The sequence below is a fragment of the Streptomyces sp. NPDC059582 genome (genome assembly GCF_042735715.1).
Lineage (GTDB): Bacteria > Actinomycetota > Actinomycetes > Streptomycetales > Streptomycetaceae > Streptomyces.
The window spans coordinates 1-57,671 of record NZ_JBHWCC010000039.1 but is presented as its reverse complement, the minus strand read 5'-3'; the positions used below and the strand labels follow the sequence as shown (position 1 = coordinate 57,671).

Sequence of the window (57,671 nt, the reverse complement as noted above, 5' to 3'; positions counted from 1 at the left end):
GAGATTCCGGTCACGGAGATGGTGGAGCAGCCCGCGAAGGTCATGCGCATCGGCAGCATGATCAAGCAGCTGCTCGAGGAGGTGCGTGCGGCTCCCCTGGACGAGGCGAGCCGGGTCCGGCTCAAGGAGATTCACGCGAGTTCGGTGAAGGAGCTGGAGGACGGTCTCGCTCCGGAGCTGGTGGAGGAGCTGGAGCGGCTCTCCCTGCCGTTCGCGGACGAGGCGACTCCGAGCGACTCGGAACTGCGTATCGCGCAGGCCCAGCTGGTCGGCTGGCTGGAGGGCCTCTTCCACGGCATCCAGACCACGCTGTTCGCCCAGCAGATGGCGGCACGCGCCCAGCTGGAGCAGATGCGCCGCGCCCTCCCGCCGGGCGTGGCCCACGAGGGCGGCATCGAGGACCCCCGCGCGGGCGGCCGCTCGGGCGGGCCGTACCTGTAGGACCCGGGCGGGCCGTACCCGCGCGGGCAGGACCCAGGCAGCGAACACCCAGACCAGAAGGGGCCCGGCGAACATCGCCGGGCCCCTTCCTCATGACGTGCGACCGGCTCAGGGGGACGCCGGGTTCCCCGAGGACACGTTGAGCTGGATCGTGACGTCCTTCGGATCGACGTCCGTGCCGGCCGCCGGGAACTGGTCGATGACCGCGCCCTCGCCGTAGGTGTTCTCGTCGACGGCCTTGGTGTCGATCTGCCAGCCCGCGGCCTGGGCGCAGGCCTTCACCGACCGGATGTACTTGAACCGGAAGTCCGGGAGCCGGATCTTGTCGGGGTCGTCGTACGACTCGCTCGGCTCCGTGCATTCGGTCGTCTCGACCGTCTTCGAGGTGTCCGGGCCGCGATAGCCCTCCGCCTTGCGGCCACTCGTGGCGGAGGACGTGGCGCTCGCGCCGCCGCCGCCCTGTCCGCCGGTGTCGTCGCCACCCCCACCGCCGCCGTTCAGCGAAAGGGCCAGGATCAGGCCGCCCACCGCGACGAGGGAGACGACGATCGAGCCGATGACCACCCGCCGGTTCCCCTTGCCGCCGCCCGGGGACGCAGGGGTTTTGGCCGTGGTCTGCGGAGTGAGGTGATACGGCGGCGGGGTCGACTGTCCGTGCTGCGGGGTGTACGCGGTCGGGCCCGGTGTCCCGTAGCCGCCCGGGTGCCCCTGGTGTGTCTGCTGCGGATAGCCGTAGGCGGGCGAGGGCGGCGTCGGATCGCCGTACGGGCCGCGAGGTGTCGGCTGGTACGGCGTCTGTACCGGGCCCGTCGGTGCCGGCGTCGACTGGTCGATCGGCGGGAAGACCGCGGAGCCGACGCCCGCGCCGCTCGACGTGCGGGCTCCGGGCACGATGCTCGGCGTGGCCGGCTGGAAGGAGGCCGCCACGCGCAGGCACTCGTCCCGCATGGCGACGGCGGTCGGGAAGCGCTCGTTCGGGTTCTTCTTCAGCGAGCGGGCGATCAGCGCGTCCACCGCGGGCGGCAGCGCGCGGTTGACCGACGACGCGGCCACCGGCTGCTCCTGCACATGCGCGTACGCGATCGCCAGCGGCGAGTCCGCCTCGAACGGCAGCCGCCCGGTGACCAGCTGGAACAGCATGATGCCGACCGAGTAGAGGTCGCTGCGCGCGTCCACGCCCCGGCCGAGGGCCTGCTCGGGGGAGAGGTACTGCGGGGTGCCGACGACCATGCCGGTCTGCGTCATGGAGGTGACGCCGGACTGCATGGCGCGGGCGATGCCGAAGTCCATCACCTTGACGACGCCACGCTTGGTCATCATCACGTTGCCCGGCTTGATGTCCCGGTGGACCAGCCCCATCTCGTGGCTGATCTCCAGCGCGGCGAGCACATCAGCGGTGATCTTCAGGGCCTTGTCGGCGGGCATCGCGCCGAGCGCCCGTACGTCGTCGTCGAGGACCGAGCCGAGCGGACGGCCTTCGACGTACTCCATGACGATGTACGGCATCGTCGAGCCGTCGACCTCGTCCTCGCCGGTGTCGAAGACGGAGACGATGTTGGTGTGGGTGAGCTTGGCCACGGCCTGGGCCTCGCGGCGGAAACGCTCGCGGAAGGCCTGTTCCCGGCCCAGCTCGGTGTGCAGGGTCTTGACCGCGACCTGACGGTCGAGCACGGCGTCGTAGGCCAGGTGCACCGAGGCCATACCGCCCTCGCCGAGCAAGTCGCGCAGCTGATAACGGCCGCCGGCGAGGGCCCGCCCCGCATACCGGCCGTACGCCCCGTCCTGACTCATGTCTGCGTGTCCCCCATAGCCTTCACGGCCGTCATGGCCGTCAGGCGCCGTGACCTTCGTTGATCGAATGTCTCACTCCCGGCCAAGTCTGCCCGAGGGCCCTGACACGTCAAGCTCGGTGCCCGATCCGTGACCGTACGCGAAAGAAGCGTCGCGCAAGCGTTACAGGTGCCGTACCGCCGGTACACAGAATTTGCACGACAGGCAGTGCTGCGGCTTCGACGACCGGTCCGCCCGGCACCGGTCGCGGGGGTCGCCCCGGATCGGAGGCTTGCGCGGAGGCTGTAGCGTGGCCGACGGAGACCGTGACAACACCGCGCGCACCGCGGGCAGAAACGACGGCGAGGACTGATGGCACAGCAGCGCGCTCAGGGCCCGTCCGACCCCGAGGCGACTGGCGGCGGAATGTCAGATGCGCCGGAAGCGTGGGGTAACGGCGGGCTAGTCGGAGACGGCCGGTACCGGCTGACCCACAGACTCGGCCGGGGCGGCATGGCCGAGGTGTTCGCAGCCGAGGACGTACGTCTCGGGCGCACCGTCGCGGTCAAGCTGCTGCGCGCCGACCTCGCCGAGGACCCTGTTTCCAAGGCCCGCTTCACGCGCGAGGCCCAGTCGGTGGCCGGCCTGAACCACCACGCGATCGTCGCCGTGTACGACTCAGGCGAGGACGTCGTCGGCGGCCAGTCGGTGCCGTACATCGTGATGGAGCTGGTCGAGGGCCGCACCATCCGCGACCTGCTGCTCAACGCCGAGGCCCCCGGGCCCGAGCAGGCCCTGATCATCGTCTCCGGTGTCCTGGAGGCGCTCGCCTACTCGCACCAGCACGGCATCGTGCACCGTGACATCAAGCCGGCGAACGTCATCATCACCCACAACGGCGCCGTGAAGGTGATGGACTTCGGCATCGCCCGCGCCCTGCACGGGGCGTCGACGACGATGACGCAGACCGGCATGGTCATGGGCACCCCGCAGTACCTCTCCCCCGAGCAGGCCCTCGGCAAGGCGGTGGACTACCGCTCCGACCTGTACGCGACGGGCTGTCTGCTGTACGAACTGCTCGCGCTGCGGCCCCCCTTCACCGGCGAGACCCCGCTGTCGGTGGTGTACCAGCACGTCCAGGACATCCCGACGCCGCCGTCCGAGGCCGCCGCGGTCTCGCCGCCGGAGCTCGACGGGCTCGTCATGCGGTCGCTGGCCAAGGACCCCGACGACCGGTTCCAGACGGCCGAGGAGATGCGCGGCCTGGTCCAGTACGGCCTTCAGATGCTGTACGACCAGGGCAGTCACACCGGCACCTGGAACACCGGCCCCGTGCAGACCCACGACAGTCGGCGCGCCGCGCCGGCCGGGTTCGCGAGCACGACCTCGCTGCCGCACTCCGGCCCCGGCACCACGCAGATCCCGCAGCCGATCCTGCCCACCGGGTACGGCGGCGGTGACGACGGCGGTTTCGAGGGTCACGGCAACCGGGGCAGCGGCCGCGGCAAGCTGTGGATCCTCGCCGTCCTCGCGGTGATCGCCATCGTGGCGGGTGTCGCCCTGGCGCTGAACAACGGCGGTGGCGGCGGTGGCGGCACCGGCACCACCGAGTCGCCGACCACCTCGACGACCGCCACGGACGACCAGCCCAGCGAGAGCCCGAGCGACGAGGCCACCGACGAGACGACGGACACCTCGACGGACGACCCCGGTCAGGGACCGGGGTCGGAGTACACGCCGTCGTCGACGCCGTCGTCCACGCCGTCCGAGACCCCCACCAAGCCGTCGTACGAGCCGAGCGACGAACCGACCAGTGGGGACCCGTCGGACGAGCCGTCGAACTCGGCGTCGGTGCCTACCACGTCGACGGACCCGACCGAGGGCGGGGACGACGGCGGCCTCACGGACGGAGTGGTGGGCGCTCCCTGACGGCCCTCGGCCGGCCCGACGTCACCAGCACGCGCGCGTGGACCCGTGGACCGGGCACCACGCGCGCGTGGCGTGCGGCCGCCCCGACACGGCAGCCGGGCCGCACCCCGGCACGCCGGGTCCCCCGCGCGCCATGAGGCTCCCCGTCACTATGCCTCCGCACTGCCCGATCCCCGCGCCCGCGAGGCCCCCACACCAGCGAGGTCCCCGCGCCCGCGAGGTCCCCACGCTGCGAGCCCCCGCGCCACGAGGTTCACCCCGCGAACGCCTCGCACACCGCGTCGTACTCCCGCGTCCACCACACCGCGAGCGCCGAGGCCGCGGGGAACTGGGGATCCGCGCGGGTGTCGCCGCGCTCGTAGTGCCAGCGCAGCATCCAGAAGTCGTTCAGACGCTCCCACCAGACGCGGTGCACCGCCGCCGCGAGCTCCGAGGGCGTCGCCCCGGCCGCGCGCCGGTACGCGCCCGCGTACGCCCGCACCTTCGGCAGGTCGAGGACGCCCACCGGGCGCACGAAGAAGATCGCGGCGGCGCGTACGGCCTCCTCGGCGCGGGGCTGCACGCCCAGGCGGTCCCAGTCGACGATCGCGGCCGGGGCGTCGCCCTTGTAGAGCAGGTTGAACGGGTGGAAGTCGCCGTGCACCCAGCCGACCGAGGCCCCTCGCGGGGGCCGCCGGTCCGCGTGCCGCTCCAGCAGGGCACGGCGTTCGAGCAGCCGGTGGCGGGCGAGTTCGTCGAAGGAGTCGGCGGGGCGGTGCCGGCGGACCCGGGCGAGCAGGTCGTCGATGAGGGCGAACGTGGAGTCCGGATCGGCGCTCTCCACGGGGTGGGGGCTCGTGGCGGGGCGGGTGCGCCCCTTCGGCGGCATCACGCGCTCCAGACAGGCGTGTACGGCGCCCAGGAGGGCCCCCAGGCGGGCGCACTGGCCGGTGGTGAGCTGGCCGCCGTGGCGGTGGCGACCGTCGATCCACGGGTGCAGGGCGTAGGCGTGGCCGCCGACGACGGCGACGGTTCGCCCGTCGCGGCCGGTCAGCGGCGGGGCCACGGGTACGCCGAGGGCGGCCAGCCGCTGGGTGGCCCGGTGCCGGCGTTCGATCGCGGCCGGGTCGGCGGTGTCGGGGTCGAAGTGGTGCTTGAGGAAGTAGCGGCCGCGTGTGGTGCACAGGCGGTAGCCGCGGTTCAGCAGCCCCTGGTCGACGGGCACGCAGGCGAGGGGGGATCCGGCGGCGTACTGGCGGAGCAGGGCGCTTAACGGGGGCGCGTAGGGCGCGGGGGGTGGTACGGAAGAGCGCGGCACGCGGCAGATGCTAGGGCACCAGGCGGGGCTGTGAGCTGGGCGTTGTCACAGTAAGTCATGGACAGTCGCTTGTGGTCACATAGTGTGCTCGAAGTGGCGCGGAGGGCCGTCGCCGGTGATGTGAACCGTCACCAGCTGAGGGATCACGCACAGGTAGACCGGCTCGTACGGTTCGCCGTCCACGAGGTCCGGCGGGGGGCCGAAGAGGTCTCGCTCGGCGGGGGTCGGCTCGATCGCCGCGCACACGCCGACGACCTGGACGGACCACTGCCCCGCCGCACCGGCCGCTCGCGCCCCGCCCGGGCCGTTCCGCCCCGCCGCGCCGCCCGGGCCGCCGCCCGGGCCGTCCACGCCGCCGCACCGACCGTCCGCTCCGTACGCGACGACCTGTCCGGCGCACGCCCGGTGGTAGCCGTGCCCGCCGTGCAGGCGCAGCAGCAGGCGCCCGTCGGTGACGACGTGCCGGGCGGTGGCCAGGAAGGGCAGCGCGCGCAGGCTCGCCGCCACCCGGCCGTAGGCGCAGCGGCCGAGCAGGGCGAGGGCGCGCTCTTCGTCGGTCGGCATGTCTCCATCGTCCGCCGACGGAAAGCGCGCTCATAGAGGCCGCGGCCCTGCCGAGGAGGGACGAAAGTCCTCAATTCGGGACGCCGAAGACAGGCGCCGTGCGGCTCGGTGTTTCTGGGGTTCCCAGGGTTTCTAGAGGTTTCCAGGGTTCCTAGGGTTTCTCGGCCTGCATACGCGCCACGTAAGCGGCCGCCTGGGAACGCCGCTGCATACCGAGTTTGGACAGCAGACCCGACACGTAATTCTTGATCGTCTTCTCGGCGAGGTGCAGCCGCTCACCGATCTGCCGGTTGGTGAGACCCTCGCCGATCAGGTCGAGGATCCGCCGCTCCTGCTCGGTGAGGTGGGCGAGCCGGTCGTCGGCCCTGGTGCGGCCGCCCTCGCGCAGTCGCTCCAGCACGCGCGCGGTGGCCACCGGGTCGAGCAGCGACTTTCCGGCGGCGACGTCCCGGACGGCGGTCAGCAGTTCGTTGCCCCGGATGGCCTTCAGGACATAGCCGGAGGCGCCCGCCATTATCGCGTCGAAGAGGGCCTCGTCGTCCGCGAACGAGGTCAGCATCAGGCACCTGACCGAGTCGTCCCGGGAGCGGACCTCCCGGCACACCTCCACGCCGCTGCCGTCCGGCAGGCGTACGTCGAGCACCGCCACGTCGGGCCGGGTGGCCGGAATTCGCGCCAGTGCCTCGGCCGCCGTACCGGCCTCGCCGACCACCTCGATGTCGTCCTCGACAGAGAGCATCTCGTGGACGCCCCGACGTACGATCTCATGGTCGTCGAGAAGGAAAACCCTGATTTTTCCCGTTTCGCGCACCGGATCAGTTTCCCACATCAGCTCTTCCCGTCACGTGGGTGACCGGGATAACGTGCCGTTGCTCCGGCCTCCTGCAAGGCTGTGACCAGCAACCTTCCTGTCCTTTCCGATTTACTTGGAAATCCAAGCAAAATCGCAGGTCAGGGGGGGTTTCACAGAAATGTGGAGCACTGGGTAACGTGACTGTTGCAGGGCGCTCGCCGGGGCACCTGTCACGCCTGTTCCCGGTCGAGTGGCACCCACCCCGTGCACGGGTACCGGAACAGGTGAGCCGCACTGGCCTACCGGCAACCCCGGGGGCCGGACCGACGGAGGAGCACACGTGACCGTGGAGAGCACTGCCGCGCGCAAACCGCGACGCAGCGCCGGTACCAAGCGCACCAGCGCCAGCAAGACGTCGGGCACCTCGGGTGCAGGGCCCGAACTCGTCCAGTTGCTGACGCCCGAGGGCAAGCGCGTCAAGAACGCCGAGTACGACAAGTACGTGGCCGACGTGACGCCCGACGAGCTTCGCGGTCTGTACCGCGACATGGTGCTCACCCGACGCTTCGACGCCGAGGCCACCGCCCTGCAACGCCAGGGCGAGCTGGGCCTGTGGGCCTCGCTGCTCGGCCAGGAGGCCGCCCAGATCGGCTCCGGCCGGGCCCTGCGCGACGACGACTACGTCTTCCCGACCTACCGCGAGCACGGCGTCGCCTGGTGCCGCGGGGTCGACCCGACCAACCTGCTCGGCATGTTCCGCGGTGTGAACAACGGCGGCTGGGACCCGAACAGCAACAACTTCCACCTCTACACGATCGTCATCGGCTCCCAGACGCTGCACGCCACGGGCTACGCGATGGGCGTGGCCATGGACGGCGCGGACAGCGCGGTGATCGCGTACTTCGGTGACGGCGCCTCCAGTCAGGGCGATGTCGCGGAGTCCTTCACCTTCTCCGCGGTCTACAACGCCCCGGTCGTGTTCTTCTGCCAGAACAACCAGTGGGCGATCTCCGAGCCGACCGAGAAGCAGACCCGGGTGCCGCTCTACCAGCGTGCCCAGGGCTACGGCTTCCCGGGCGTACGCGTGGACGGCAACGACGTCCTGGCCTGCCTCGCGGTCACCAAGTGGGCGCTGGAGCGGGCCCGCAGCGGCGACGGCCCGACGCTGGTCGAGGCGTACACGTACCGCATGGGCGCGCACACCACCTCCGACGACCCGACCAAGTACCGGGCCGACGAGGAGCGCGAGGCGTGGGAGGCGAAGGACCCGATCCTGCGGCTGCGCGCGCACCTCGAGTCCGCAAACCACGCGGACGAGGGATTCTTCGCGGAACTCGAAGCGGAGAGTGAAGCGTTGGGCAGGCGAGTGCGCGAAGCGGTCCGCGCCATGCCGGACCCGGACCACTTCGCCATCTTCGAGAACGTGTACGCGGACGGGCACGCGCTCGTCGACGAGGAGCGAGCCCAGTTCGCCGCCTACCAGGCGTCGTTCGCGGACGCAGAAGGGGGCAAGTGACATGGCGGAGACCGTGACGTCCACCAACATGGCGATCGCCAAGGCGATCAACGAGTCGCTGCGCCGCGCCCTGGAGTCCGACCCCAAGGTCCTCGTCATGGGCGAGGACGTCGGCAAGCTCGGCGGCGTCTTCCGGGTGACCGACGGCCTGCAGAAGGACTTCGGCGAGAGCCGCGTCATCGACACCCCGCTCGCGGAGTCCGGGATCGTCGGCACGGCCATCGGCCTCGCCCTGCGCGGCTACCGCCCGGTGGTGGAGATCCAGTTCGACGGCTTCGTCTTCCCGGCGTACGACCAGATCGTCACGCAGCTCGCGAAGATGCACGCCCGCTCGCTGGGCAAGGTCAAGCTCCCGGTCGTCGTGCGGATCCCGTACGGCGGCGGCATCGGCGCGGTCGAGCACCACTCCGAGTCCCCCGAGGCGCTGTTCGCGCACGTGTCGGGCCTGAAGATCGTCTCCCCGTCGAACCCGGCCGACGCCTACTGGATGATGCAGCAGGCCATCCAGAGCGACGACCCGGTGATCTTCTTCGAGCCCAAGCGGCGCTACTGGGACAAGGGCGAGGTGAACACCGAGGCGATCCCCGGCCCGCTGCACAAGGCACGCGTGGTCCGCGAGGGCACCGACCTCACCCTCGCCGCCTACGGCCCGATGGTGAAGCTCTGCCAGGAGGTCGCCGACGCGGCCGCCGAGGAGGGCAGGTCCCTGGAGATCCTGGACCTGCGCTCGGTCTCCCCGCTGGACTTCGACTCGATCCAGACGTCGGTGGAGAAGACCCGCCGGCTGGTCGTCGTCCACGAGGCGCCGGTGTTCTTCGGCTCGGGCGCGGAGATCGCCGCCCGCATCACGGAGCGCTGCTTCTACCACCTGGAGGCCCCGGTGCTCAGGGTCGGCGGCTACCACGCCCCGTATCCGCCGGCCCGCCTGGAGGAGGAGTACCTGCCGGGCCTGGACCGGGTACTCGACGCCGTCGACCGTGCCCTGGCGTACTGAGGAGAGGGTCGTGACGACGATGACCGAAGCGTCCGTGCGTGAGTTCAAGATGCCCGACGTGGGCGAGGGACTCACCGAGGCCGAGATCCTCAAGTGGTACGTCCAGCCCGGGGACACGGTGACCGACGGCCAGGTGGTGTGCGAGGTAGAGACCGCCAAGGCGGCCGTCGAACTCCCCATCCCCTACGACGGAGTGGTCCGCGAGCTCCGCTTCCCCGAGGGCACCACGGTGGACGTGGGAACCGCGATCATCACGGTGGACGTGGCGGGCGGCGCCGCGCCCGCAGACGAGCCGGCGCCCGCCGCGCCGCAGCAGGAGGAGCCGCGGGACGAGCCGAAGGCACCGGCCCGCCAGCCGGTCCTCGTCGGCTACGGCGTGGCCACGTCCTCCACCAAGCGCCGCCCCCGAAAGGGCCCGGAGATCCCGGCCCAGGAGGCGTCGGCGGCGATCCAGGGCGAGCTGAACGGCCACGGCGGTCCGGCCGCCACAGCCGCCGGCGTGGAACAGCGCCCGCTGGCGAAGCCTCCGGTGCGCAAGCTGGCGAAGGACCTGGGCGTGGACCTGACGCGGGTGGTTCCGTCCGGCCCGGACGGCATCATCACGCGTGAGGACGTGCACGCGGCGGCGGCTCCCGTACAGCCGGCGCCCCTGCCGGTGGCCACGCCGGCCCCGGTGCCGGCCCCGGCGCAGATCCCGGCGCCGGTCGCGGCTTACGACGGTGCGCGCGAGACCCGTATCCCGGTCAAGGGCGTCCGCAAGGCCACCGCCCAGGCCATGATCGGTTCGGCGTTCACCGCGCCGCACGTCACGGAGTTCGTGACGGTCGACGTGACGCGCACGATGAGGCTCGTCGAGGAGCTGAAGCAGGACAAGGACATGCAGGGTCTGCGGGTGAACCCGCTCCTGCTGATCGCCAAGGCCCTGCTGGTCGCCATCAAGCGCAACCCGGACGTCAACGCGTCCTGGGACGAGGCCAACCAGGAGATCGTCCAGAAGCACTACGTCAACCTGGGCATCGCGGCGGCGACCCCGCGCGGTCTGATCGTGCCGAACATCAAGGACGCGCACACCAGGACGCTGCCGCAGCTCGCCGAGGCGCTGGGTGAGCTGGTGTCGACGGCGCGCGAGGGCAGGACCTCGCCGGCGGCGATGCAGGGCGGAACGGTGACGATCACCAACGTCGGCGTCTTCGGCGTCGACACCGGCACGCCGATCCTCAACCCCGGCGAGTCGGCGATCCTCGCGATCGGCGCGATCAAGCTCCAGCCGTGGGTCCACAAGGGCAAGGTGAAGCCTCGCCAGGTCACCACGCTGGCGCTGAGCTTCGACCACCGTCTCGTCGACGGCGAGCTGGGCTCGAAGGTGCTGGCGGACGTGGCGGCGATCCTGGAGCAGCCCAAGAAGCTGATCACCTGGGCGTGACAGTCGCCTCGCCCGGATAGGCTCACGGCAGAGGGGCCGGCCGCAACCTTGTCTTGCGACCGGCCCCTTCTGTCTTTCCGCTCTCAGGGACGGTTGAGCACGTAGATCGGCACCCCGTCCTCGCTGCCGCCGCGGGAGTGGATGCAGGCGTGCTTGCGCAGCATGCGCAGGCAGTCGTTGACACGCTGCACCGAGAGTCCGGTACGGGCCGCGATGGCGTCGAGCGGCTGACGCAGCTCACCCGTCTCGACCAGCACCGGCACGATCGCCACCGCCACCGCCCACACGTCCGACGTCACGGACAGCCGCTGCCGCCAGTCGGCCAGCACGGACTCCGTGGTCGGGTCCGTGGGGAGGGCGGCGGCGGGTGCCGGACGGTCCAGGGCGAGGACGTCCAGCCGGTCGGCGATGCGTTCCATCGCCCGGACCATGGCCCGTTGCAGCTCGAGCGACTCGTGCTGGACGACGGCGAGTTGCTCGTCCGCCTGGAGATTGCGCTCCTCGAGCCGGACGATCGCGTCGGCGACCTGCTCCGGCATGGCGTACGCGATCGGAGCGCCCGGGGCGGCCGGCTGTACCTCGGCCTTCTCCAGGGCGTACGACCCCTCACGCTGGACGGTCTCGATCACTTCGGCGCACCACTGTTTGAAGGGCGCGCAGGCGGGCTTGGTGCAGCCGTTGACGAGCAGGATCAGGCCCTGGAGGTCGATCATCTGCAAGTCTCGACGCCACCCCCTGCCTGCGGGAACGCTGAGACCGTAACTTCCAGTTACTGTCTCGAGATTGTCTCGGTGCTCTTCGGGCACGTGGTCGGCGAGGGCCTTGCGCGAGTTGGTGTGCCCCAACTCCTTGCACACATCCACCGCCGGGAACCAGTGACCCCCGTAGACGGTCAGCCGGCGGACCCGGGCTCCCGTGGCCGCGTACACGAAGTCGCTGACGTCGATGGCCTCGTGGCGCTCGTCGGTGTCGGGCCGCTTGCTGGGTTCGGTCATGTGAACCACCTCCGCTGCGGAACGTAGGGCGGAGGAAATCGAATATGCCAGCCAGCGCAATGATGTTCACCATTGCGGGTGAAACGGGGCGGGACGCACGGAAGGGGACCCGCCGCTGGGAGCGGTGGGTCCCCTTCAGATGTGTCGGGTGGGTCAGGCCAGGCGTGCGAAGCCGTAGTTGAGGAGCTTCGTCGCGTCCGTGGCGCGCTGCGTCGCGTTCGTGTCGGCGAGCACCGTGCCGATGACGGTCTTGCTGCCCCGGGTCGCGGCGAAGACGAGGCAGTACTTCGCCTCGGCGCCGGAGCCGGTCTTGACGCCGATGGCGCCGCTGTAGCTGCTGAGCAGGGTGTTCGTGTTCGTCCACGCCGCCATGGTGCGGGTGCTGCCGGTCTTGGTGACCGTCTTCGCCGTGTACTTCTTGGTCTTGACGACCGAGCGGAACGTGGAGTTCTTCATCGCACTGCTGGCGAGCTTCGTCAGGTCCTTCGCCGTCGAGTAGTTGGCGCCGTTGCCGATGCCGTCGAACGAGTCGAAGTGGGTCCTCGTCATGCCGAGGCTCTTCGCGGTGCTGTTCATCTTGCCGAGGAACGACTTCACGCGCGCGGCCCGCGTCGAGCCGCTGCCGTACTTGTCGGCCAGCGCGTACGCGGCGTCACAGCCGGACGGCAGCATCAGCCCGTAGAGCAGCTGACGGACGGTGACCTTGTCGCCGACGATCAGGTGGGCGGACGAGGCGCCCTTCGAGACGATGTAGTCGCTGTACGCCTTCTGAATGGTGACCTTGGTGTCCAGGTTGAGGTTCGCCTGGGAGAGCACGACCTTGGCGGTCATGATCTTCGTGGTGGAGCCGGTGGACAGCTTGGTGTCCATGCCCTTGTTGTAGAGCTGCGCACCGTTCGCGTTGTTCATCACGTAGCCGGTCTTGGCCACGATCGAGGGCGTCGTGACCGCCTGCGCGGGTGCCGCGGTGAGGGCTCCGGTGGCCAGAACGGCGCCGGCGGTGACGGCGACGGCTGCGGCGCGACGGAGGCGAATGCCCTGAATGCCCTTTATCAACTGAGATACCCCGAATACGTTGAATGCCCCTGATAAGCGGCCGAGTTGGCGGGGAAAACGAGTGCGGCCGCAAGTGTGTGACACGTAAGTAGCACAGATGGTTGTGCGGTTGCTGGGAGAGATTTCCCGAACGGGTGAAACGGCGTGGGCGGCGGACCGTCGCCGTCCGCATACTGGAACGACCCCCTTATGCGTACGTGTTGTATCTATCATGTGGCCATGAGTCTGGCCGTGAAACAACCGCCCGCCGCCGACCGTGTCTACGCACACGTCAAACAGGGCGTACTGGACCGTCGTTACGAGGGCGGCATCCTGCTCACGGAGGGCGAGCTCGCCGAGGCCGTCGGAGTCTCGCGCACGCCGGTGCGTGAGGCGCTGCTGCGGTTGGAGGTCGAGGGGCTGATCAAGCTCTACCCGAAGAAGGGCGCGCTGGTCCTGCCCGTCTCCGCGCAGGAGATCGCCGATGTGGTGGAGACCCGCCTGCTGGTCGAGGAGCACGCGGCCCGCAAGGCGGTGCCCGCCCCGGCCGGACTCGTCGAACGGCTGGAGGAACTCCTCGCCCGGCAGAAGGACCAGGCCGCCGCCGGTGACCTGTCCGCCGCCGCCGTCACCGACCGCTGCTTCCACGCCGAGATCGTCCGCAGCGGCGGCAACGCGATCCTCTCCCGTCTTTACGACCAGCTCCGCGACCGCCAGTTGCGGATGGGGGTGGCGGTGATGCACTCCCATCCCGACCGGATCGCCAAGACCCTCGCCGAGCACGAGGAGATCCTCGGCGCGCTGCGCGCGGGGGACGCGGAGGCGGCCGTCGCCGTCGTCCACCGGCACGTCGGCTGGTTCTCCCACCTGGCCCGCGGTGAGGTCCGATGAGCGGCGGCTCCAGGACGACGACCGCGCTCCCCGGCGACCCGCCCGGTGGCCGCCGAGCCGTCGCCGTCTGGTCCATCGGCGTCTCGGTCTACTTCGTCGCCGTCATCTTCCGTACGTCCCTGGGCGTGGCCGGGCTCGACGCCGCCGACCGCTTCCATGTCGGCGCCTCGGCCCTGTCCACCTTCTCCATCCTCCAACTGCTGGTGTACGCGGGCATGCAGATACCCGTGGGACTCCTGGTGGACCGGCTCGGTACCAAGAAGGTGCTGACCATCGGAGTCGTCCTGTTCACGGCCGGGCAGCTGGGCTTCGCGTTCTCCCCGTCGTACGGCACGGCGCTCGCGTCGCGGGCGCTGCTCGGCTGCGGTGACGCGATGACGTTCATCAGCGTGCTGCGGCTCGGCACGCGCTGGTTCCCGGCACGGCGCGGCCCGCTGGTCGCGCAGCTCGCCGGTCTGGCCGGCATGGCGGGCAACCTGGTGTCGACGCTGGTGCTGGCCCGCCTGCTGCACGGCGTCGGATGGACGGCGGCGTTCGCGGGCAGCTCGTTCGCCGGTGTCGTGGTGCTCGTCCTGCTGCTGCTGTTCCTCAAGGACCACCCCGAGGGGCGCGAGCCGGAGCCCTTCCCGCACCAGGGCGCTGCCTACGTCCGCCGTCAGATCGCCGCGTCCTGGCGGGAGCCGGGGACCCGACTGGGGCTGTGGGTGCACTTCACCACCCAGTTCCCGGCGATGGTGTTCCTGCTGCTGTGGGGGATGCCGTTCCTGGTCGAGGCACAGGGTCTCGACCGGGCGACCGCCGGCGAACTGCTCACCCTGGTCGTGCTGTCCAACATGGTCATCGGCCTGGTCTACGGCCAGATCGTCGCCCGGCATCACGAGGCGCGGCTGCCGTTGGCGCTGGGGACGGTGGGGGCGACGGCCACCATCTGGGCGGTGACGCTCGCCTGGCCCGGAGCGCGGGCACCGATGTGGCTGCTGGTCGTGCTGTGCGCGGTGCTGGGGGCGTGCGGTCCGGCGTCGATGCTCGGCTTCGACTTCGCGCGGCCCGCGAACCCGCCGGAGCGGCAGGGGACCGCGTCCGGCATCACGAACATGGGGGGTTTCGTCGCCTCGATGACGACCCTGTTCGCGGTGGGCGTGCTGCTGGACGCCACCGGGGACGACTACACGGTCGCCTTCTCCGCCGTGTTCGTCCTTCAGGCCCTCGGGATCAGCCAGATCCTCCGGCTGCGCAAGCGGGCGGCCCGGCGGGAGAGCGAGCGGCTCGTGGCGTCCCGGGTGGAGACGGTGCACGTTCCGGCCTGAGCCGGTCGACGTCTCGACCCAGGCCACCCGACGACGGTCACGGCCACGCGACTGCGCGACCGCGCCGAAACGGCTACCGCGTCACCGTGAAGTTCCGCAGGATCGCGCCCGTGAGCTCGGGATCCCCCTCCGCCTTCACGCGGTCGCTCACCGCCTCCGGTGTCACCCGGCCGCAGGCCAGGCGGACGTACGTCTCCCAGTCGAGGGTGAGGGTGGCCGCGGGGCCGAGGGCGGGAGCCGTCTCCAAGGTGCCGCGGCCCTGGATGTCGACGCGGATCGTGCGCAGGAACTCGATCGGGCCGTGGACGTCGAAGACGACCGCCGAACTGCGGGGCGCCTGCGCCTTGTCGGCCACGACCTCGGGGAGTTCGCCGAGCAGGACGTCACGGGCGATGTGCGCGCCGGGGGAGTCGAGGTTGCCCGGACGGCCGAGGGCGGCGCGGAGGTCCTGCTCGTGCGCCCAGACGTTGAACGCGTGGGTCCGCATGGACTCTTCGAGGGTGATCTCGGTGCTGAGGTGGCCGCGTACCTTCGTGCCGGGGTCGCGCGACTCGTTGCGCAGCTGGCGGTTGCGGCGGATGACCGTGTACTCCAGCTCCGAGGTCATCTCCGGCGCCGTGTGGTGGCGGCGGACGTCGACCTGCATCTCCATGTAGCGCTGGTGCTCGTTGGTGACGTGGTACAGGTCGCGCGGGAGGGTGTGGATGGGGCGCGGGTCGCCCAGCATCTCGCTGTCGAGGCCGATGACGTGGGAGACGATGTCGCGGATCGACCAGCCGGGGCACGGGGTCCGCCGGTTCCACTCGCCCTCCACAAGCGGCTGTACCAGCTCGGATATCGCTTCGATGGAGTGGGTCCAGGCGTCGGCGTAGGGCTGGAGGGTGGGATGCAGACTCACGGAACGGGACCCCTCGGCGGTCGGTACTCGGGTGGATTGCGGCGGCTTTGCCAGCGGGAGGTGGCTGTCGGCGGGTGTCTTGGAACGCTAAGTTACGCTGCTGTGAGGCACCCCGGCAGTGCTTTCGTGTGACGATCGTAGGCCCGTGTGGACGACTCGAATGCCAGGACGGTGGTAGTGTGCGCGCCTCTTTGATCCAGATCACCGTGGACGAGGGCGAATCGGTCGCATCTCGCCGGGCTCGCGTGGCCGCTCTGGTACGGGATCAAGCCGGTGTCGCCGACCTCGTGATGCTGCCCGAGCTGTGGACCACGGGCGCTTTCGCCTACGAGCGGTTCGCCGACGAGGCGGAGCCGCTCGAAGGGCCGACGTACGAGGCGATGGCGAAGGCCGCGAGCGACGCGGGTGTATGGCTGCACGCGGGTTCGATTCCGGAGCGTGACCCTGAGGGGCCGCTGTACAACACCTCACTCCTCTTCTCCCCCTCCGGCGACCTGGCCGCCGCCTATCGCAAGATCCACCGCTTCGGCTTCGACCAGGGCGAGGCCGTGCTGATGGGCGCGGGCACGGAACTCGTCACGGCGCGGCTGTCCGGGACCACGGTCGGTCTGGCCACCTGCTACGACCTCCGTTTCCCCGAACTCTTCCGCGGGCTCGTCGACGCCGGCGCCGAGGTCCTCCTGCTCCCGGCCGGCTGGCCGGAGCGCCGGCGCGCGCACTGGACGCTGCTGGCCCGGGCGCGGGCGGTGGAGAACCAGGCGTTCGTCCTCGCGTGTGGAACGGCCGGGACGCATGCGGGAGTTCCGCAGGCGGGTCACTCGATCGTGGTCGATCCCTGGGGCGAGGTCCTCGCGGAGTCGGGCCCCGACGAGGAGATCCTCACCGTGGAGTTCGACCCCGCGGAGGTCGCCACGACCCGGGAGAAGTTCCCCGCGCTCAAGGACCGGGTACTGGGCCTGCCGACGCCCGGCCACTGAAGGGCCCGGGGCGCCCCGCCGTCGAAGGACCAGGGCCGCAGAAGGACCGGGCGCCCCGCCACCGAAGAGGCCCGGTACGTCTCACCGCTGAGAGCGCCCAGGACCGCCGAAGGCGCCCGGGGCGGGCGCCCCCGCCACCGAAAAGGGAGCCGAAGGGCAGGGCCTTCGCTCAGCTCAGCCCTCCTCCCGCTCCTTCTCCGCCAGGTGGATCACGCACACCCCCACCGCGATCAGCAGCGCCGGATCCGCGTCCTCCCGTACGACGTCGACGCCGTACGTCTCGCGCACGTGCAGCCACCGCCGGGAGACGACGGCCAGCAGCTCCCCGTCGTACTCGACGGCGAACTCGCGGTCCAGGATCTTGCCGCTGACGTCCAGCTCCGTGCCGTCCACGAGCGCCACCCGGTAGTGGTTGCGCAGCAGCGACAGCCGCTTGCGTCGGATCGTCGCGAGCGGCTCGCCGTCCCGTTCGATCACCATCGTGTCCCGCAGCGTGAACATCTTCTGGTGGATGTCGATCAGGACCCGGCCACGGGTGTCCTTCAGCTCGAAGGTGTCACGCACCCGCATCGCCTTGCCGTCGACGAGGTACACCTTGGTGCCCTGGTCGTCCTCGATCCAGTGGTCGTCACCGAGGCCGAGCAGCCGGTCGCGCACGAGGAATCTCATGCCGTACCGCTTCCCCGCGGGCCGTGCGGGAACGCCCTCCGCTGGGCCGACCGACTGAGCCGGACAGCGCACCGCGCCCGTGATGCATGCTTGATGCATGAACGACTCCGCACCCCGACGCGCCCGCGTCCGTGCCCCCGAGCTGACCGGCAAGGGCGGCTGGCTCAACACGGGCGACCACCAGTACACCCTCGCCGACCTGCGAGGCCGCATCGTCATCCTGGACTTCTGGACCTTTTGCTGCATCAACTGCCTCCACGTCCTCGACGAGCTGCGGGAGCTGGAGGAGAAGCACCGGGACACCGTGGTGATCATCGGCGTGCACTCGCCGAAGTTCGTGCACGAGGCCGAGCACCAGGCGGTGGTGGACGCGGTGGAGCGGTACGGCGTGGAGCACCCCGTGCTCGACGACCCGGAGCTCGCCACCTGGAAGCAGTACGCGGTGCGGGCGTGGCCGACGCTCGTGGTGATCGACCCCGAGGGGTACGTCGTCGCGCAGCACGCCGGTGAGGGGCACGCGCACGCCATCGAGCGGCTGGTCGAGGAGCTGGAGGCCGAGCACGAGGCGAAGGGCACCCTGCGGCGCGGCGACGGCCCGTACGTGGCGCCGGAGCCCGAGCCGACGGTGCTGCGCTTCCCCGGCAAGGCGCTGCTGCTGCCGTCCGGGACCTTCCTGGTCAGCGACACGACCCGGCACCAGCTGGTGGAGCTGGCCGAGGACGGCGAGACGGTCGTACGGCGGATCGGGTCGGGCGCGCGCGGGCTCGCGGACGGCACGGCGCGGACGGCGGCCTTCAACGAGCCGCAGGGTCTGGCGCTGCTGGACGGGGACGTGATCGTCGCCGACACCGTCAACCACGCCCTGCGGCGGCTGGATCTGTCCACCGGCGAGGTGACGACCCTGGCCGGGACCGGCCGCCAGTGGTGGCAGGGATCGCCCACCTCGGGACCGGCCCGCGAGGTCGACCTGTCGTCGCCGTGGGACGTGGCCGTGTTCGGCGGCAAGGTGTGGATCGCGATGGCGGGTGTGCACCAGCTGTGGGCCTACGACCCCGCCGCCGACGCCGTCTCCGTCACCGCCGGGACGACCAACGAGGGGCTTGTCGACGGGCCGGGGACCGAGGCCTGGTTCGCCCAGCCCTCCGGGCTCGCGGCCACCCCCGAGCGCCTCTGGCTCGCCGACGCCGAGACGTCCGCGCTGCGCTGGGTCGACCTCGACGGCGCCGTCCACACCGCCGTGGGCACCGGACTCTTCGATTTCGGGCACCGGGACGGAGCCGCTGAGCAGGCCCTGTTCCAGCACCCGCTGGGCGTGACCGCGCTGCCCGACGGATCGGTCGCGGTCGCCGACACCTACAACCACGCGCTGCGCCGCTACGACCCCGCGACCGGCGAGGTGACCACGCTGGCCACGGATCTGCGGGAGCCGAGCGACGCCGTGCTGGTCGGCGCGGACATCGTGGTCGTCGAGTCGGCCCGGCACCGGCTGACCCGGCTGCGGCTGCCGGAGGAGGCGGTACGGGTGGAGTCCGTCGCCCACCGCACCCAGCGCGCGGCGACCGAGGTGCGGCCCGGAAAACTGCGGCTCGACGTGATCTTCCAGGCGCCGGCGGGCCAGAAGCTGGACACCCGCTACGGCCCGTCCACCCGCCTGCTGGTCTCCTCCACCCCGCCCGGACTGCTGCTGGCGGGGGAGGGCGCGGACACGGACCTCTCCCGCACCCTGGAGCTCGACCCGGCGGTCGGGGAGGGCGTCCTGCACGTGTCCGCGATGGCCGCGTCCTGCGACGACGACCCGGCGAACGAGTATCCGGCCTGCCACGTCCACCAGCAGGACTGGGGCGTCCCGGTCCTGCTCACCGAGGGCGGGGCGGACCGGCTGCCGCTGGTTCTGGCAGGCATGGACGAAGAGGGGACGGCGGCACCGGACGCCTGACGGACGCGGCGGTCACGCGGTGGTGTGACGGTCGCGGCCGGGGTGCGGGCTCTGACGGAGCCACCCCGGCCGCGACCGTTCCCGCGCCGTGACCACCACGGCCGCTTCCTCCGCGACGCTCCGCCGTGGGACCGCTTCGTCGGGGGCAGGGCGCGTCGAACGGTCTGCGTCAGGCGGCCTGCGTCAGACCGCCCGCGTCATAGAGCCCGCGTCATACAGCCGGCTCCGCCTCACACGCCGTATCCGTCGGAGTAGCCGTCCCGGCGCGGGTGCCGCTCCTCCTCGACGACGGTCGTCGTCGTGGGCGGTACGACGACCCGCCTGCGCTTGGCGATACCGCTGAACGTCGCCACGCCGATCAGTCCGACGAGCATGAGGATGATCCCGACCAGGTCGAGGTTGACCCCCTCCATGTGCCAGTCGGTCGCGAACGTGAGAATGGCTCCCACGGCGATGAGGATGATGCATCCGCCGAGGCCCATGAGTGTCGCCTCCCTGTCCGGACCGGTCGATCCGGCCCGTGAGTGCGGGTACCCCGGCGGACAACACCCATGCCATGAGCGCCCGTTGCTACCCCGCCAGGAATGCCACCAGCGCGTTCGCCAGCAGGTGCGGGTCGTCCGCGCCGCACAGCTCCCGTGCGCTGTGCATCGACAGGATGGCCACCCCGATGTCGACGGTCCGGATGCCGTGGCGGGCCGCGGTGATCGGCCCGATGGTCGTGCCGCACGGCATGGAGTTGTTGGAGACGAAGGACTGGAAGGGCACGTCCGCCTTCTCGCAGGCGGCGGCGAACACCGCGCGGCCCGTGCCGTCCGTCGCGTAGCGGTTGTTGACGTTGACCTTGAGGATGGGGCCGCCGTTGACGCGCGGGTGGTGCGTCGGGTCGTGCCGCTCCGCGTAGTTGGGGTGGACCGCGTGCCCCGTGTCGGAGGACAGACAGACGGTGCCGGCGAAGGCGCGGGCCCGGTCCTCGTACGACCCTCCGCGCGCGAACACCGAACGCTCCAGCACGCTGCCCAGCAGCGGGCCGTCCGCGCCCGTGTCGGACTGCGAGCCGTTCTCCTCGTGGTCGAAGGCGGCGAGGACGGGGACGTACGGCAGGTCCTCCGTCGCCGCCGCGGCCGCCAGCGCCGCCGTACCGGCGTGCACCGACAGCAGGTTGTCCATCCGGGGGCCGGCCAGCAGCTCCTCGTTCCGGCCCAGGTAGGCGGGCGGCTCCACCGAGTGCACCATCAGGTCCCAGCCGGTCACCTCGCCCGCCGAGAGCCCCGACTCCTCCTCCAGGAAGGCGATCAGGTCGCCGTCGCGCACATCGTCGCCCAGGCCCCAGATGGGCTGGAGGTGGCGCTGCTTGTCGAGCTTGAGACCCTCGGAGTTGACCGCGCGGTCGAGGTGGATGGCGAGCTGCGGCACGCGCAGCAGCGGCCGGGCGATGTCGACCAGGCGCGTCGAGCCGTCCCGCAGCGTCAGCCGGCCCGCCAGGCCCAGGTCACGGTCGAGCCAGGAGTTCAGCAGCGGCCCGCCGTAGATCTCCACCGCCACCTGCCGCCAGCCGTGCGCGCCGGTGTCGGGCAGCGGCTTGACCCGCAGGTTGGGCGAGTCGGTGTGGGCGCCGACGATACGGAAGGGGGTGTGCGGTGCGGCGCCCTCGGGGACGAACCAGGCCACGATCGCACCGCCGCGCAGCACGTACTTGCCGCCGCTCGTCCCGTCCCAGGCGTCCGTCTCCGAGACCTGGCGGAAACCGGCCTTCTCCAGCCGCTCGGCGGCGTTCGCCACCGCGTGGTACGGCGACGGGCTGGCCGTCAGGAAGGACATGAGGTCGTCGGTGTGGCCGCGGTCGAAGCGGGAGGGTTCGCTCATGGGGTTCACCTTAACGACGTACGAGGGCCCGCTCCCCATCACTGGGAGCGGGCCCTCGTAAGGGCTGTGTGGAGGCCGTTTCCGCGTTGCCCGGAACCGACGGGAACTGACGGGAACGGACTAGAACGCGTCCTCGTCCAGCTCCATCAGGTCCAGGTCGACGTCCGAGGCCACCTTGCGGGCCAGGGTGACGCCGGGCAGGACGTTGGCCGCGAAGAACTTCGCCGCCGCGATCTTGCCGGTGTAGAAGGACCTGTCCTTGCTGGACGCCGTCTGGAGCTTCTCGACGGCGACGGCCGCGCCCTTGAGCAGCAGGTAGCCGACGATCACGTCACCGGAGGCGAGCAGCAGGCGGGTGGTGTTGAGGCCCACCTTGTAGATGTTCTTGACGTCCTGCTCGGTCGAGGCGAGGTCGGTCAGCATCAGGCCGACGATGGCCTCCAGCTCGACGGCCGCCTTGGCGAGGTGCTCGCGGGCACCCGCCAGGTCCTCGCCGCCGGTGCCGAGCTCCAGGAACTTCTTGATGTCCTCGGCGAGGGAGTTCAGCGCCGCGCCCTGGTTGCGGACGATCTTCCGGAAGAAGAAGTCCTGGCCCTGGATCGCGGTGGTGCCCTCGTAGAGGGTGTCGATCTTGGCATCGCGGATGTACTGCTCGATCGGGTACTCCTGGAGGAACCCGGAGCCGCCGAACGTCTGGAGCGACTGGGCGAGCTGCTCGTAGCCCTTCTCGGAGCCGTAGCCCTTGACGATCGGCAGGAGCAGGTCGTTGAGCGCGTGCTCGGTGGAGGCGTCCTCGCCGCCCGCCTCCTTGACCGCGATCGTGTCCTGGACGGAGGCGGTGTACAGCACCAGCGCCCGCATGCCCTCCGCGTACGCCTTCTGCGTGATCAGCGAGCGGCGCACGTCCGGGTGGTGGGTGATGGTGACCTTCGGCGCGGCCTTGTCCATGAAGTTCGCCAGGTCGGGACCCTGGACGCGCTCCTTGGCGTACTCCAGCGCGTTGAGGTAGCCCGTCGACAGCGTCGAGATGGCCTTCGTGCCGACCATCATCCGCGCGAACTCGATGATGCGGAACATCTGGCGGATGCCGTCGTGCTTGTCGCCGATCAGCCAGCCCTTGGCGGGATGCCGGTCGCCGAAGGTCATCTCGCAGGTGTTGGAGGCCTTCAGGCCCATCTTGTGCTCGACGTTGGTGGCGTAGACGCCGTTGCGCTCGCCCAGCTCGCCGGTCTCGAAGTCGAAGAGGTACTTCGGGACGAGGAAGAGGGACAGGCCCTTGGTGCCGGGACCGGCGCCCTCCGGCCGCGCGAGGACGTAGTGGAGGATGTTCTCCTCCATGTCGTGCTCACCGGACGTGATGAACCGCTTCACGCCCTCGATGTGCCAGGTGCCGTCCTCCTGCTGGACCGCCTTGGTGCGTCCGGCGCCGACGTCCGAGCCGGCGTCCGGCTCGGTCAGCACCATGGTGGAGCCCCAGGTCCGCTCGACCGCGAGCTGCGCGATCTTCTTCTGCTGCTCGGTGCCCTCGTCGAAGAGGATGCCGGCGAAGGCCGGGCCGGAGCAGTACATCCACACGGCCGGGTTCGCGCCGAGGATCAGCTCCGCGTACGACCAGATCAGGGACGGCGGGGCGGTGGTGCCGCCGATCTCCTCGGGCAGGCCCAGCCGCCAGTACTCCGACTCCATGAAGGCCTTGTAGCTCTTCTTGAAGGACGCCGGGACCGGAGCGGTGTTCGTCTCCGGGTCGAAGACCGGCGGGTTGCGGTCCGCGTCCGCGAAGGACTCCGCCAGCTCGTTCTCCGCGAGGCGGGTCAGCTCTTCGAGGACGCTCTTCGCGGTCTCGGTGTCCATCTCCTCGAACGGGCCGCTGCCGTACAGCTTGTCGCGGCCGAGCACCTCGAAGAGGTTGAACTCGATGTCGCGAAGATTTGACTTGTAGTGCCCCATGGCGACGGCTCCGTAGAGGGATCGGCGAGGCACTGACTCCTCGCGACTGTTTCACGTACCAACAAGTAGCTTCGATGATGCTACCCGTCGGTAATAAGAAGCAACCCCGATTGGGTCATCTGTGACTCGTTACTCTTTGGGGCATGTACGGCTACGACCAGAGCGCGGGTGCCCAGCAGGGGTACGCCCCGCCGCAGCAGCAGATGCCCGGCGGTGTCGGCGGTTACGGCCAGCAGCCGCCGCTCTATCCGGAACCGTCCCCTCCATCCCTGGCGGACGCGGTCCGGGCCTTCACCACCGGACAGCTGGCCGCGGAGGACTTCCAGCAGGTCTTCGCGACCTCCAAGGTCTACTGCCCGCGCGGTGACAACCCGGGTTTCCTCGCGCTGCACAACACCCAGCAGCCGGTGATCCCGATGTTCACCTCGCTCAAGGAGCTGCGGCGGTACGCGGGCAAGGAGTCCAAGTACTTCGTGATCACCGGCGCCGAGGTGATCGACCTGCTCCCGACCGGCTACGGCTTCGTCGTCGACATGGAGGGCGAGCACAGGATGGTCTTCGACGCGAAGGCCGTCGAGCAGATGGTCGAATTCGCGATGCGCCGCATGTACGGCTGACCGTCCCGCTGTCCGCTGTCCGCTGTCCGCTGTCCGCTGTCCGCTGTCCGCGACCTACCGACCCGGCCGACCTACCGACCGGCCGATCGACCGACCTCGTTCCCGCTTCTCGCGGTGTGAGCCCGGAGGGAATTCCCTCCGGGCTTTCTCCGTTAGGGGTGGCAGAAAGTTCAATGCTCAACTAAACTGGGTGTACAAGAGGAGGTACCGACATGCCTGCAGTGACCGTCGAGAACCCGTTGACGCTGCCCCGTGTGGCCGCTCCCGCCGACGCGGTGGCCCGTCCCGTACTCGCCGTCACGACCGCGCCGAGCGGTTTCGAGGGTGAGGGCTTCCCGGTGCGCCGTGCGTTCGCCGGGATCAACTACCGCCACCTGGATCCGTTCATCATGATGGACCAGATGGGCGAGGTGGACTACGCGCCGGGTGAGCCCAAGGGCACGCCCTGGCACCCGCACCGTGGCTTCGAGACCGTGACGTACATCATCGACGGCGTCTTCGACCACCAGGACTCCAACGGCGGCGGTGGCACCATCACCGACGGCGACACCCAGTGGATGACCGCGGGCTCGGGTCTGCTGCACATCGAGGCTCCGCCGGAGTCGCTCGTGATGTCCGGCGGTCTCTTCCACGGCCTCCAGCTGTGGGTGAACCTGCCGGCCAAGGACAAGATGATGGCCCCGCGCTACCAGGACATCCGCGGCGGCAACGTCCAGCTGCTCTCCACCCCCGACGGCGGCGCGCTGCTGCGGGTCATCGCCGGTGAGCTGGACGGCCACCAGGGTCCCGGCGTCACGCACACGCCGATCACGATGGTCCACGCGACGCTCGCGCCGGGCGCCGAGCTCACCCTCCCGTGGCGTGAGGACTTCAACGGCCTCGCGTACGTGATGGCGGGCCGCGGCACGGTCGGTGTCGACCGCCGGCCGATCCACCTGGGCCAGACCGCGGTGTTCGGCGCGGGCTCCTCGCTGACCGTCCGCGCGGACGAGAAGCAGGACTCGCACACGCCGGACCTCGAGGTCGTCCTCCTCGGCGGACAGCCCATCCGTGAGCCCATGGCCCACTACGGCCCGTTCGTGATGAACACCCAGAAGGAACTCCAGCAGGCTTTCGAGGACTTCCAGAAGGGCCGCCTGGGGACCGTCCCGGCGGTGCACGGAATGACCGAGAGCGGGCCGAAGGCCTGACACACCGTCACCCGGGCGGGCCGTCCCGAGGGGACGGCCCGCCCGACACGTGATCGGGTGGAGGGGTGCATCTCCTCCCCGATCCCGCCCGCCGGCTCGCCGCCTGGTGCGCCGTCGTCCTGCTCGCCGCCGGCGTCGGCTACGTCGGGATCCGGCTGTGCGCCGAGTTCCGCACGGCCGTGACGCCGGTGCTGCTCGCCCTGCTGGGGACCGCGCTGCTCGGGCCTCTGTACCGCCGCCTGGTGACGGCCGGGGTCAACCGGTCCGTGGCCGCCGCGGTCACCTGCGTCGCCGTCGTGGCACTGGTCGGCGGGGCCGTGTACATCGTCGTCGCGGCGCTCATCGACACCGGGGACGAGATCATCGCCTCGCTGAAGACCGCGGCGCGCGGGGTCGCCGACCACTTCGGGGCCGCCGGGACCTCGCTGGACGACCTCGCCACCAATAGCAAGGAACTGCTCCGCAAGTTCGGCGGGACCGCCGCCTCCAACGTCATCAGCGGGGTGAGCGTCGTCGGCGAGAGCATCGCCGTGGCGGTACTGGCCCTGCTGCTCGTCTTCTTCTTCCTGCGGGACTCCCACCGCACCTCGGACGTGCTCAGATCGCTCGCGCCGCGCGGCACGGCCGACGTCGTGGAGGCGATGGCCCGGCGCGCCTTCGCGGCCGTCGAGGGGTTCATGCGCGGGACGACCCTCATCGCGCTGATCGACGCGGTCTGCATCACCGTCGGGCTGCTGATCCTGCGGGTGCCCGGGGCGATCGGGCTCGGCGCGCTCGTCTTCGTCACCGCCTACATCCCCTACCTCGGCGCCTTCCTCTCCGGTTCGGTGGCCGTGCTGGTCGCGCTCGCCGACCGGGGGTTCGTCATCGCGCTGTGGGCGCTCGGGGTGGTGCTGGCGGTGCAGGTGCTGGAGGGACACGTGCTCCAGCCGATGATCCAGAGCCGGACCGTGCAGATGCATCCGGCGGTGGTCATGCTGGCGATCACCGCGGGCGCGTCCGTCGCCGGGATCCTGGGAATGCTGCTGGCGGTGCCGCTGACGGCGGCCGCCTTCGGCGTCCTGCACGAGCTGCGCACGCGTTACGCGCCGCCCCCCGCGACCGCGTCCACGCCCGAGCCGTCGGACGCGTAGCACGGCTCCTGCGGCCCCCTGAGCCCCGTTCTCCTCTCGGGAGCCCCCTGAGCCGCCTGACTCCCCTAGAGCCCGCTAATACCCCGGGGCGGCCCCTCTCCCTGCTCCCCCTGCTCACTCTGTCCTCCCCGCTCACTCCGCTCTCCTCGTTCGGCCTGCTCTCCCCGCTTCTCCTGCTCCCCCGGCGCGCGCTCGGTGGCGTGCGGCTCGTGGAGTTCGAACCAGATGCTCTTGCCCTCGCCGCGCGGTGTCACCCCCCAGGCGTCCGCCAGCAGTTCGACGAGAAGCAGACCGCGGCCGGAGGAGGCCAGTTCGCCGGGCCTGCGCCTGTGCGGGAGGTCGTCGCCCGCGTCGGTGACCTCCACCCGCATCTGCCGCTCGCCCGCACGGCCGGTCACCTCGGCGACCAGCAGCGCGTCGGTGTCGGTGTGCACGAGGACGTTGGTGAGCATCTCGGAGACGAGCAGCACCGCCGAGTCCACCTGCTCCGCACACACCCAGTCGTGCAGCAACTCACGCAGATGCCGTCGGCCCTCCGCGATCCGCTCGGGCTCGACCTGGGTGACCGTGAGCATCGTGCGGCGCACCCACGGCCGTACTGCGCCGGTGTCCCCGCCACCGCGGGTGTCTCCCCAGCAGCAGGACGGCGACGTCGTCCTCGCGCCGATCGGACAGCGGCCCGGTGGTGTGGTGGGAGGAGGGTCCGAGGACGGCCTGGACGAGCGCGTCGGCGAGCTGCTCCAGATCACCGGTGTGGTTCTCCAGGGTCGCGCGAAGGCGCTTCCAGCCCGTGTCCAGGTCGTGGCCGCCGGTCTCCAGCAGGCCGTCCGTGCAGAGCATCATCGTCTCGCCGGGTTCCAGGGCGAGCCGGGTGATCGGGTAGTCGGAGTCCGGGTCGATGCCGAGGGGCAGCCCGCCGACCGTGGTGCGCACCAGCACCGTCCCGTCCGCCCTCCGGACCGCCGGGTCCAGATGCCCGGCCCGGGCCGTCTCCAGGACCCCGGTCTCGGGGTAACGGCGAGGGTGCCCTCGGAGACGGCGAGCTGGACCACACCGGTGATCTCGTTCCAGTCGACCGGGTGGAACCGGGCTCGCGCCTGGGCCTCGGTGAGCGCGGCCGGCTCGGCGGGCAGCCCGAGCAGCCGTGCCGCCTCCGCGTCGACGGTGACGATTCCGGTCGCGGTGTCCCAGTGCCATATCCCCGTCGCGAGGGCGGCGAGGACGTCCCCCACGGCGGGCAGGGGTTCACCAGGGCACATTGCCCCACTTTATGGACAGGTGATCGGAGAGTGCCACCGAGGGTGCGTGGTGAAGGCCCGGGCACCACCGTGTTAATGGTGGGGAGGCGATCTCAGGGTGGCCGGTAGGCTTGGGGCACGTTGTTTCACGTGAAACACGACCCCGATCCGCGAAGGCTGGATGAACGACGATGCATCGGTACAGGTCCCACACCTGCGGCGAGCTCCGCTCCTCTGACGTCGGCACCGACGTCCGGCTGAGCGGCTGGCTGCACAATCGGCGCGACCTGGGCGGCATCCTCTTCATCGATCTGCGCGACCACTACGGCATCACGCAGCTCGTGGCCCGCCCCGGTACGCCCGCCTACGAGGCCCTCGACAAGGTGACCAAGGAGTCGACGGTCCGTGTCGACGGCAAGGTCGTCTCCCGTGGCACCGAGAACGTGAACCCGGAGCTGCCGACCGGTGAGATCGAGGTCGAGGTCGGCGAGGTCGAGCTGCTCGGCGCCGCCCAGCCGCTGCCCTTCACGATCAACGCCGAGGACGGGGTCAACGAGGAGCGGCGGCTGGAGTACCGCTTCCTGGACCTGCGCCGCGAGCGCATGCACCGCAACATCATGCTGCGTACGGCGGTCATCTCGGCGATCCGTCACAAGATGACGGCGCTGGGCTTCAACGAGATGGCGACCCCGATCCTGAGCGCCACATCCCCCGAGGGTGCCCGCGACTTCGTCGTCCCGTCCCGTCTGAACCCGGGCAAGTTCTATGCGCTGCCGCAGGCGCCGCAGCAGTTCAAGCAGCTGCTGATGATCTCCGGCTTCGACCGCTACTTCCAGATCGCGCCCTGCTTCCGTGACGAGGACGCCCGCGCGGACCGCTCGCCGGGCGAGTTCTACCAGCTCGACGTGGAGATGTCCTTCGTCGAGCAGGAGGATGTCTTCCAGCCCATCGAGAAGCTCATGACGGAGCTGTTCGAGGAGTTCGGCAACGGCCGTCACGTCACCTCGCCGTTCCCGCGCATCCCGTTCCGCGAGGCGATGCTGAAGTACGGCTCCGACAAGCCGGACCTCCGCGCCCAGCTGGAGCTGGTCGACATCACCGACGTCTTCGAGGGCTCGGAGTTCAAGGCGTTCGCGGGCAAGCACGTGCGCGCCCTGCCGGTGCCGGACGTCTCGGCCCAGCCGCGCAAGTTCTTCGACCAGCTCGGCGATTTCGCCGTGACGCTGGGTGCGAAGGGCCTGGCCTGGGTCCGCGTCGCCGAGGACGGCTCGCTGACGGGTCCGATCGCGAAGTTCCTGACCGAGGAGAACGTCGCCGAGCTGACCAAGCGCCTGTCGCTGGCGGCCGGTCACGCCGTGTTCTTCGGCGCGGGCGAGTTCGACGAGGTCTCGAAGATCATGGGCGCGGTGCGGGTCGAGGCCGCCAAGCGGGCCGGCCACTTCGAGGAGAACGTCTTCCGCTTCTGCTGGATCGTCGACTTCCCGATGTACGAGAAGGACGAGGAGACCGGCGCGATCGACTTCTCGCACAACCCCTTCTCGATGCCGCAGGGTGGTCTGGAGGCCCTGGAGACCCAGGACCCGTTGGACATCCTGGGCTGGCAGTACGACATCGTGTGCAACGGCGTGGAGCTGTCCTCCGGTGCCATCCGGAACCACGAGCCGGACATCATGCTCAAGGCCTTCGAGATCGCGGGCTACGACCGTGAGACCGTCGAGGACAAGTTCGCGGGCATGCTGCGCGCCTTCCGCTTCGGCGCCCCGCCGCACGGCGGCATCGCTCCCGGCGTCGACCGCATCGTCATGCTCCTCGCGGACGAGCCCAACATCCGCGAGACGATCTCCTTCCCGCTCAACGGCAACGCCCAGGACCTGATGATGGGCGCGCCGACCGAGCTGGAGGAAGCCCGTCTGCGCGAACTGCACCTCTCGGTGCGCAAGCCGCAGCCGAAGTAGGCGGGCCCGTCCGGGACGGGTGAGCTTCTGAGGAGGGGCCGGAGATCGGTATCGATCTCCGGCCCCTTTTCCGTCCGGTGTGCGCTACGTGTCGTACCGGCCGTCCCAGGGGGCGCCGAAACCGAGGTGGTCCGGGTAGAGCTCGGCCCAGGGATCGTCCTCGTCGTCTCCGGTCACGAGGCCGAAGAGGACGCCGTCGAGGGTCAGTCGGAAGGGGCGTATCGCGATGTCCGTGTAGGTGCGCCGGGGCAGGCTACGGAGCATGGTCGCGAGATGGGCCCGGGCGCGGGCGAGCACCGAGTCGGCGCCGTCCGGCGCTTGTTGCTGCTCGGCCCAGGTGCCGGCGCACCAGATCTCCGAGTCGCGGTACCGGCCGTCGACGTCGAAGAGGTGCAGCGCCGAATACAGGCGTTTGTGCTCCTCCCAGCCGTCGTCGGGACGGAACCCCTCGGGGAACGCGTAGGTGACCGACGCCAGGAACTGTCCGTCCGCATAGCGGCCGACGGCCTGGGTACGGCCGTGCGGCTCGTAGGCGATCGGAATGACCTCAGGGACTGCCATGGCGAGAACCATACGTATGCGCTGTGGCGACATTCGCACCCCGGTCCCCAGTTGGCCACCTACGCACCCCGCGATGGTGCTACTTCGCCACGAACTGCGTCAGGATGGCCTGGACTTCGTAGATGTCCACGCCCTTGGTGAACGTCTTCTCGATCGGTGTCGCCGAGCCGGAGATCCAGATCTTCAGCTCCGCGTCGAGGTCGAACGTGCCGGCGGTCTCGACCGCGAAGTGGGTGATGCTGCGGTACGGCACGGAGTGGTACTCCACCTTCTTGCCGGTGATGCCCTGCTTGTCGACCAGGATCAGGCGGCGGTCGGTGAACAGGATGGTGTCGCGGATCAGCAGGTACGCGGCGTGCACCTGCTCGCCCGGCCCCAGCAGTCGTGCGAAGTCCTGCTGGGCCTGTCCCGTGTCGATGGTGTGCGCGTTGCCGAACAATGCCATGGTTGGCCCCCCTCTGGGCAAGATCCCCGCAACATATCTCGGGGCAGGGGGGCCGTCCATGGCCGGGCGGTGACCAGATCAACCTCAGCAGCCCGTTGCCGGCGGCGATTACCGGCCCCTCTTTTCCGGGCGGGGGAAAGGGCGCCCTTTTCTCAGGTCGCTGACAGGCTTCCGTTCTAGCTTCCCGGCGCATGACAGCGAAACAGGAGCCCCAAGGGCCGCAGTACGCAAGTGGACTGACACGCCGCGAGGTGGTCGTCGCGGGGGCCGGAGGCGTCGCCGCGGTGGCTCTGGGCGGCGCGTTCGCCGCGAACGCGTTCGCCGGTGAGAGCGGTGAGAGCGGTGAGAGCGGCAAGAGGAGTGAGAGCGGCGACAGGAGTACGGGTGACGGAGAGGTCTGCTACCGGCTGACCTCCGAGGCCGTCGAAGGTCCGTACTACATCGATGCGGACAAGATCCGCCGGAACATCACCGAGGACCGCGAGGGCATAGCGCTGCTGCTCGCCCTCAAGGTGATCGACTCCGAGACCTGCCGACCGGTCCGCGACGCCGCCGTCGACATCTGGCACTGCGACGCCTCGGGCGTCTACTCCGGCTACGAGGACCAGGGCAGCGGCGGTGGTGGTCCCGCGCCCACCGGTGAACCCCCCACCGGCACGCCCACGGGCGCACCGCCCTCGGGCGGCCCCGGCGGCGGGGGCGGCGGGCACCAGGAACCCACCGACGACTCGCGCTACCTGCGCGGTACCTGGCGCACCGACCGGCACGGGCACGTCACCTTCAAGACGGTCTTCCCGGGCTGGTACCGGGGCCGCTGCGTCCACATCCATGTCAAGGTGCACGTGGACGGCGAGTGGACCGACGCCGGCTACGAGGGCGGACACACCTGCCACACCGGCCAGTTCTTCTTCGACGAGGAGTCCGTCCTCGCCTCCGCCGGGGTGGTGCCGTACTCGGCCAACACCACCGAGCGCACCACGCTCAGCGAGGACACCGTCTACGACCGGAGCGGCAGCCAGGGCGGCCTGCTCAGGCTGCGGTACGACAGGCGGGACATCGCCGAGGGGGTCCACGGGTCGATCACGGTGGGCGTCGATCCGGACACCACCCACGACGGCCAGGACACCCCACCGCAGCCGAGCGCGTCGGCGAGCCCGCCCGCTCCGGTCTGAAACTGACGCAGTGCCGGGTGGCAGCTCGCACAGTGCGTGACGCGGCGCGCGACGGCTCGTCCTCGCCCGAAGCGGTCGCTAGCGTCACCACTGCTCACCCGCACCACCCGGCACTGTTCGCACCGGACACCCTGGACACACGGCGGAAGGGGAAGAGCGTGACCGAGCCCGGCATCCGCAGTCTGCTCGAACCGCACCACCTGCTCGATCCCCACCCGGTCTACCGGCGGTGGAACGCGCAGGCTCCCGTCCTGTGGGACTCCGAGATCGACGCGTGGCTGATCACCGGCTACCAGGAGTCCCTCACCGCGCTGCGGGACGCCGAGACCTTCTGCCAGGACTGGCGGCGCGTCGGCGTGGACACCCCGCCCGCCCTGCTGAGCCTGCAGACCCTCGACCCGCCCGAACACACACGCATCCGGCACCTGCTCCTCGAGGGCTTCAAGGCGGTGGACCAGGAACTGCTGGACCGCACCGTACGCACCACGCTCGACGCGCTGCTGGCCGACGTGGCCGGACAGGAGAGCTTCGACTTCGTGGCCGAGGTCGCCGAGCCGCTGACCCTGCGGGCGGTCACCCAGCTGCTCGGGGTGCCGCAGCCGGACACCCGGTGGTTCGTACCGCTGTCGAACACCATCGTCGACGGCATGGACGCGAGCCTGCGCCCCGAGTGCTACGAGCCCGGTGTCGCCGCCCGTGCGCAGCTCACGGAGCTGGTCGGCGGGTGGCTCGACGCCGAGCTGCCGCCCGGGTTCACCGCCCATGTCAGGGCCGGGGCGCCGGAGGCGGGCATCGACCACGACGTCCTGCTGAACTCGCTGCGTGTCGTGCTCCAGGCGGGCTTCCAGACGGCCAGCCGCTTCCTGGCGATCGGTCTGCTCACGCTGCTGCGCATCCCGCCGCGGCGGCGCGTCCCGGTCGACACGGACAAGTCCGTCAACGAACTCGTCAGGTACGCGGGCCCCGTGCACGTCGAGAGCCGTGCCTGCGTACGGGACACCGTGCTCGGGGAGCAGAAGATCCGCGAGGGCGAGATCGTGTCGATGTTCCTCGGCGCGGCGAACCGGGACCCCGCCGTGTTCGAGGAACCCGACACCCTGCGGTGGGACCGGACGCCCAACCGCCATCTCTCCTTCGGCCGGGGACCGCACGCCTGCCTCGGCGCCCAGATCGCGCTCCAGGTGGCCCGGCACGCCTTCGGCGTCCTCGGCAGCCGCTACCCGAACGCCCGCCTCGTCACCGAGCCGGAGCCCCGGCCCAACGTGACCGAGCACGGACTGCACCGTCTGGAGATGTCGCTCCGTGAGGCTCAGCCGGACCTGTGAGACAGGTCCGAAAGCGGAGCGAGTCCGCACAACCCGTCGACGGAGGAAAGGGGTGAGCGTCATGCGCCACAACCACTGAGACCCGTAGCAGCACACAGGCAGGACCCCATCCGAACAACGGTCCCGCCGGGCCCGGGCCAAGTGCCCGTCACCTCGTCCCGTGCCCGGCGGGACCCGGGCGAGAGCTGGTGACCGACTCCGTGACCTCCACGATCCCCTCCTCCCCGCCGTCCGGGGTACGGGCGGTGCTGCGGGTGCCGGGGATGCGCGCGGTGTTCGCCGCGCACGCGGTGTCCATGGCGGGCACCCTGGCGGCCGAGGTCGCGCTGTCGATCCTGGTCTTCGAGCGCACCGGGTCCGCGCTGCTCTCCGCGCTGGTCCTGGTCTGCTCATTCCTGCCCTACGCCCTCGGCGGCACCGTCCTGTCGGCGCTCGCCGACCGCTTCCCGCCCCGGCCCGTACTGGTCGCCTGCGACCTGCTCAGCGGCGTCTGTGTGGCGGCGATGCTGATCCCGGGGCTGCCGGTCCCGGCCCTGCTCGGGCTGCTGCTGGTCACCGGGTTCGTCGCCCCGCTCTTCCAGGGCGCCAGGGCCGCGAGCCTGGCGTATCTCCTCGACGCGGAGACGTTTCCCACCGGCCGTTCGATGCTGCGCACGATCAGCCAGACCGCGGTCGTCTCCGGCTTCGCCCTGGGCAGCGTCGCGGTCGCCGCGATCGGCCCGCTGTGGCTGCTGGCCGCCGACGCGGCCAGCTTCCTCGTCTCGGCCGCGCTCATCGGCCTGCGCACCCCGGCCACACCGGCCGGCGCTCCGGACGGCGGGAAGTCCCTCGCCTCCGTGGTGCGCGACTCGGGCGAGGGACTGCGCCACCTCATGGCACACCGCCCGCTGCGCCGACTGATCCTGCTGACCTGGGCCGTTCCCGGCTTCTCGGCGGTGGGCGACGGGCTCGCCGTGGCGTACACGGCGCAGACGGGCGCCGCGGCGACCGCGGCGGGCGCCCTGTTCACCGGGTACGCCGTCGGCACGGTCGCCGGCGACCTCACCCTCGTACGACTGCCGGCCGCCACCCGGCGCCGTCTGGTCACCCCGCTGGTGCTGCTGTCCCAGCTCCCCCTGGCCGGATTCCTGCTGACCCCGTCCGTGCCCGTCGCGGCGGCCCTGCTGGCGCTCTCCGGCGCGGGCATGGCCTGCAACCAGGGACTCGACCCGCTGATCCTCGACGCGAGTGAACCCGCCTACCGGGGGCGGCTGTTCACGGTCCAGAGCAGCGGTCTGATGACGGTCCAGGGCGTCGGCATCGGCGCCTTCGGCGCCCTGGGCGTCTGGCTGCGCCCCGGTGCCGTCATCGGCGTCACGGGGCTGGTCGGCGCTGGGGTCGTCTCACTCATGGTCCGCCGGGCCCTGGGTGCACCGCCGGACGGCGGGTCAGGACCGGGCGGACCGTGAGGCGAGGTGTCCGGTCCGGTGTTCGGTCACGCGTTCCCTCACGCGTTCGGTGAGGCGTTCGGTCAGGACGCGTTCGGTGAGGCGTTCGGTCAGGCGGGCTCGCCGCCGAAGCGCTCCTTGTAGGTCTCCAGGTCCTCGTCCGTGAGCTTGGCGAACAGCACCGGCGGGACCGTGAACGGGGTGCCGGCGGGGACCGTGGTGAGGGACTTCGCCTCGGCCTCGGTGACCCAGGCCGCCGTGTCGTCGGCGAGGGAGAACGCCGCGCGCATCGTCGCCGACGACGACGGGATGAACGGCTCCGAGACCACCGAGTAGAGGTGGATCAGGTTCATCGCCGTGCGCAGGGTGAGGGCCGCGCCGTCCTTGTCCGTCTTGATCTCCAGCCAGGGGGCCTTCTCCTCCAGGTAGGAGTTGCCCGCCGACCACAGCGCGCGCAGGGCGGCGGCCGCCTTGCGGAACTGGAGGCTCTCCAGGTGCGACTCGTAGTCGGCCAGGAGTGTCGCGATCTCCTCGCCGAGCTTCGTCTCGGCCGCGCCCGGCTCGCCGCCCGCGGGGACGTCGTCGCCGAAGCGCTTGCGGGAGAAGGACAGTACCCGGTTGACGAAGTTGCCCAGGGTGTCGGCCAGGTCCTTGTTCACCGTCGCCGTGAAGTGCTCCCAGGTGAAGGACGAGTCGTCCGACTCCGGGGCGTTGGCGATCAGGAAGTAACGCCAGTAGTCCGCGGGGAGGATGGCCAGCGCCTGGTCGGTGAAGACGCCCCGCTTCTGGGAGGTGGAGAACTTCCCGCCGTAGTACGTCAGCCAGTTGAAGGCCTTGACGTAGTCGACCTTCTTCCAGGGCTCGCGCACGCCCAGCTCGGTGGCGGGGAACATGACGGTGTGGAACGGGACGTTGTCCTTCGCCATGAACTCCGTGTAGCGGACGTCGGTGTCGACGTCGTACCACCAGGACTTCCAGTCCCGGTCCTCCGGATTCCCGGCCGCCCACTCCTTCGTCGCGCCGATGTACTCGATCGGGGCGTCGAACCAGACGTAGAAGACCTTGCCCTCCGCCGCCAGCTCGGGCCAGGTGTCCGCCGGGACGGGGACGCCCCAGTCCAGGTCACGGGTGATCGCGCGGTCGTGCAGGCCCTCGGTCAGCCACTTGCGGGCGATGGAGGAGGCCAGCTGCGGCCAGTCGGCCTCGTGGCGCGAGACCCAGGCCTCGACCTCGTGCTGGAGCTTGGACTGCAGCAGGAAGAGGTGCTTCGTCTCGCGGACCTCCAGGTCCGTCGAGCCGGAGATCGCGGAGCGCGGGTCGATCAGGTCCGTCGGGTCCAGGACGCGGGTGCAGTTCTCGCACTGGTCGCCGCGGGCCTTGTCGTAGCCGCAGTGCGGGCAGGTGCCCTCGACATAGCGGTCCGGGAGGAAGCGGCCGTCGGTCGGGGAGTACACCTGGCGGATCGCCCGCTCCTCGATGAAGCCGTTCTCGTTCAGCTTGCGGGCGAAGTGCTGGGTGATCTCGCGGTTCTCGTCGGACGAGCTGCGGCCGAAGTAGTCGAAGGCCAGCGCGAAGCCGTCGTAGACCGCCTTCTGCGCGTCGTGCGCCTGCGCGCAGAACTCGGCGACCGGCAGGCCCTGCTCCTTCGCCGCGAGTTCGGCCGGGGTGCCGTGCTCGTCCGTCGCGCAGATGTAGAGGACGTCGTGGCCGCGCTGGCGGAGGTAGCGGGAGTACACGTCCGCCGGGAGCATGGACCCCACCATGTTGCCCAGGTGCTTGATCCCGTTGATGTACGGAAGGGCGCTGGTGATGAGGTGTCGAGCCATCGCGGGCTGCTCCCAAGTCGCTACGCGGGGTGACGATCGTGGTTCTCTGGTCGTCAGTGAACCTTGAAATCGTAGCCGACATGGGTAGGCCGCCCGCCTCCCGTTTTACGGGCTGGGAAGCGGGCGGCCGGTGGTACGGGGTCACGAGGTCACGGGCGCCAGGTGGCCAGTACGCCCTCGTAGAGCTCGGCGTCCGTGAGCTCGCGCGGGGTCGCGCCCGCGTGGAAGAAGGACGCGTTGGAGGTCTTCAGCTTGCGGAGGTAGTCGAACGCCTTGTTCTCCGGGTCGCCGAAGGCGACGAAGGAGAAGAACAGGGCGGGGTGGCTCTTCGCGGCGTCCGTGAGGGACTGGGTCGCGGGGGTCTTGGCGTCGGGGGCGCCGTCGGTCTGGAAGACGACGAGGGCGGGGTCCGTCGTGCCGGACTTCTCGTAGTGGGTGACGATCTCCTGCACGGCCGCGTGGTAGCTGGTACGGCCCATGCGGCCGAGGGAGGCGTGCAGCTCGTCGATCTTGTTCTCGGGGTCGGCGAGGGTGAGGTCGGCGGTGCCGTCCACCTCCGTGGAGAAGAAGACGACGTGGACCGTGGGGGCGGCGCCGGCGCCGACGGCCGCCGCGAGGGCGAGGGTCTGGTCGGCGAGGGCCTGGGCGGAGCCGTCCTTGTAGTACGGGCGCATGGAGGCGGAGCGGTCGAGCACGAGGTAGAGCCGTGCCCGGGTGCCGGTGAGGTCGTTCTTCGCGAGCGCGGCCGTGGCCGCTCTGTGGGCGGTGGCGAGGTGAGGGGCGGTGACCTCGGGTTCGATCACCGGCTCCGGCACCGACTCCGGCTCCGCGTCCGGGATGACGGCGGCCACGGGCCCGGCGGCCACCGAGGGCTCGGACTCGGTCTCCGGCTCCGGGACGATGTCTGCCGCGGGCTCGATCACGGGCTCCGGCTGCGGGGCGGCGTCCGCCGCGACCGGCTCCGCGGTCTCGGCCACGGGCTCGGACTCCGGCTCCGGTTCCGCGGCGACGTCCGCCGCGACCGGCTCCGCTTCGGCCACCGGCTCGGGGGCGGCCACGGGCTCCGTCTCGGGGGCGACCTCGGCGTCGGGCGCCTGAGCCCGGAGCGCCTCGGCGGCGGGCTCCTCCGCGACGAGCTCCTGGGCCTGCGGCTCCTCCGCCTGCGGCTGGTCGGCCGCGGGCTCGGGCTCCAGTTCGGGTGTGACCTCGGCGGTCGGCTCTTCAGCTGCCGGTTCCGCCGCCGTCGCGGCCTCCGGCCCGGTACCCGCCGCCGCTTCGGCCACGACCTCGGCCTGCGGCTCCGCCTCAGCCTCGGCCACCGGCTCCGGCGTCACCTCGGCCAGGGGCTCCGGCGCAGTTTCCGCCTCGGCCACGGGCTCCGACTCCGGCGCGGGCTCAACCTCGGCCACGGGCTCAGTCTCGGCCACGAGCTCCGCAGTCGGCTCAGTCTCGGCCTCGGTCGCCGGCTCCGCCTCAGCCTCGGTCGCGGACTCCGTCGCCGTGTCAGCCACGGCCTCGGCTCCAACCTCAGCCACCGGCTCGGCCTGGGCCTCAGCGACCGTCTCGGACTCGGTCACCCGCTCCGCCGGAGCTACCGCCTCAGCCGCCGGCTTCGCCTCGGTCGCTTCCTCCAGGGGACCCGTCTTCGTGGGGTTCGGAGGGGTTTGCCTCGGGACGCTCACGTTGTCGAAGGCGGCCGACACCAGATCGTGTTCGTTCTGTTCGTCCTGTTCGGACGAAGTGCGGGGCTCGGGGACCTGGGCGGTCGCCGCGGTTTCCCGGGGTGGTTCCTGGGCGGGGACCGTCTCCTGCGAAGGAATCCGTTCCGCGCCCTCTGCTTCGGCGGCACGATCTTTGCGTGGCCGGCCGAATGCGTTCCGCAGGAGGTTCAGAATGCCCATGCGCGCAACCCTTCGCGTGAGTTGATGCCCGTCAATCCCTGGCCAGGACGGACACGTAAGGTTAGCGGCCACTGTTGGTGATCTTGGGCAGGGGCGGATTCGCGCCTACCGCACCCCATCGTGGCCGAGGCAGAACGTACCTTGCGCTCAGTGCGGGGTCGCGATCGCCCGGGCCGTCGCCACTTCCCGGCGCACCCCTTCCAGGACGCTGTCGGCCGGTCCGGCGAGGTCTGTGCGGACCGCGACCAGGGTCTCCGCCTCCCGGACGCCCTCGGACAACTCCCTCAGCTGCAGCGCGACCTGGGACACCTCGGCCGGTGACGGCGGCGCGCAGCCGTGTGCGACGCGGACCCGTGCCGCCGTCGTCGCGTCCACGATGCGTTCCACGGCGACGACCAGCGGCCACCAGGCGGCGGCGCGTCGACCGGTGGGCGGCGGTTCGGTGAGGGCGCGCTGGAACTCCGTACGGACGACGGACAGGTCGCGGTAGAGGCGGCGGCGCATCCGGGCGCGGGCGGCGGGGTCGGTGGTGTCGAGGAAGGCGCACTCGACATAGCCGGCGGTGTCGGCGACCGCGTCCGCCAGCCGGTCGCCGACGCGGGTGTGCCAGCTCTCCGGCCACAGGAGGTACCCGGCCACCAGCGCGATCGCGCAGCCCATGAGGGAGTCCGTCAGGCGGGGCAGGAGGAGAGCCGTGCCCAGGTGGTTGAGGATGTCGGACAGGAGCAGGATCACCGGGGTGATGGCCGCCGTCTGATAGCCGTACCCGCGGGGGGTGAGGACCGGGATCAGCGGGGCCAGCAGCATCATCGTCGGCACGTCCCACCAGCCGCGCGGCACCTCCGCCAGGACCGCCGCCGCGACCACCAGTCCGGCCACCGTGCCGAGCGCGCGCAGCAGCGCCCGGGAGAAGACGGAGCCGAAGTCGGGCTTGAGGACGAAGGTGATGGTGAGGGCGACCCAGTAGGAGCGGGCGACCGGGACGACCGACACGAGCACCTGGGCGAGGCCGATGCACAGCGCCAGCCGCAGACCGTAGCGCCAGGACGCGGCGGAGAGCGTGACGTTGCGGGCGGCCCGGGCGGCGCGGACGCCCAGGGCTGCGGGGCGGCCGAGGCGGTCGTCGATGCCGCGCGGGTCCACGTCCGGAGCGGCGACGACCTCGGCCGCGTGGCGCAGGGCGTGTTCGATGGCCCGGCCGGTCTCGTCGGTCGGGACGGGGAGGTCGAGCGCGGTCGGGCCGGTGCGGCCCGTCTCCACCGCCCGGGCGAGGCGCAGGACGGCCCGGGGGATCTCCGGCGGCAGGGCCCTGCCGCTCTGGTGGGCGGCCGGGGCGGCCTCGACGACCGGCGTCATGGCGTTCAGCTGGGCCAGCAGGCGGGTGAGTTCGGGGCTGTGGCCGTGGTGGCGGGTGCGGCGGGCGAGGATGACGTCGTACGACTGGTTCAGCGACTGGGTGACGGTGTGCCGGGCCTCCTCGTACGCGCCGGTTACGTCGCTGCCGCTCGCGGCGAGCAGGGCGGCGACGGTGCGATACGTGTCGGCGACCGCGCCGCGCTCGGGCACCCCGGAGCGCATCGGCCAGGAGAGCAGGGCCAGGAGCAGGACGAGCAGGCCGCCGCCGGTCATCAGGGCCGGGGCCAGCCGCCAGTCGCCCGGGATGGGCAGGCCCGCGCCCACCACCGAGTTGAGCAGCAGGAGCAGGCCCGACACGGAGGCCACGGCACCGATCGTCGAGATCATCCCGGAGACGAGCGCGAGGCCGGTGACGGTGGCGACGGTGAGCCAGCCGTGGCCGTAGACGAAGGTGCCGAGGGTGATGCCTACGGCGCCGAACAGCTGGGGGATCGCGATGTTGAGGATCCGCATGCGGTAGGCGTCGGCGGTGTCGCTGATGACGCCGGACAGGGCGCCCATGGAGGCGAGGGCGCCGTAGGCGGGCTGCCCGAGCGCGAGTCCGACGGCCAGCGGGAGGGCCATCGCGACGGCGGCGCGGGCGGCGGCGGGGCGGTTGACGGGGGCCTGCTGGGGTTGGAGGTTCCGGACCAGCCAGTCGGGCGGGGTGAGGCCGATGGGGAACTCTCGGGACATGCGCTCATTATCAGCGCCCGGCCCGGTCGTCAGGCCTGGTGGAGCGTGATGTCGACGAGCAGCGCGCGGTGGTCGGTGTCGGGGAGGCCGAGGAACCGGGCGCGGTCCGCGGAGAAGTCCGGCGACACGAGGACGTGGTCGATCTGGGCGCCGGCGGCCGGGGCGGTGGGGGCGGGCCAGCTCGGGGTGCGGCCCGCGCCGGCCAGCCGCGCGGCGTCGCGCAGGCCGGTGTCGAGGATGCGGCGGAAGGCGGCGTGGTCCTGGGAGGCGTTGAAGTCGCCGGCCAGGACGGTGGGTGTCCCGCCGCCTTCGGCGGCGAAGTCGCGCAGGCGGCCCAGTTCGCGGCGCCAGAGGTCGAGTTGGCCGGGCAGCGGGGGCATCGGGTGGGCGAGCTGGAGGCGTACGGCGTGACCGCGCACGTCGGCGACGGCACCGGGCATGCCCATCGTGCCGGTGACCCCGCCCGTGCCGCTGAGGGGGAAGCGGCTGAGGACGATCGATCCCGTGGAGCCGCCCGCCTCGACGGCTTGCCGGTAGGGGTAGACGGACCCGAAGGTGTCCGTCAGCGTCGCCTGGCAGGTGTACTCGCACTCCTGCACGAACACCACGTCGGGCCGCTCGCGCCGGACGGCCCCGACGAGCGCGCCGGTCGCCTGCCCGAACTCGACGTTCGAGGTCAGCACGCGGAACGAGACGACGGGGGCGCCGCCGGGCGCGTCGGTGCTCCCGTACGGCTCGATGAACCACGCCAGCAGCCCGAGCAGGACGGCGCCCCAGACCACGCCGGTCCACCACCGGCCGAGCAGCGCCGGCAGCAGTGCCGCGCCGGTGGGGACGAGCAGCCAGGGCAGGAAGGCGAGCAGCTGGGGCACCGGTGTGATCCCGTCGCTGTCGGCGAGCCGGCAACCGACGACCGCGCTCACTCCGGCGAGCAGCAGCCCGCCGCAGCCGATGCCGAACCGTCGCCGCCCGCTGCGCCGTGGGGGCGTGGCACCGCCGGTGGTCCACTCGGCGGTCGCGGTGTCCAAGTCCCGGCCTCTCGTTCGAGGGTGGATGTCCGGATCCTCCCTCAAAGACGGCGGACGTGGCGGGAAGGTTGTCAGACCCGGGCGCGGCTCGGCTTCCGGGGAGGGGCCGGGGTGTTCGTCGCCGAGGCGCGCCGGCGCCGGGCGCGCAGGAGGCGGGCGATCCGGGCGGCGGCCGCCACCGTCAGACCCAGGGCCAGCAGGAGCCACGCGGCCGTGCGGAGGGTGGAGGTGAGGGCGTCGTAGACCGCGCCGGCGGCCGGGTGGGAGACCTCGTCGGGCAGGTCGGCCAGGGTCAGTCGGCGGCCGAGGGCGATCGCGAGGACCAGGAGGGCGCCGCCGACGGCCGTGCCGAGGGCGACCGCGGTGACCGCGCGGCGGCGGCGGACGGCGAGGGCGATGCCGGCGACGGCGAAGACGCAGGCGGCGACGGGGAGCCAGAAGCCGGCGACCTCGAGCACGCCGTACCCCTTTCGGAGCCGGCCAAGGTCTTCGGCCGCGAGGACGGCGACCTCGGCGTGCTGGACCGGGATGCGGTTGGCCAACGGCATGTGCTCGACGGCGAGACGGTGTTTGACCTGGGCGGTGACCGGGGCGAGGTCGACGGTGACGATCCGGTCGCGCTCGCCCCGCAGGGCTTGCAGGACGGCGTCGTGGGTGGCCCGGTTGCCCTCGTCCCAGGCCGTGCGGAAGGCCTCGGTGCGGGTGAACGAGCGCACCGCGTCGTGCACGAACGGGGCCACCGTGCCCCGTATCGGGCGCACCCCGCTCCCCCGCCGGTCGACCTCGCGCATGATGCCGGCGCCGACGGTGTCCGCCACCGCCTCGCGCACGTCCGGGTCGGCGGCGAGAGGTGCCATCGCGGTGACGTACCGGCCCGTGTCCGCGAGCCCGTACGACGCCCAGGCCGCGAGCGTGCCGAACGGTGCCAGGAGGCACGCCAGCGCGATCAGCACGGCCGACAGGGCGGCACGGAGTTGTGGGGACACGTTTCCAGGGAAGGGGCCGCAGGCGCGGTGCGCGAGCGGGGTGACTGCGGATGGGTGCACAGGTCGAGCCGAACGGGGACCCCGGGCGCAACCGGGCGGGCCGCTCTCCGGTGGAGGGTTCACCTGGACGGGTGTTTCCTGGTTCCAGGGTGCCCCGTCGTCGAGGGAAGGCCCTGGTCCGAGGGTGCCCCGTGACCGACGGAGGCCCTGGTCCGAGGGAGGCACGGCGGTGGCGGTCACCCTGGAGAGAGACGTCCGGATCCTCACCCGGCGGCCGGGACTTCACCCCCGTCGCCCGGTGAGCGGAGGGATGAGGGAAACGTGTGGGCCCCGGCGACAACCGGGGCCCACACGCCGTCCAGGGGCGTCAGAGGCGGTGGCCCTGCGCGTCCTCGTGCGTGTAGTAGCGGTAGAACAGCACGGCGAACACGGCCACCGAGACCGCCAGCGACATGCCCACGGCGCGCAGGACGCTCGCGCCGGTCTGGCTGTACAGGAAGCCGAACGCGCCGCCCGCGAAGGCCGTCCACAGCAGGGCGTGCACCTCGCGCTTCATGTGCGGGGCGAGCGCGCGCACACCGATGTAAAGCGCGATGAAGGCGATCACCGTCACGAAGCCGAACAGGAGGTTCCAGCCCGTGATGGGTCCGCCGCTGCGTCGGTTGGCCGCTGCCCAGTAGCCGTAGACGAGCCCCAGTACGACGGGCCCGGCCCAGTTCGCCGCCTGGTGCGCCCGCGCACCGAGGATGTCCGGGTTCGCGCGCGTTCCCTGCGCGGGTGCCGCATGAGCCATGAGAGCGCTCCTCTCTCTCGTCGCCCCCGCTACCAGCGCACACCTGGGGAGGGTGGTCGGCAAGTCGGCGGAGATGCAGCGGGCCCACCCCCGTGTTTCGCTGGGCACCGTGAGTGACGGTGCCCGACGTCGGCGTGCACCCGTCCGGTATCCCCGGGCGGGGTGGGACGACGTGGTGGCCCGGCCCGAACTGCTGCGTGTCCGCGGCCACAGTGTCGCCTGGCTGCCGCCGCTGGCGCTGCTCGTCGGCATCGCGGTGGCCGACTTCAACACCGGCGGGGAGTTCCGGACCATCTCCTGGATCGTGCTCGTGCCCGGCATCGCCGCCGCGATCTGCGGGGTGTGGGGCACGGCCGTGTTCGCGGTGCTCGCGATCGTCACGTACCTCGGCGTGGACAGCGCCTGGCCGCACCAGTACCAGACCGGTCTGCCCGACCTGATCCTCGTCGTCGTGGGCGGCATCCTCGCTGTCCTGGCCTGCGTGGTCCGGGTCCGGGGCGAGCTGCGGATGGTGCACATGATGCACATCGCCGAGACCACCCGCCGGACCGTGCTGCGCCCGCTGCCGCCGGGCTGGGGCGGCCTGGACCACGCGGCCGCCTACCTCGCGGCCGACATCGAGGCCCGGGTCGGCGGCGACTTCTACGACATCCAGCCCGGACCGTACGGCACCCGGGTGCTCCTCGGCGACGTGCAGGGCAAGGGGCTGTACGCGGTGGAGGTGGCGGCCGCGCTGCTGGGCACGTTCCGGGAGGCGGGGTACCACGAGGCCGACCTGGCGACGGTGGCCGCGCACCTGGAGACGCGGATGCTGCGTCACCGCGGGCGCACCGTGGCCCTCGGCCGGGACGACGCCGACCGCTTCGCCACCGCCGTGCTGCTCGGCTTCCCGGTGGCCGGGCCCCCGGTGGTGGAGATGGCCGTCTTCGGCCACGAGCCGCCGCTGGCCGTCGGACCCGCCGGTGTACGGGCCCTGCCGGACGGGGACGGGCTGCCGCTGGGCCTCTGGGACCTCGTGGGCGACCACGGGCCGACGGTGCGCCGGGTGCCCCTGGAACCGGGCGAGACCCTGCTGCTGTTCACCGACGGGGTGACGGAGGCCCGGGACACGGCCGGGATGTTCTACCCGCTCGTCGACGAGGTGACCCGCGCGGTGGCCGCGGACCCGGGCACCGCCACCCCCGCCCGCCTGGTCACCCTCGTCCGGGACGGCACCCTGCGGCACAGCGGGGGGCGTCTCGTCGACGACACGACGGTCTTCGCCGTACGCCCGCGTACGAAGGCCGGCGAAACCCCGGTACAGGGAGGTTCGCTGTCCTGACACCCCCCTTTGCAGCCGCAGCGGTTACGGTGCTGCCGTAGGTGATCGACAGGGGAGGGACCATGCCCGGAACCGTGCTGCTGCTCGCGGCCTCGCCCGTGGGCAAGGGGTGTCTGGTGGACGCGGCGTCCGTGCTCCCCGTGCTCGCGGCCGTGCCGCCCGCCGTGCTGGCGGGGGCGGACACCGCGAACGTCGTCGAGCTGGCCGATCCGCTGGAGCCGCAGGCGGTGCTCACCCGGCTGCGCGCGGCCGCCGCGGCCCCCGGTCCGCTGACCGTGTTCGTGACCGGGCAGCTCCAGCTCGACCGCCGTCAGCGCCTGCCCCATCTGGCGCTGGCGCGCACCACGCCGGCGACCGTGCGCTACACGGCGTTCCCCTGGCACTGGTTCCGGGAGGAGCTGCGGCTGCGGGCGCCCGGCGCGACGACGCTCGTGCTCGACCTGCACGCGGACGCGGAGACCTGGGAGCACCTGCGTACGGCGCCGCTCGACTGCGGTCCCAACAACGCCGTCTACGGGCGGATCGCGCCGCCGCCGGGGCGGCGGGCGGTGGCCGCGCCGACGTACATGAAGGCGGTCGCGACGATCCTGCGCAGCGGACACCGGCCGGCACTGGAGCAGCTGCACCTGCAGGCGTGGGGAAGGCTGACCGGTGAGGGCGAGTCGGGCGGTGTCGCGCTGGCCGCGCACGCGCCGGTGACCGGTGATCCGCACGCCTCGATCACGGCCGCCGTGCAGTCCGGCAGACACGCCGAGGCCGACGCGCTCGCCGCGCGCTGGGAGCAGGCCGCCGTGCTGGCGCAGGGGCCCGCCTCGGAGAACGCCCTGCACTGGGCCGAGGTCCGGGCGGACCTGGCGATGTTCGCGGGGGACGCCGAGCGCAGCTGCCGTACGTGGCTCGCGGTGGCCGGGAGCCGGCTGGCGGCCGGGCAGGCCGCGGACGCGCCGGCGGTGGAGGCGGCCGTCGACCGGGCCCACCATCAGTGGGGGCGCATCCGTGACACGGCGCGGGCCCGGGAACTCGGGCCCGCGCTCGCGGAGTTGCGCGGCCGGGTGCCCGGCCGGCGCGAGGGTGCGCTGGGCCATGTCCAGCGGCAGCTGCACCAGTTGCAGGCGCAGGGGTAACGGAACCGAACCTCCGCGCCCACCGGATCACTTGGTGAAGGTGAAGTACTTCCAGCCGCCGTACGTCGTCGCGTTGACGTTGTCACCGGACTTGGTGTCGATGTAGTTCGAGCGCATCCGGTAGCGGACGCCGGTGGGCGGGGTGCCCGTCAGGACGACCGAGTCCTTGCCGTTGGAGGCGAGCGCCCAGTACTCGGCGTACGTGGTGTGCCAGGCGTTCTTGTAGAACTCCTGGATCTCCAGCTGGTACTTGCGGCCCTTGTAGGCCGTCATCGTGGTGTTGATGACGGGGTCCTTGGACCGGTGGAAGTAGGCGTACGTCTCGTTCCACGCCCACGCGGTCCGGTAGGCGCCGCTGACGGAGGTCGAGACCTGCACCTTGGTGTAGACGGTGGAGGTCACCGACTTCGCCGCGTACCGCGTGTCGCCCGTGAACTTCGCGGTGAACTTGGTGTCGCGGGTCAGGTGGACGGTGGCGGTGAGGTTGCCGCTGGAGTCGACCGTGCCCTTCCTGACCAGGGCGTCGGGCTTGTCGGAGCCGTAGGGGTCGGCCCAGATCTCCACCGTGCGGTTCTTGTAGGTGGCGCCGAGGTGCGCGGTGAACGTCACGGTGCCGTTGTAGCCGTAGACCTTGCCCGCGTTGTCCAGCGTCACCGTGGTCGCGGTCCTGGCGACGGACACGGAGTCCGTGGCGCTCGCGCCGGTGTGGTCGGCGTCGCCCGCGTAGGTGACGGTGTACTTCACGGTGCCGCCGGCCGGCGGGGTGTCGGTGAGGGAGTACGAGCCGTCGGCGGCGACCGTGGCCGTGCCGAGCGCCTTGCCGGCCGGCGTCTCGTCGTCGGTGCGGGTGACGGCGACCTCGGTGCCCGCGGGGAACGCGGCCGTCGACGACAGTTTGCCGGTGACGGTCAGCGCCTTGCCGCGGGTGCCGGTGGCCGGGGCGGCGGCGGTCAGGGTGGCGGCCGTCCTGGCGGGGTCGTCGTAGACGCGCAGCGAGTAGGCGTCCGCGTTGTCGCGGGACACCGCGAACAGCTTGCTGCCGTCCGGCGCCCAGGCCAGGCCGCGCGCGGCGAGGGTGTCGGAGGAGCTGCCGCCGGTGCTGCTGCCGAACTCGTACTCGCGCAGCGGCAGGGAGGAACCCGGCTTGAAGACGTGGACGTCCGGCTCGTACCAGGAGTCGGTGCCCGCCGCGATGTCGCCGTTCGGGGCGATGTCCACCGCGTTCGGGTACGTGTTCGTGACGTACTTGCCGTCCTTGGACAGGTCCGTGAGCTTGTAGACGGCCTGGTAGTACGGGGCACCGCTGGCGGTGACGACGTCCCTGCCGTCCGGCGTGATGGCCATGTCCATGAGGTTGCCGCCGCCGGTGTCGCCCGGGTCGAAGGCGTACGCGGTCTGCGTCGGGGCGCCCGAGGAGACGTCGTACACCGCGAGGACGACCGGGCTCTGGCTCTCCGCGCCCGCGACGAGCGTGTCCGGGGCGGCGGCGGAGGCCTCGAGGATCGGCGCGGAGTACCAGGAGTTGACGGGAGCCTGGGCGAGGTCGACGACGGGGCCGGCGCCGCTGAGGTCGAGCGAGCCGATGTTGCCTTTGGTGGCGCCGCCATAGCCGAACCAGAGCTTGCCGCCCGCCTGGGCGAGGTATTGCGGGTCCGCGGTACCGGTGGAGTAGCGGTGGGCCTCGGTCGCGCTCGCGGTGTCGATGGCCACGATCGCGTCGGCGTCGCCCACGGCCGCGTAGAGGGTGGAGGAGTCGGCGGACAGTTCGAGGCCGCGGACTCCGGGCAGCGAGCCGACGGTCGCGACGACCGTGCCCGCGTAGTCGGTCACGACGACCTGACCGCTGGTCGGGTCGCTGATGAAGACCCGGTGGTGAACCCCGTCGACGACCATGTCGCCGGTCGACCTCAGGGGCAGGAGAGCGCTGGAGTCGGCCGCTGCCGACCCCGCTCCGGTCGCGATCAGCGCGACGGAGCCGAAGAGGACGGCCAGTGCCGTCGCGACCGGAAGAGTGCGTCTGCGCACGATGTTTCGAACCCCCCGGAACGAAAGTGGAATCAGAATGCGCAGATTAGGTCACGGTCCTGACATCAGGGTGAACTGGTCAGTAAGAGGCTGGTGAGAAGGGCGTGAGGGGTGCGGCAGGTGCGCTCGCGGGTGGCCCGACCACCCGCGGCCTCTCCTCCGCGGCCCGTGCCGGCCCCGCGTTCGCCGCGAGGATCAGGGTCACCGTGGCGAGCACGGCTGCGGCGAAACCCCTGGTGTACCGCTCGGATGTGCGTCCCTGCACGGCGACCTCGCAACGACGACAGTGAAGTGTTAAGCATGTTTAATTCGCGGTTTAACCTAGGGCGTGTCATGGTCGAACGGCAAGAGGTCCAGGGTCAGTTGGGGGTAGTCGGCGCGTGGGCGACAGAGACGAGCCCGAGGTCATCGGGCGCAGGGTGCAACGGCTGCGCAGCGAAAGGCGCCTGACGCAGCGTCAGCTGGCCGAGCCGACGTACACCCCTGCCTACATCTCCACGCTGGAGGCCGGCCGGGTGCGGCCCTCCGACGAGGCGCTGCGGTACATCGCCGAGCGGCTCGGGGTCGACTTCGGGGAGCTGGCCACCGGACGTTCCGCCCGGCTCGTCACCGATCTGCGGCTGCGGCTGACGGAGGCCCAGCGCACCCTGGCCACCGGTGACGCCGAGGAGGCGGCGCGGCGGTACTCCGACCTGCTGGCGGAGGCGGAGGCACAGGGGCCGGCCGAGGTGCAGGCGACCGCGCTGCTCGGGCTCGGGGAGTGCGGTATCGAGACCGGCGACCTGGTCAGTGCCCGGGAGTACTTCGAACGGGCGGAGGCGTGCCTCGCCGAGGACCCGCTGCCCGCGCGCGTCCCGGCGCTGCGCGGCCGGGCCCTCTCCCACTACCTCGCCGGTGAACTCCGCTACGCCGTCTATCTGCTGGAGTCCACCCTCGACGAGCTGAACCGCGGCGGGCTGCACGACCCCGACGCGCTGCTCCTGCTGTACGCCTCCGTCATCGGGCCCTACATGGACATGGGGGCCCACGCGCGCGCCGCGCAGGCCGCCGAGTTCGCCCTCGCCCTCGCACCCCAGGTCGGCGATCCCGCGCTGGTCGCCCGGATGCACCGGTCGGTGGCCCGCACCCTGCTCGCCGAGGGCCGGATCGCCGAGGCCGACGCCTCGCTCGTCAAGGCCGCCGAGCTCTACCGGCAGTTGCAGATCCGGACCGAGCTCGCCAACTGCCACTGGATGCGCGGCTATGTCTCCGCGCAGAACGGCGACATGGAGCGGGCGGAGGGCGAGCTGCGCGAGGCACTGGCGATGCTCGCCGCCAAGCGCGCCGCCCTCTACAGCAGCCAGGTCGCCGTCGAGCTCGCCGACGTCCTGCACCGACGGGGGAAGTCCGAGGAGGCCGCCGCCCTGCTGCGGGACGTCCTCGGCGACCTCTCGCCGGAGCGCGGCGCCGTGCACGCGGCGGGGGCGCACCGGCTGCTCGGCATCATCGCCGAGGACGCCCGCGACACCGAGGCGGCCGAGGAGCACTATGTGCGTGCCCTGAGCCTGCTGGAGCGGGCCGGAGCCGCCGGCGACCTGGCCGACCTGTGCCGGATGCTAGGCGACCTGCTGCGCCGCACCGGGCGGGTGGAGGCGGCCCTCGACGCGTACCGGACGGGGCTCGGACACCGCACGGCTCCCGGTACGACGACGCTGGGACCGGCGCCCGCGCAGCCACCGCTCTGAGCCCCGCGAGCGGCGGCAGGCGTCAGACCTGGGCCCGGCCCTGCCTGCGGACCTCCGCCAGGCGCTGGGCGCCGAGTTGTACGGCCGCCTGCGTGGCGTCGTTCGGCACGTCGCCCATGCCGCCGTTGGTGAGCGCGAACGCGTCCTCGCCGACCCGGACGACGGCCACGTCCAGGGAGAGGGTGGTGGGGTCGGCGTCGAGCGTCTGGCCCTGCGGCCCGGTCACCGCGGTCACCGTCACCCGCAGCCCCTGCCGGGCGTCGCCCACCTCGGGCAGCGGCGCGTCGTAGGCCTGGACGTCCAGTACGGCGCCCGTCGTCGCCGTGGCCGTGAACCGCGCGCACTGTTGCGGCACGGTCTTCAGCCAGGCCAGCGCCTCGGCCACGGCCGCCTGCGGCTGGGCGGAGACCTGGTAGCGCAGCTGCGCCCCGTTGTCGGTGTCGTCGAGGCCGGTCACCGCGAGGCCCGGGGCGCCGAGGAGTTCGTCGGCGTAGAGGGAGTCGAGCAGGCGCTGGCACCCGGCCGCCGCGGTCGTCGCCTTCAGCAGTCCGTCCCGCCAGGTGGCCACGCCGGCCGTCGGGATCCAGGGGCCGCCCAGGTCGGTGTCCGTGATGAGGGCGGCCGCCGCCTGGGCGACGGTGAGGGCGGAGGAGGCGCCGGAGGCGTGCGCGGAGGGCGCGGAGGTGGCCGCGGAGGAGGGGGCGACGATCGGGGCGTGGGGCGCTCCCTCGTCCGCGCTGAGACAGCCGGACGTGGACAGCAGCGTGACGGCGCTGAGGGCGGAGGCGAGGACGGTGCGGGCGCGGGACATCGGGATGCCTCCAGGGGTGCGTCGAGGGGCCGTCCTCTCACGGCAACACCGGGGGTACGGGGGCACCAGCGCGGCGGGCCGTACGGGTGAGCGGGACGGGGGCCGGGAGAGGACCCGGAGGCGCGCGGACCGGGGCGGCGGGGCGGGTGTCGTGCGCGGCGGTATGCGGGTGCGGGGCCGGCGGTCGTACGGCTGAGGGGCGGGTGGCGAGCCGCTGCCCGGTGCCGGGCCGGTGGAGCGGATCGTGGTGCGGGTGGCGGTCCGGGACGGCGGGGGTGGTGCCGTGCGCGGCGGTGTCCGGGGGCGGGCGCCGGGCGCCCGGCCGGTGGTCGTACGGCTGCGGGGTGCGGGGTGCGGGCTGTGAGGCGTGCCGGGCGCGGGTCCGTGTCCGGTGCGGGTGGCGGGGCCGGGGTGGCGCCCGGCGCCGGGCCGGTGGCGGGGGTCGCGGGGCGGGGGGTGGCGGGGCGGGGAGGCTGCGTAGGGTCGGTTCCGTGGGTCTGCGTGGGCCCGGTGAGAGGAGCCTTGATGCCGAACGGCCGGACCGTCCCCGTGATCATCGACTGCGACACCGGCGTCGACGACGCGCTGGCCCTGCTGTTCGCGGTGCGCCACCCGGGGATCGACCTGCGCGCGGTGACCTGCGTGGCCGGGAACACCGACGTGGACGGGGTGGTGCGCAACACCCTGACGGTGCTGGAGCGGGCGGGCGCCCCCGACATCCCGGTGGCGCGCGGCGCGCAGCGCCCGCTGGTCGAGCAGGTGCGCACCGCGCGGCACGTGCACGGGGCGGACGGGATGGGCGACCTCGGCCTGCCCGCGCCCACCCGGGCGCCGGCCGACGTGGACGCGGTGACGCTGCTGCGCCGCGAGATCCTCGCCGCACCGCGCCCGGTCACGCTGATCCCGACGGCACCGCTGACGAACATCGCGCTGCTGCTGCGTACGCATCCCGAGGTGACCCGCAACATCGAGCGGATCGTGTTCATGGGCGGGGCGGTGGCCACCGGCAACGCCACGCCGGTCGCCGAGTTCAACGTCTGGCACGACCCGGAGGCGGCGGCGGTGCTGCTGACCGCCGGGGTGCCGATCACCATGTACGGGCTGGACGTGTTCCAGCGGGTCGTCGTGCCCGGGGCCGACGTACGGCGGCTGCGCGCCAGTACGGAGCCGGGCGCCCGGCTGGCCGGCGACCTGCTGGCCCACCGGCCGTCGGGACCCGATCCCGACGGCACCGACGGGGACGACCCGGGCGGTGGGCTCGGTGACGCGGGCGCGGTCTGCGCGGTCGCGGACCCGGCCGGGATCAGCACGCGGCTGCTGCCCGTCGAGGTCTCCCTCGCTCCCGGCCCGTCCCGCGGTCAGACGATCGTCGACCGCCGGCCGCGTCCCGGCGAGTCCGAGATCCACGAGGGCGCGCGCGAACAGGCGCTGGTGGACGTGGCGTTGGACGTCGACGTGGCGCGGTACGTGCGGCTGTGGCTGACGGCCGTGGAAGGCGACCGGCCGTAGCGAGCCGGTCCGGCCGTCGCGGGCCGTCCGGCCCGTGGCGCACGGACGCCCCGGCCCCTCGTGCTGCGGGGCCGGGGCGCTCGTGACGGGTTCGGGAGGGTCAGGAACGCACGGTGCGGCGGCGCTTCGTCGCGATGACGATCGCCGCGCCGCCCGCCAGGAGGGCAGCGGCGCCGCCGACGATGACGCCGGTGTCGCCGCCGCCGCCGGTCTCGGCGAGGTCGTCGCCGCCGCCGTTCGGCGTGGTGGCCGGGGCGGTGGTCGACGCGGACGCGACCGGGGTGTCCGACGGCTCGGACGAGGCCGGGGTGGTCTCGGCGGCCGGCGGGGTCGTCTCGTCCGCGGGCGGGGTGGAGGCGGCCGGGGTCGAGGGAGCCGGGGGCCGGGTCTCGGTGGCCGTGCAGTCCTTCGTGCCGCCGTTCCAGGCCGCGATCAGCTTGTCCTTGATGACCGGGCGGTCCGGGCCCTTGGGCAGTTCGCCGTGCTCGAAGCCGTCCTTGGCGTCCAGCTTGCCGTCGAACCTGACCGCGCCGCGGTAGAGGTCGATCTGCGCGAAGCAGCCCGCGTCGGGCACGGCGATGTCGAGGGTGTCGGACGCGCCCGGCTTGACGGTCACCGTGTCGAAGTCGGTGAAGACCTGCTCGCCGGAGGTGGCGAAGGTGGCGCCGTGGGCGAGGTAGGACGCGAGGGAGGCCGTGCAGGTGGCGGCGTCGCCGGCGGTGCGGACCGTGATGTGGACCTTGCCGTCCGCGGTGGGCTTGAGGTTCTGGTCGTCGACCCGGACGGAGTCGTAGAAGTTCGAGCCGTCGAGGGAGAACTGACAGCGGTCGGTCCCGGTCTCCTTGCCCGCGCCGGTGCCGGGCTTGTAGGTGCCGCCGGACTTCCAGCCGTCTCCACCGGGCGTGCCGTGGGCCCAGGCGCCGGAGGCGGAGGCGACGGAGGCGGCACAGAGGGCGAGCGCCGCGGCGCCCGTCCCCAGCAGGCGGCGCGCGGCGATGTGTCTCGCTATGGACATGCGTATCCCATTCTTGGCGTGTGCATGGGGTCATGACTCAGTAGCCGAAGGATCGGGAACTGAAGAAACACTGGGCTCATTGGTCACATGTGCCACAGCGTGAGCCCATCGTGGATGTCGGCCCGGAACGCTGTCAACCTGGGCCTATATAAAGGCCGTTCAGGCTTAGTCACATTTCCACCACACAAGGAATGGCTTCTTCCGGACGGTCTGAACGTTCGCCTTCCGGGCAATGTGGACAGGCTTGAAGGTGTTGCCCGACCACGCCCGAAAGGGAGACCGCGTGCCCGAACTGCCCGACCTCTCCTCCAGGAACCCCGACTGGTGGCGCCAGGCCGTCGTCTACCAGGTCTATCCCCGCAGCTTCGCCGACGCCGACGGGGACGGGCTCGGCGACCTCCGGGGTGTCACCGACCGCCTGACCCATCTCGCCGCCCTCGGAGTCGACGCCGTCTGGCTCAGCCCCTTCTACCCCTCCGAACTCGCCGACGGCGGCTACGACGTCGCCGACCACCGCGACGTCGACCCGCGCCTGGGCACCCTGGACGACTTCGACGCCATGGTGGCCGAGGCGCACCGGCTGGGCCTGAAGGTGATCGTCGACATCGTGCCCAACCACACCTCGCACCTGCACCCGTGGTTCCAGGAGGCGTTGCGCCGCGGCCCGGGATCCGCCGCCCGCGAGCGGTACGTCTTCCACGACGGGCGCGGCGCGCACGGCGAACTCCCGCCCACCGACTGGCAGTCCGTCTTCGGCGGCAGCGCGTGGCGGCGGGTCCCGGACGGGCAGTGGTACCTGCACCTGTTCGCCGCCGAGCAGCCCGACCTGAACTGGGGACATGACGAGGTCCGCGCCGACTTCCGCACCACCCTGCGGTTCTGGTCCGACCGGGGGGTCGACGGATTCCGGGTCGATGTCGCGCACGCGCTCACCAAGGACCTCACCGAGCCGCTGCGGGACGTCGGCGCCGTCGGCGCGACCGGTGAGGAGGCCCTCGACCGCCTGCCGCCCGGCAGCCACCCCTACTACGACCGCGACGAGGTCCACGAGGTCTACCGCGACTGGCGCAAGATCTTCGACGCCTACTCGCCGCCCCGCACGGCGGTCGCCGAGGCCTGGGTGCCGGGCGCCCGGCGCGCGCTGTACGCCCGCCCGGACGAACTGGGCCAGGCCTTCAACTTCGAGTACCTCCAGACCGGGTGGGACGCGGAGGAGCTGCGCGCGGTCATCGCCGGCTCGCTCGCCGCGGCCCACGCGGTCGGCGCCTCCGCCACCTGGGTGCTGTCCAACCACGACGTCGTGCGGCACGCCTCGCGGCTGGCGCTCCCGCCGGGCACCGACGAGAACACCTGGCTGCTCTCCGGCGGCCACGCACCCGCCGTCGACCCGGACACCGGGCTGCGCCGGGCCCGGGCGGCGACCTTGCTGATGCTGGCGCTGCCCGGGTCCTCGTACCTCTACCAGGGGGAGGAACTCGGCCTGCCGGAGGTCGCCGACCTGCCCTTCGAAGTGCTCCAGGACCCCGTCTGGGAGCAGACGGGCCACGTCCGCAAGGGCCGTGACGGATGCCGGGTGCCGCTGCCGTGGGCGACGACGGGTCCGTCGTACGGCTTCGGGGCGGGCGGCGCCTGGCTGCCGCAGCCGACGTCCTTCGCGGCGTACGCCGTCGCCGCCCAGGACGGCGTGACGGGCTCGACCCTGGAGCTCTACCGCACGGCCCTGCGGCTGCGCCGCAAGCTGCTGGAGGGCGAGGACCTGACCTGGACCCGGGACACCCCGCCCGGGGTGCTGGCGTTCGCACGCTCCGAGGGGTGGCGGTGCGTCACCAACCTGACGGGCGCGCCCGTCCCGTTGCCTCCCGGGGAGACGCTGCTGAGCAGCGCGCCCCTGGCGGACGACGGACGGGCGCTGGGCCCGGACACCACCGTGTGGCTGGCGTAGCGCCGCGCGCGGTCTCCCGCTCGCGGCTCAGCCGCCCGTGGGCAGGGCGACCGGGCTGGAGGTGGCGTTCGGGGGCGGTGTGAGGATCACCTCCGGCTGGCCCACGGGCGGGGGCGGCGGGGTCATGTCGTCGGCGGGCAGCTTCGGCGGGGTGGTCTGCTGGAAGAGGGCCTGGTCGAAGTCGACCAGGCCGGTCTTCTCCATGACCGTGATGTGGTCCAGGACCGTGTCGTTGGCCTGGTCGGCCAGGGCGCGCACGAGCGTGTTCTTCGTCGTCGACCGGATCTTGGCGACCGTGTTGAAGATCGAGCCGTGCGTGATGCGCAGGATGTTGGCGAAGTCGACGTCGAACTGCTTGCCGGTGTCCGCGCTCAGCTGGTTGACGAAGCCCTGCTGCTGCGGGCTCGCCACGTTGGGGAGCGTGATGTTCAGCATCGGGGCGATCTTCCGGCAGGTGGTGTCCAGCGCCGCGTGCCCGTCGATCAGGTGCTGACTCGCGGTGAGGACGGCCTTCGACTGGCCCTTCTGCAAGCCGATCTGGCCGACCGGGTACTCCCACAGGCCCGCCGCGCGCACCTTGACCACGAAGTCCCGGTCCGATTCCGTCAACGGCCCCCACTGGGTCTGGGCGATGATCCGTGTGGGCGAGCTCGACACCGTGCTGAGACCCAGCATCGAGGGGTATGCCAGCGCGGCGAGTGTCAAGCTCAGGGCACCGCCTACGAAGACGGTTCCCATCGTGTTCCGCGAAAAGCGCACCGTGCCTCCTGCCCGGTCGGGGGTGTCCACCGCCGGCAGAGCGGAGAACGGGTCGGACGCACTTCAGTACGGACGCGGGGCCGGTGACAACCTCTAGCCGAGGTAAAGAGATGGCAAAGATGATCGGCTCGACGATGTGGTGGGCGGCCGCCGTTGACGAAGTGTTGACCGGTTCACGGCAGAGTCCAGACCGGTTCGCGGGAGAGTCCAGACGGGCCCCCGGCCTACATTCGGCCGCATGCCCCCACAGTCCCGTCGCGTCCCCACGGCGCTCCCCGTCCTCCCCTACCGCAAGCCCACCAAGGGCCGTGACTACTGGGTACTGGACGACGTCCTGCCCGACGTCGACGCCGTGCGTGAGCGGTGCCTCGCCAAGGACGACTGGGTCAAGGGATACCCGTACACCTCGCAGACCTGGCCGGGGCTGCGGACCACGCCCGGCCTGGAGCCCGGTGAACTGGCCCGGGTGGAAAGGCTGGTGCGCGAGGCGACCGGGGCGAAGGAGCTGTGGGTGCAGCGGGCATCCGGCGGCGGCACCCTCAACCACAACTGCGTGCAGATGGTCGGCGAGGGGGAGAGCACGCCCCGGCCGCACACCGACTCGCGGGCACTGTGCCGGTACGCCGCCGTGCTCTACCTCAACCCCGGCGTCCCCGAGGACTGCGGGACCGGTTTCTACCGGCAGTCGCTGCCGGGGGGCCGGCTCGGCGGCAACGTCGTCCAGGCCCCGCACGACAACCTCGTCGAGGCCCTCGGCACCCGGTTCGTCGCGCCCGACGCCTTCGAGGAGGACGTACGCGTACCGCACCGGTACAACCGGCTGCTGCTGTACAGCGCCAACCTCGTGCACAGCGCGACCGGTTACGCCGGTACGACGCCCGCGGACAAGCGGATGACGGCCGTCTTCTTCTGGATGGCCTGACCCGTCCCTGTGGATGGCCCGACCCGCCGACCGCCGGACCGACGTGCCGCGTGCGTCGTGCTGCGCGCGGCCGTACGCGGGATCAGTACCGCAGTGCCTTGCCGACCTCCGCCTTCACCTCGCCGGACAGCTTGTGGGTGCTGCGCGCGGTGCCGGTGCCGGACGCGTCGGCCGCCACGTCGGAGACGGTGACGACGACCGTGTCGAGCAGTTTGCCGCCGGAGTCCCTGAAGACGACCTGGACGGCGAAGGACTTGGCGGAGTCCGCGGTGTTCCGCACCGTGAACCCGACCGTGGTGCGGCCGTCGGCGTCGGTGGCCGGAGCCTCCAGCCGTACGTCGTCCTTGACGTCGATGCCGTCCTTGACCTCGTCGAGCCTGCGTCCCGCCTCCGCCGTCGCCGACGCGATCGCCTCCGAGGCCTGCGCGGCGATCGACGAGATCGCGTCCGTGGCCCGGGCGCCCGCCGACTCCAGTGCGGAGGCGGCCTTGCTCGCCGGGGAGGACGCGCCGGTGTCGTCGGAACAGCCGGCCAGCACGGTGGCGAGGACCGCTGTCAGTACCGCGCCCGTGGCCCGGCGCGCCCGGTGACCGGCCATGTCTCCTCCAGCGTGGGATGCGTCGATGCGTCGATGCGTTGATGTGTGCGAGGTGCGCGCCGGGTTGGTTTGGGCGTGGCGCGTGACGCGCCGATGTGTGCGTCGCGCCGCGCCGCGCCGCGTCCCGCGGTTCGGGTGTGTCGTACGGCCCTGTCTCAGGCGGTCCGGTCCCGTCCCCTGGGCTGGTACGCGGCGAGAGCCCAGATCACGAAGATGTCGATGGCGATCACGATGACCGACCAGACCGGCTGGTAGGGCAGGAACATGAAGTGGAAGATGATGCTCAGGGCGGCCAGCGCGATACCCGCGATCCGCGCCCACGCGGCGCCCTTGAGGACGCCCGCACCCACGACGACGCCCACGACGCCCACGATCAGCAGGATCCAGCCCCAGCCGGTGAGGTTGATCTTGTAGACGTAGTCGCCGACCAGGGTGTAGACGTCGTCCTTCGCGATCGCGGAGATGCCCTCGAAGATGGCCAGGACACCGGTCAGCAGCATCAGGACGCCCGCGAAGGCGACCCCGCCGGTGACCCAGCCGGTGTTCGCACCGGTGCCCGGGGCGGATGTGCTGCGGTGCGTGCTGTCCCACGTCGGCTGAGACTGCTGGGTCATTGCCGTACCTCGTCTCGTCTGGTCGTTCCCGTGCTTCCCGTGCTTCCCGTCGTTCTTCGACCCTCCACCCGGGCGGGGGCCGCCACCACGGGGGTTGGACCGTACGGGTGGCCCGGCCTGCCGCCGTTGGGCGGAACCTGGGGCGGGTGCGCGGCCGCCTCGCCGGGCGCGGCCGCCGGGCGCCCGACGATCGGACAATGCGACGAGACCGCCCCCGACGACTCCTGCACCGCGCCGGCGTGGCCCTGGCCGCGCTGCTGGTCGCGCTTGTTCCGTTCGCCCCGAACGCCGACGGCCGGGCGTCCGGCCCCGCCGAGGTCGGCCGCCCCGGGCCGGCCGACCTCGGCCGGCCCGGGGACGCGTTCGACCGG

Annotated in this window: 47 protein-coding genes and 1 pseudogene (1 of these 48 running past the window's edge); 22 read left to right on the top strand and 26 right to left on the bottom strand. The window is 71.7% G+C overall.

The annotated features are described in order from the left end of the window. Positions 1–441: the 3' portion of a bacterial proteasome activator family protein gene (locus tag ACFV0T_RS28665; protein ID WP_385785075.1), read on the top strand. 108 nt of this gene lie to the left of the window's left edge; 441 of the gene's 549 nt are visible here — the last part of the coding sequence; its start codon lies off the left edge, out of view; its stop codon occupies positions 439–441. Positions 442–549: 108 nt separating this feature from the next. On the opposite strand, the gene ACFV0T_RS28660 is transcribed toward ACFV0T_RS28665, so the two are convergent. After that, entirely contained in the window at positions 550–2,232 is a 1,683-nt protein-coding gene (locus ACFV0T_RS28660) for a protein kinase (RefSeq protein ID WP_385785071.1), read from the bottom strand. Between the two features lie 405 nt (positions 2,233–2,637). Between ACFV0T_RS28660 and ACFV0T_RS28655 the strand changes: the two genes are divergently transcribed. Continuing rightward, the gene (locus ACFV0T_RS28655) at positions 2,638–4,140 is read left to right on the top strand and encodes a protein kinase (RefSeq protein WP_385785069.1); all 1,503 of its coding nucleotides are present in this window, start codon (positions 2,638–2,640) and stop codon (positions 4,138–4,140) included. A gap of 253 nt (positions 4,141–4,393) precedes the next feature. Here ACFV0T_RS28655 and ACFV0T_RS28650 read toward each other — a convergent pair whose 3' ends face one another. From ACFV0T_RS28650 to ACFV0T_RS28640, 3 genes are all read right to left on the bottom strand, one after another. Next, a complete protein-coding gene (locus tag ACFV0T_RS28650) occupies positions 4,394–5,437 on the bottom strand; it encodes a phosphotransferase (RefSeq protein ID WP_385785067.1) in 1,044 nt (347 codons plus the stop codon). A gap of 75 nt (positions 5,438–5,512) precedes the next feature. Further along, positions 5,513–6,001, bottom strand: a complete 489-nt coding sequence (locus ACFV0T_RS28645) for a pyridoxamine 5'-phosphate oxidase family protein (RefSeq protein WP_385785065.1) — start codon at positions 5,999–6,001, stop codon at positions 5,513–5,515. 151 nt (positions 6,002–6,152) lie between these two features. Continuing rightward, positions 6,153–6,812, bottom strand: a complete 660-nt coding sequence (locus ACFV0T_RS28640; protein ID WP_385785062.1) for a response regulator — start codon at positions 6,810–6,812, stop codon at positions 6,153–6,155. Between the two features lie 322 nt (positions 6,813–7,134). Between ACFV0T_RS28640 and pdhA the strand changes: the two genes are divergently transcribed. Genes pdhA through ACFV0T_RS28625 form a run of 3 tightly spaced genes read left to right on the top strand, consistent with a single transcriptional unit; the run spans position 7,135 to position 10,727 of the window. After that, on the top strand, positions 7,135–8,310 hold the full coding sequence (pdhA, locus tag ACFV0T_RS28635) for a pyruvate dehydrogenase (acetyl-transferring) E1 component subunit alpha (RefSeq protein ID WP_385785059.1): 1,176 nt from the start codon (positions 7,135–7,137) through the stop codon (positions 8,308–8,310). 1 nt (position 8,311) lies between these two features. Then, complete coding sequence (locus ACFV0T_RS28630) at positions 8,312–9,304, top strand: alpha-ketoacid dehydrogenase subunit beta (RefSeq protein ID WP_385785057.1); 993 nt, start codon at positions 8,312–8,314, stop codon at positions 9,302–9,304. A gap of 10 nt (positions 9,305–9,314) precedes the next feature. After that, a complete protein-coding gene (locus tag ACFV0T_RS28625; protein ID WP_385785054.1) occupies positions 9,315–10,727 on the top strand; it encodes a dihydrolipoamide acetyltransferase family protein in 1,413 nt (470 codons plus the stop codon). A gap of 83 nt (positions 10,728–10,810) precedes the next feature. On the opposite strand, the gene ACFV0T_RS28620 is transcribed toward ACFV0T_RS28625, so the two are convergent. Together ACFV0T_RS28620 and ACFV0T_RS28615 are read right to left on the bottom strand one after the other, a co-directional pair. Further along, a complete protein-coding gene (locus ACFV0T_RS28620) occupies positions 10,811–11,722 on the bottom strand; it encodes a Bro-N domain-containing protein (protein ID WP_385785051.1) in 912 nt (303 codons plus the stop codon). Between the two features lie 153 nt (positions 11,723–11,875). Beyond that, positions 11,876–12,778 (bottom strand): D-alanyl-D-alanine carboxypeptidase family protein, encoded by a 903-nt coding sequence (locus tag ACFV0T_RS28615; RefSeq protein ID WP_385785049.1) that lies wholly within the window; start codon positions 12,776–12,778, stop codon positions 11,876–11,878. A 219-nt stretch (positions 12,779–12,997) separates the two neighbouring features. On the opposite strand from ACFV0T_RS28615, the gene ACFV0T_RS28610 reads away from it, so the two are divergent. Both ACFV0T_RS28610 and ACFV0T_RS28605 read left to right on the top strand, forming a co-directional pair. Continuing rightward, a complete protein-coding gene (locus tag ACFV0T_RS28610; RefSeq protein ID WP_385785045.1) occupies positions 12,998–13,648 on the top strand; it encodes a GntR family transcriptional regulator in 651 nt (216 codons plus the stop codon). Continuing rightward, a complete protein-coding gene (locus tag ACFV0T_RS28605) occupies positions 13,645–14,955 on the top strand; it encodes a nitrate/nitrite transporter (protein ID WP_385785042.1) in 1,311 nt (436 codons plus the stop codon). The genes ACFV0T_RS28610 and ACFV0T_RS28605 overlap by 4 nt, the downstream gene beginning before the upstream one ends. A gap of 73 nt (positions 14,956–15,028) precedes the next feature. Here ACFV0T_RS28605 and ACFV0T_RS28600 read toward each other — a convergent pair whose 3' ends face one another. Then, positions 15,029–15,853, bottom strand: a complete 825-nt coding sequence (locus tag ACFV0T_RS28600; protein WP_385785039.1) for a maleylpyruvate isomerase family mycothiol-dependent enzyme — start codon at positions 15,851–15,853, stop codon at positions 15,029–15,031. Between the two features lie 179 nt (positions 15,854–16,032). Between ACFV0T_RS28600 and ACFV0T_RS28595 the strand changes: the two genes are divergently transcribed. Beyond that, the gene (locus tag ACFV0T_RS28595) at positions 16,033–16,830 is read left to right on the top strand and encodes a carbon-nitrogen family hydrolase (protein ID WP_385785036.1); all 798 of its coding nucleotides are present in this window, start codon (positions 16,033–16,035) and stop codon (positions 16,828–16,830) included. A gap of 174 nt (positions 16,831–17,004) precedes the next feature. Here the strand turns inward: ACFV0T_RS28595 and ACFV0T_RS28590 are convergent, their stop codons facing one another. Further along, a complete protein-coding gene (locus ACFV0T_RS28590; protein WP_385785034.1) occupies positions 17,005–17,499 on the bottom strand; it encodes an LURP-one-related/scramblase family protein in 495 nt (164 codons plus the stop codon). Between the two features lie 97 nt (positions 17,500–17,596). On the opposite strand from ACFV0T_RS28590, the gene ACFV0T_RS28585 reads away from it, so the two are divergent. After that, positions 17,597–19,435, top strand: coding sequence for a thioredoxin-like domain-containing protein (locus ACFV0T_RS28585; RefSeq protein ID WP_385785031.1), 1,839 nt, complete (start codon positions 17,597–17,599; stop codon positions 19,433–19,435). Between the two features lie 230 nt (positions 19,436–19,665). On the opposite strand, the gene ACFV0T_RS28580 is transcribed toward ACFV0T_RS28585, so the two are convergent. The 3 genes from ACFV0T_RS28580 to ACFV0T_RS28570 form a co-directional block, all read right to left on the bottom strand. Next, a complete protein-coding gene (locus tag ACFV0T_RS28580; RefSeq protein ID WP_385785028.1) occupies positions 19,666–19,917 on the bottom strand; it encodes a DUF6458 family protein in 252 nt (83 codons plus the stop codon). An 88-nt stretch (positions 19,918–20,005) separates the two neighbouring features. After that, entirely contained in the window at positions 20,006–21,301 is a 1,296-nt protein-coding gene (locus ACFV0T_RS28575; RefSeq protein ID WP_385785027.1) for a M18 family aminopeptidase, read from the bottom strand. Positions 21,302–21,421: 120 nt separating this feature from the next. After that, a complete protein-coding gene (locus ACFV0T_RS28570; protein WP_385785024.1) occupies positions 21,422–23,248 on the bottom strand; it encodes an acyl-CoA dehydrogenase in 1,827 nt (608 codons plus the stop codon). 143 nt (positions 23,249–23,391) lie between these two features. Here ACFV0T_RS28570 and ACFV0T_RS28565 point away from each other — a divergent pair, with 143 nt between their 5' ends. The 3 genes from ACFV0T_RS28565 (at position 23,392) to ACFV0T_RS28555 (ending at position 26,188) form a co-directional block, all read left to right on the top strand. Further along, positions 23,392–23,865, top strand: coding sequence for an SseB family protein (locus tag ACFV0T_RS28565; RefSeq protein ID WP_385785021.1), 474 nt, complete (start codon positions 23,392–23,394; stop codon positions 23,863–23,865). A 212-nt stretch (positions 23,866–24,077) separates the two neighbouring features. Then, a complete protein-coding gene (locus ACFV0T_RS28560) occupies positions 24,078–25,055 on the top strand; it encodes a pirin family protein (protein WP_385785019.1) in 978 nt (325 codons plus the stop codon). Positions 25,056–25,120: 65 nt separating this feature from the next. Then, positions 25,121–26,188, top strand: a complete 1,068-nt coding sequence (locus tag ACFV0T_RS28555; RefSeq protein ID WP_385785016.1) for an AI-2E family transporter — start codon at positions 25,121–25,123, stop codon at positions 26,186–26,188. Between the two features lie 65 nt (positions 26,189–26,253). Here ACFV0T_RS28555 and ACFV0T_RS28550 read toward each other — a convergent pair. Beyond that, positions 26,254–27,199, bottom strand: a pseudogene (locus ACFV0T_RS28550) (SpoIIE family protein phosphatase); the annotation flags it as partial. Positions 27,200–27,617: 418 nt separating this feature from the next. On the opposite strand from ACFV0T_RS28550, the gene aspS reads away from it, so the two are divergent. Continuing rightward, a complete protein-coding gene (gene aspS, locus ACFV0T_RS28545) occupies positions 27,618–29,381 on the top strand; it encodes an aspartate--tRNA ligase (protein WP_385785014.1) in 1,764 nt (587 codons plus the stop codon). An 84-nt stretch (positions 29,382–29,465) separates the two neighbouring features. Here aspS and ACFV0T_RS28540 read toward each other — a convergent pair whose 3' ends face one another. Together ACFV0T_RS28540 and ACFV0T_RS28535 are read right to left on the bottom strand one after the other, a co-directional pair. Then, positions 29,466–29,942 (bottom strand): hypothetical protein, encoded by a 477-nt coding sequence (locus ACFV0T_RS28540; protein ID WP_385785011.1) that lies wholly within the window; start codon positions 29,940–29,942, stop codon positions 29,466–29,468. A gap of 79 nt (positions 29,943–30,021) precedes the next feature. Further along, positions 30,022–30,387, bottom strand: a complete 366-nt coding sequence (locus tag ACFV0T_RS28535; RefSeq protein ID WP_385785008.1) for a PH domain-containing protein — start codon at positions 30,385–30,387, stop codon at positions 30,022–30,024. Positions 30,388–30,578: 191 nt separating this feature from the next. Here ACFV0T_RS28535 and ACFV0T_RS28530 point away from each other — a divergent pair, with 191 nt between their 5' ends. The 3 genes from ACFV0T_RS28530 to ACFV0T_RS28520 all read left to right on the top strand — a co-directional run bounded on the left by ACFV0T_RS28530 (position 30,579) and on the right by ACFV0T_RS28520 (position 34,332). Further along, a complete protein-coding gene (locus ACFV0T_RS28530; protein ID WP_385785006.1) occupies positions 30,579–31,559 on the top strand; it encodes an intradiol ring-cleavage dioxygenase in 981 nt (326 codons plus the stop codon). Between the two features lie 158 nt (positions 31,560–31,717). After that, positions 31,718–32,884 carry a cytochrome P450 gene (locus ACFV0T_RS28525; RefSeq protein ID WP_385785004.1) on the top strand — a complete coding sequence of 389 codons (1,167 nt, stop codon included), beginning with the start codon at positions 31,718–31,720 and terminating at the stop codon, positions 32,882–32,884. 200 nt (positions 32,885–33,084) lie between these two features. Next, the gene (locus ACFV0T_RS28520; RefSeq protein WP_385785001.1) at positions 33,085–34,332 is read left to right on the top strand and encodes an MFS transporter; all 1,248 of its coding nucleotides are present in this window, start codon (positions 33,085–33,087) and stop codon (positions 34,330–34,332) included. A gap of 89 nt (positions 34,333–34,421) precedes the next feature. Here ACFV0T_RS28520 and metG read toward each other — a convergent pair whose 3' ends face one another. The 6 genes from metG to ACFV0T_RS28490 form a co-directional block, all read right to left on the bottom strand. Next, entirely contained in the window at positions 34,422–36,137 is a 1,716-nt protein-coding gene (metG, locus tag ACFV0T_RS28515) for a methionine--tRNA ligase (RefSeq protein WP_385784998.1), read from the bottom strand. A gap of 149 nt (positions 36,138–36,286) precedes the next feature. Further along, on the bottom strand, positions 36,287–37,546 hold the full coding sequence (locus ACFV0T_RS28510) for a VWA domain-containing protein (RefSeq protein WP_385784995.1): 1,260 nt from the start codon (positions 37,544–37,546) through the stop codon (positions 36,287–36,289). 639 nt (positions 37,547–38,185) lie between these two features. Beyond that, the gene (locus ACFV0T_RS28505; protein WP_385784992.1) at positions 38,186–40,129 is read right to left on the bottom strand and encodes an FUSC family protein; all 1,944 of its coding nucleotides are present in this window, start codon (positions 40,127–40,129) and stop codon (positions 38,186–38,188) included. Positions 40,130–40,158: 29 nt separating this feature from the next. Beyond that, positions 40,159–41,157, bottom strand: coding sequence for an endonuclease/exonuclease/phosphatase family protein (locus ACFV0T_RS28500; RefSeq protein WP_385784989.1), 999 nt, complete (start codon positions 41,155–41,157; stop codon positions 40,159–40,161). A 71-nt stretch (positions 41,158–41,228) separates the two neighbouring features. Beyond that, positions 41,229–42,143, bottom strand: a complete 915-nt coding sequence (locus tag ACFV0T_RS28495; protein ID WP_385784986.1) for a hypothetical protein — start codon at positions 42,141–42,143, stop codon at positions 41,229–41,231. A 367-nt stretch (positions 42,144–42,510) separates the two neighbouring features. Then, positions 42,511–42,936 (bottom strand): hypothetical protein, encoded by a 426-nt coding sequence (locus tag ACFV0T_RS28490; RefSeq protein WP_385784984.1) that lies wholly within the window; start codon positions 42,934–42,936, stop codon positions 42,511–42,513. A 175-nt stretch (positions 42,937–43,111) separates the two neighbouring features. On the opposite strand from ACFV0T_RS28490, the gene ACFV0T_RS28485 reads away from it, so the two are divergent. Next, positions 43,112–44,257 (top strand): PP2C family protein-serine/threonine phosphatase, encoded by a 1,146-nt coding sequence (locus ACFV0T_RS28485; RefSeq protein WP_385785164.1) that lies wholly within the window; start codon positions 43,112–43,114, stop codon positions 44,255–44,257. Positions 44,258–44,319: 62 nt separating this feature from the next. Next, positions 44,320–45,381, top strand: a complete 1,062-nt coding sequence (locus ACFV0T_RS28480; protein WP_385784981.1) for a hypothetical protein — start codon at positions 44,320–44,322, stop codon at positions 45,379–45,381. A 27-nt stretch (positions 45,382–45,408) separates the two neighbouring features. Here ACFV0T_RS28480 and ACFV0T_RS28475 read toward each other — a convergent pair whose 3' ends face one another. After that, entirely contained in the window at positions 45,409–47,406 is a 1,998-nt protein-coding gene (locus ACFV0T_RS28475; RefSeq protein ID WP_385784979.1) for an Ig-like domain repeat protein, read from the bottom strand. Positions 47,407–47,786: 380 nt separating this feature from the next. Between ACFV0T_RS28475 and ACFV0T_RS28470 the strand changes: the two genes are divergently transcribed. Further along, positions 47,787–49,130: a tetratricopeptide repeat protein gene (locus tag ACFV0T_RS28470; RefSeq protein WP_385784977.1), complete on the top strand. Its 1,344-nt coding sequence runs from the start codon at positions 47,787–47,789 to the stop codon at positions 49,128–49,130. A 22-nt stretch (positions 49,131–49,152) separates the two neighbouring features. On the opposite strand, the gene ACFV0T_RS28465 is transcribed toward ACFV0T_RS28470, so the two are convergent. Then, positions 49,153–49,941, bottom strand: a complete 789-nt coding sequence (locus ACFV0T_RS28465) for a hypothetical protein (protein WP_385784974.1) — start codon at positions 49,939–49,941, stop codon at positions 49,153–49,155. 525 nt (positions 49,942–50,466) lie between these two features. Here ACFV0T_RS28465 and ACFV0T_RS28460 point away from each other — a divergent pair. Continuing rightward, on the top strand, positions 50,467–51,450 hold the full coding sequence (locus tag ACFV0T_RS28460) for a nucleoside hydrolase (protein ID WP_385784971.1): 984 nt from the start codon (positions 50,467–50,469) through the stop codon (positions 51,448–51,450). 100 nt (positions 51,451–51,550) lie between these two features. Here ACFV0T_RS28460 and ACFV0T_RS28455 read toward each other — a convergent pair whose 3' ends face one another. Next, the gene (locus ACFV0T_RS28455) at positions 51,551–52,465 is read right to left on the bottom strand and encodes an LAETG motif-containing sortase-dependent surface protein (RefSeq protein WP_385784968.1); all 915 of its coding nucleotides are present in this window, start codon (positions 52,463–52,465) and stop codon (positions 51,551–51,553) included. Positions 52,466–52,757: 292 nt separating this feature from the next. Here ACFV0T_RS28455 and ACFV0T_RS28450 point away from each other — a divergent pair, with 292 nt between their 5' ends. After that, the gene (locus ACFV0T_RS28450) at positions 52,758–54,407 is read left to right on the top strand and encodes a glycoside hydrolase family 13 protein (protein WP_385785161.1); all 1,650 of its coding nucleotides are present in this window, start codon (positions 52,758–52,760) and stop codon (positions 54,405–54,407) included. Positions 54,408–54,434: 27 nt separating this feature from the next. Here the strand turns inward: ACFV0T_RS28450 and ACFV0T_RS28445 are convergent, their stop codons facing one another. After that, a complete protein-coding gene (locus ACFV0T_RS28445) occupies positions 54,435–55,145 on the bottom strand; it encodes a DUF4142 domain-containing protein (protein WP_385785158.1) in 711 nt (236 codons plus the stop codon). Positions 55,146–55,404: 259 nt separating this feature from the next. Between ACFV0T_RS28445 and ACFV0T_RS28440 the strand changes: the two genes are divergently transcribed. Next, positions 55,405–56,088, top strand: coding sequence for a DUF6445 family protein (locus ACFV0T_RS28440; RefSeq protein ID WP_385784966.1), 684 nt, complete (start codon positions 55,405–55,407; stop codon positions 56,086–56,088). A gap of 82 nt (positions 56,089–56,170) precedes the next feature. On the opposite strand, the gene ACFV0T_RS28435 is transcribed toward ACFV0T_RS28440, so the two are convergent. Together ACFV0T_RS28435 and ACFV0T_RS28430 are read right to left on the bottom strand one after the other, a co-directional pair. Next, positions 56,171–56,686 carry a hypothetical protein gene (locus ACFV0T_RS28435; RefSeq protein ID WP_385784963.1) on the bottom strand — a complete coding sequence of 172 codons (516 nt, stop codon included), beginning with the start codon at positions 56,684–56,686 and terminating at the stop codon, positions 56,171–56,173. A 155-nt stretch (positions 56,687–56,841) separates the two neighbouring features. Then, positions 56,842–57,300 (bottom strand): hypothetical protein, encoded by a 459-nt coding sequence (locus tag ACFV0T_RS28430; protein WP_385784960.1) that lies wholly within the window; start codon positions 57,298–57,300, stop codon positions 56,842–56,844. Positions 57,301–57,671: the final 371 nt, after the last annotated feature.

Coding starts and splice junctions, on each gene's coding strand:
- ACFV0T_RS28605 (WP_385785042.1), top strand. CDS start 13,645: ATGAGCGGCGGCTCCAGGACGACGACCGCGCTCCCCGGCGACCCGCCC.
- ACFV0T_RS28590 (WP_385785034.1), bottom strand. CDS start 17,499: ATGAGATTCCTCGTGCGCGACCGGCTGCTCGGCCTCGGTGACGACCAC.
- ACFV0T_RS28565 (WP_385785021.1), top strand. CDS start 23,392: ATGTACGGCTACGACCAGAGCGCGGGTGCCCAGCAGGGGTACGCCCCG.
- ACFV0T_RS28455 (WP_385784968.1), bottom strand. CDS start 52,465: ATGTCCATAGCGAGACACATCGCCGCGCGCCGCCTGCTGGGGACGGGC.
- aspS (WP_385785014.1), top strand. CDS start 27,618: ATGCATCGGTACAGGTCCCACACCTGCGGCGAGCTCCGCTCCTCTGAC.
- ACFV0T_RS28610 (WP_385785045.1), top strand. CDS start 12,998: ATGAGTCTGGCCGTGAAACAACCGCCCGCCGCCGACCGTGTCTACGCA.
- ACFV0T_RS28440 (WP_385784966.1), top strand. CDS start 55,405: ATGCCCCCACAGTCCCGTCGCGTCCCCACGGCGCTCCCCGTCCTCCCC.
- ACFV0T_RS28505 (WP_385784992.1), bottom strand. CDS start 40,129: ATGTCCCGAGAGTTCCCCATCGGCCTCACCCCGCCCGACTGGCTGGTC.
- ACFV0T_RS28580 (WP_385785028.1), bottom strand. CDS start 19,917: ATGGGCCTCGGCGGATGCATCATCCTCATCGCCGTGGGAGCCATTCTC.
- ACFV0T_RS28535 (WP_385785008.1), bottom strand. CDS start 30,387: ATGGCATTGTTCGGCAACGCGCACACCATCGACACGGGACAGGCCCAG.
- ACFV0T_RS28620 (WP_385785051.1), bottom strand. CDS start 11,722: ATGACCGAACCCAGCAAGCGGCCCGACACCGACGAGCGCCACGAGGCC.
- metG (WP_385784998.1), bottom strand. CDS start 36,137: ATGGCTCGACACCTCATCACCAGCGCCCTTCCGTACATCAACGGGATC.
- ACFV0T_RS28530 (WP_385785006.1), top strand. CDS start 30,579: ATGACAGCGAAACAGGAGCCCCAAGGGCCGCAGTACGCAAGTGGACTG.
- ACFV0T_RS28435 (WP_385784963.1), bottom strand. CDS start 56,686: ATGGCCGGTCACCGGGCGCGCCGGGCCACGGGCGCGGTACTGACAGCG.
- ACFV0T_RS28460 (WP_385784971.1), top strand. CDS start 50,467: ATGCCGAACGGCCGGACCGTCCCCGTGATCATCGACTGCGACACCGGC.
- ACFV0T_RS28490 (WP_385784984.1), bottom strand. CDS start 42,936: ATGGCTCATGCGGCACCCGCGCAGGGAACGCGCGCGAACCCGGACATC.
- ACFV0T_RS28585 (WP_385785031.1), top strand. CDS start 17,597: ATGAACGACTCCGCACCCCGACGCGCCCGCGTCCGTGCCCCCGAGCTG.
- ACFV0T_RS28630 (WP_385785057.1), top strand. CDS start 8,312: ATGGCGGAGACCGTGACGTCCACCAACATGGCGATCGCCAAGGCGATC.
- ACFV0T_RS28430 (WP_385784960.1), bottom strand. CDS start 57,300: ATGACCCAGCAGTCTCAGCCGACGTGGGACAGCACGCACCGCAGCACA.
- ACFV0T_RS28560 (WP_385785019.1), top strand. CDS start 24,078: ATGCCTGCAGTGACCGTCGAGAACCCGTTGACGCTGCCCCGTGTGGCC.
- ACFV0T_RS28655 (WP_385785069.1), top strand. CDS start 2,638: ATGTCAGATGCGCCGGAAGCGTGGGGTAACGGCGGGCTAGTCGGAGAC.
- ACFV0T_RS28445 (WP_385785158.1), bottom strand. CDS start 55,145: ATGGGAACCGTCTTCGTAGGCGGTGCCCTGAGCTTGACACTCGCCGCG.
- ACFV0T_RS28540 (WP_385785011.1), bottom strand. CDS start 29,942: ATGGCAGTCCCTGAGGTCATTCCGATCGCCTACGAGCCGCACGGCCGT.
- ACFV0T_RS28645 (WP_385785065.1), bottom strand. CDS start 6,001: ATGCCGACCGACGAAGAGCGCGCCCTCGCCCTGCTCGGCCGCTGCGCC.
- ACFV0T_RS28575 (WP_385785027.1), bottom strand. CDS start 21,301: ATGAGCGAACCCTCCCGCTTCGACCGCGGCCACACCGACGACCTCATG.
- ACFV0T_RS28480 (WP_385784981.1), top strand. CDS start 44,320: ATGCCCGGAACCGTGCTGCTGCTCGCGGCCTCGCCCGTGGGCAAGGGG.
- ACFV0T_RS28465 (WP_385784974.1), bottom strand. CDS start 49,941: ATGTCCCGCGCCCGCACCGTCCTCGCCTCCGCCCTCAGCGCCGTCACG.
- ACFV0T_RS28660 (WP_385785071.1), bottom strand. CDS start 2,232: ATGAGTCAGGACGGGGCGTACGGCCGGTATGCGGGGCGGGCCCTCGCC.
- ACFV0T_RS28570 (WP_385785024.1), bottom strand. CDS start 23,248: ATGGGGCACTACAAGTCAAATCTTCGCGACATCGAGTTCAACCTCTTC.